The organism is Kribbella sindirgiensis (assembly GCF_004331435.1).
Taxonomy (GTDB): Bacteria; Actinomycetota; Actinomycetes; order Propionibacteriales; family Kribbellaceae; genus Kribbella; species Kribbella sindirgiensis.
This window is the reverse complement of record NZ_SJKA01000010.1, coordinates 115,344-172,843: the sequence shown is the minus strand read 5'-3', so window position 1 is coordinate 172,843 and position 57,500 is coordinate 115,344. Positions and strand designations below refer to the sequence as shown.

The window sequence follows — 57,500 nt, the reverse complement described above, 5'->3', positions numbered from 1 at the left end:
GTCCGCGAGATCCAGGAGGAGACCGCGGTCGAGGCGGTCGTCGAGCGCCTGGTCAGTGTCGAGTCACTTCCGCCCGGCAGCTACCCGAACGGCGACCAGGTCCAGTTCCTCGACCTCTGCTTCCGCTGCCACCCCGTCCGCGGCGAGCCCAGGGTCAACGACGACGAGTCCCTCGACGTCCGCTGGTGGCCGCTGGACGACCTTCCGGACCTCACGGACCGGGAGCTGGCGTGTATCAAGAACGCCCTGTCCCCCGGCCCGGAGCCGGTGTTCGCGACCTCTTAGTCGGCGGCTTCTTAGTGCGCTGCCTCGTGCCAGGTGCGGCCGACGCCGACGGAGACGTCGAGCGGGACGGCCATCTCGACGGCGTGGCCCATGTCGTGGCGGACCAGCTGCTCGAGGGCCTCGCGTTCGCCGGGGGCGATCTCGAAGACGAGTTCGTCGTGGACCTGGAGCAGCATCCGTGACTTCAGGCCGGACTCGCGCAGCGACCGCTCGACCTTCAGCATCGCCATCTTGATGACGTCCGCCGCCGACCCCTGGATCGGCGCGTTCAGCGCCATCCGCTCGGCCATCTCGCGGCGCTGCCGGTTGTCGCTGGTCAGGTCCGGCAGGTACCGCCGGCGGCCCAGGATGGTCTCGGTGTACCCGGTCTTGCCGGCGTCGATCACGATCGACCGCAGGTAGTCCCGGACCCCGCCGAAGCCCTCGAAGTACTCGTCCATCAGGCCCTTGGCCTCGTCGACGCCGATCTTCAGCTGCTGGCTCAGCCCGTACGCCGACAGGCCGTACGCGAGGCCGTAGTTCATCGCCTTGATCTTCGCGCGCTGCTCCTGGGTCACCGCGGACGGCTCGACCGAGAACACCCGCGACGCCGTCACCGAGTGGAAGTCCATCCCGGAGTTGAAGGCGTCGATCAGGCCCTGGTCCTGCGACACGTGCGCCATGATCCGCATCTCGATCTGGCTGTAGTCGGCCGACATCAGCGACTCGTTGCCCTCGCCGACCACGAACGCCTGCCGGATCCGGCGGCCCTCCTCGGTGCGGATCGGGATGTTCTGCAGGTTCGGCTCGGTAGAGCTCAGCCGGCCGGTCGCCGCGATGGTCTGGTTGAACGTCGTGTGGATCCGGCCGTCGCGCGGGCTGATCGTCTTCAGCAGCCCCTCGACCGTCTGCCGCAGCCGGGTCGCGTCGCGGTGCGCCAGCAGGTACGCCAGGAACGGGTGCTCGGTCTTCTCGAACAGCGCCTGCAGCGAGTCCGCGTCCGTGGTGTACCCGGTCTTGGTCCGCTTGGTCTTCGGCATCTGCAGCTCGTCGAAAAGCACCACCTGCAGCTGCTTCGGCGACCCGAGGTTGATCTCCTTGCCGATCACCTCGTACGCCGCCGTGGCCGCTTCCCGTACGCCGGTGGCGAACCGCTCCTCGAGCTCCTCCAGATACGCGCGGTCGACCGCGATACCGTCCCGCTCCATCGCCGCGATCACCTGGATCAACGGCAGCTCGACGTCCGCGAGCAGCGCCGTACCGGCCTGCTTCTCGAGCTCGGCGTCGAGGGTGTCGGCGAGGTCCGCGATCGCGCGGGCCCGCAGCATCGTGTGGTCCGCGGCCGGCCCGCCCTCGACGTCGTCGAAGCTGAGCTGGCCGTTCTCGGCCTCCTCGTTGCGCAACTCACGCTTGAGGTACCGAACGGTGAGGTCGGCGAGGTCGTACGCCCGCTGGTCCGGGCGGACCAGATAGGCGCTGAGCTGGGTGTCCGAGCTCAGACCGGCCAGGGTCCAGCCGCGCTCCAGGAAGCCGAGCAGCGGGCCGTTCACGTCGTGCAGCGCCTTGGGCTGCTTCTCGTCCGCGAGCCAGGCCCGCCAGGCGGACTCGTCGTCCGGGGTCATCGTGGTCGGGTCGAACCAGGCCGCCGCACCGGACGTGTTCGCCAGCGCCAGACCGGTGATCTGACCGGTGCCGCCGCCCCAGCTGCCCTGCACCGCGACCCCGACGCGGTCACCGCCGCTCACGTGCTCCTTGAGCCAGGCCCCGACCTCACCCGGCTTCAGCTGCACGCCATCCAGCTCGAACCCGTGATCGACGGCCGCGTCGACCTCCTCGTGCTCGGCGACCAGCCGCTCGCGCAACACCCGGAACTCCAGGCTGTCGAACAGCGTGTGCACCTTCTCCCGGTCCCACGGCACCCGCACCAGGTCGTCGATCGAGACGTCCAGCGTCAGGTCGCGGACCAGCTCGTTGATCTGCCGGTTCCGGATCACGTCGGCGAGGTGCTCGCGCAGCGACTCACCGGCCTTGCCCTTGATCTCGTTCACCCGGTCGACGACGTCGTTCAGCGAGCCGAACTGGTTCAGCCACTTGGCCGCCGTCTTCGGGCCGACCCCGGGCACCCCCGGCAGGTTGTCGCTCTGCTCCCCCACCAGCGCGGCGAGATCGGGATACAGCCGCGGGCCGACACCGTACTTCTCCTCGATCGCGGCCGGGTCCATCCGGGCGATCTCGGACACACCGCGCTTCGGGTACAGCACCGTGATGTCCTCGCTGACCAGCTGGAACGAGTCCCGGTCACCGCTGCTGATCAGCACCTCGAAGCCCTGCTCGGACGCCTGCGTGGCGAGCGTCGCGATGATGTCGTCGGCCTCCCAGCCGTCGATCTCCGTGGTCGGGATCCGGAGCGCCTCCAGCACCTCCTTGACCAGCGAGATCTGCCCCTTGAACTCGTCCGGCGACTTCGACCGGCCCGCCTTGTACTCCGTGTACTGCTCGGAGCGGAAGGTCTTGCGGGACACGTCGAACGCGACGCAGACATGCGTGGGCTGCTCGTCGCGCAGCATGTTGATCAGCATCGAGGTGAACCCGTACACCGCGTTGGTGTGCTGCCCGGTGGTCGTGGAGAAGTTCTCCACCGGGAGCGCGTAGAACGCCCGGTACGCCAGCGAGTGCCCGTCCAGCAGCAGGACCCGCGGTCGCCCGGTGCCCGGGGTCGCGGTGTCCTTGGGGGAACCTGCAGTCAACGTCGAAGTCTGAGTTTCTGGAGCCACGTACCGACTCTAGTGGGTCCCACGGACAGTTCTGACACACTGCTTCCGTGACAGATGAAATGAACCTGGGCCCGGGGATGGGCATGGAGGGCACGCTCCTGCAGCTGATGGGAATCGTTGTCACCGAGGCGACCCCGGAGCGGGTCGTGGCGACGATGCCGGTCAAGGGCAACACGCAGCCCTACGGTCTGCTGCACGGCGGCGCGTCCTGTGTGCTGGCCGAGAGCCTCGGCTCGATCGGGTCGGCCCTGCACGCGGCGACGTCCGGGAAGGTCGCGGTCGGCGTCGACATCAACGCAACCCACCACCGCGCGGTCCGCGACGGAGTCGTCACCGGCGTCGCGACACCGATCTACCTCGGCCGCACCACCACGTCGTACGAGGTGGTCGTCACCGACGACCGCGACAAGCGGGTGTGCACCGCCCGGATCACTTGCCAGCTGATTCCGGCTCCGCCCGGGAGCTGACCGCGCGCCGGGCCACCGCCGAGCGGCGCGACGACAGCAGGGCGAGCAGGTTCGGTGCGTGCTCGGCGGTGAGCCGGCGACGCACGGTGTGCGTGTTCGCGAACCGCAGGACGCCGGCCTGCCCGAGGCCGAGGCGGGCGAGGAAGCGGTTCGCCTCGCGGGCGATCGCGGGCGCGACCACGGCCAGGTGGACGCAGCTCTCGTGCTCGGCCCAGGTGACTGCTTCCGCGATCAGCGCCTTGCCGAGGCCGTGCCGGCGGGACGTGTCGCTGACGTGCAGGTACTCGACCGTGACCGTCGTGTCGTCGTGCAGCGGACTGATCGCGGTCCGGCGCAGATACGCCATACCGTGCACCTGACCGTCCAGCTCGACCACCAGCAGCCGGCCGAGCGGGTCGTCCAGATGCTTGCTGACGGCAACCTCGGCGGCGGCCGTGGACGGCGGTGCCGGGAGCCGGGACGGCAGACCGGCAGCGGTGCTGAGCTCACGCCACAGCGCCACCAGCGCGTCGGCGTCGCTCGGCCGGGCGTCCCTCACCTCGACGGCTGCCACCACAGCGACCTCCCGGTCCGGTCCACCCCCGAGGTGAACAGACGGGCCGATACGCTCGTCCTCGCGCAACAGTAGGCCCTCGGGGGTCACCTGCAAAGTCGAGTGGGAGACCAGTTTGTTCATCGGAATCGGGACCGTCGTGAACGTCGCGACGGTGCTCGTCGGTTCGGTACTCGGCGTACTCGTCGGACACCGGCTCAGTCACCGCACCAGGGATCTCGTCACCGACGCGCTGGGACTGGTCACGCTCCTGATCGCGATCAGCTCGGCACTCACGGTAGGGGATGCCGCGCTCAGCGACGCGGTCGGCGACAGCGCCCCGATCCTGATCGTGCTCGGCGCGATGCTGATCGGCGGGATCGTCGGTTCGATCCTGCGGATCGAGCAGCGGCTGGAGGACTTCGGCGGCTGGATGCAGCGCCGGTTCGATCGCGGCGAGGGGCGGGGCACCTTCGTCGAGGGGTTCGTGTCCGCCTCGATGGTGTTCTGCGTCGGGCCACTGACCTTCCTCGGATCGCTGTCCGACGGTCTCGGGCGCGGCGCCGATCAGCTGTTCCTGAAGGCGGTGCTGGACGGCTTCGCGTCGATCGCCTTCGCCGCCTCGTTCGGCTGGGGCGTCGCGGCGTCCGCGCTGGTCGTCCTGGTGATCCAGGGATCGATGACGCTCGTCGGAGCGTTACTGGGCGACGTACTGCCCGACGCTCATGTCACCGCGCTCGGCGCGACCGGAGGCGTGATGCTGATCGGTGTGGCACTCAGGCTGCTGAAGCTGAAGCAGGTCGCCGTGGCCGATCTCCTGCCCGCGCTGATCGTCGCGCCGCTGCTGGTTCAGTTGCTCGTTGTCATCCGCAACTGAACCAGCAGCAACCGCGTCAGTCCTCGCCCAGGTAGGCCTTGCGGACCGAGTCGTTCACCAGCAGGTCGCGGCCGCTGCCCGAGAGCACGACCTTCCCGACCTCGAGCACGTACCCGTAGTCGGCCCGCTTCAGCGCGGCCTGGGCGTTCTGCTCGACCAGCAGGATCGTCGTACCCTGCCGCTGCAACTCGCTCACCGTGGTCATGATCCGCTTCATCATGATCGGGGACAGCCCCATCGAGGGCTCGTCCAGCATCAGCAGCTTCGGCCGGCTCATCATCGCCCGGCCCATCGCCAGCATCTGCTGCTCACCGCCGGAGAACGTACCGGCCGGCTGCTTGCGCCGCTCCCCCAGGATCGGGAACAGGTCGTACGCCGCCTGCAGGTCGGTGCGCACGCCCGCGGGATCGCGGCGGGAGAACGCGCCGAGCATCAGGTTCTCCTCGACCGACAGCCGCGGGAAGATCCGCCGGCCCTCGGGCGAGTGCGCCAGACCACGGGTGACGATGTCGTGCGCCGCCACGTGGTCGATCCGCTCGCCCTGGAACCAGATCTCGCCGCCGGTCGGCCGGAGCAGACCCGAGATCGTCTTCAGCGTGGTGGTCTTGCCGGCGCCGTTGGTGCCGATCAGCGACACCACCTGCCCCTGCTCCACGCTGAAGCTGATCTTCTTCACCGCAAGGATCTTGCCGTAGGCAACTTCCAGGTCCTTGACCTCGAGCATCGCGCTCATCAGACCTCACCTCCCGGTACGTCGTCCTGCGGGCCCTCGTCCTCGTCGTCCTCGCCGGTGCCGATGTAGGCCTCGATCACCCGCGGATCGGACTGCACCTCCTCGGGCGTGCCCTCGATCAGGGCCGACCCCTGGACCAGACAGAGCACCCGGTCGCACAGGTTGAAGATGAACCGCATGTCGTGCTCGATCACCACGACCGACAGCCCGGAGTCCCGGATCTTGAAGATCAGGTCACTGGCCTGCCGGGTCTCCTGCGGGTTCATACCGGCGGTCGGCTCGTCCAGCAGGATGAGCTTCGGGTCGGTGGCCAGCGCCCGCGCGATCTCGAGCCGGCGCTGGTCGCCGTACGGCATGTTCCGGGCCAGGTGCTCGGTCGACCGGCCGAGCCCGACGAACTCCAGCAGCTCCTGTGCCCGGGCCCGGGTGGCCGCCTCCTCGCGGCGGAACTTCGGGCCGTGCAGCACCGACGTGAGCGCGCCCGCGCTGGTCCGGCAGTACCGCCCGACCATCACGTTCTCCAGCGCGGTCATGTTCGCGAACAGCCGGATGTTCTGGAACGTCCGCGCCATCCCGGCCCGGACCACGGCCCGCGGCTTGGGCGGCAACGGCGTACCGGAGAACCGGACCTGCCCGCTGGTCGGCTTGTAGAGACCGGTGAGGCAGTTGAAGAACGTCGTCTTGCCGGCCCCGTTCGGGCCGATCAGACCGACGATCTCGCCCTCGCGGACGGTCAGGTTGACGTCGTTGACCGCCAGCAGACCGCCGAACCGCATGGTCACACCGGAGGCTTCCAGCACCGGGTCGCCGATCGGCCGCGCGGCCACGTCCTGCGTTTCGGTTACCGTCATTTCGCCTCCTCCGCCGCGATCAGCCGTTCCTCTTCGACGGCGACGGCCAACGCCTCGTCCTCCTCGTGGAACTCCAGCTTCCGGCGTCTGCTCGCGACCAGCCCCTCGGGCCGGAACCGCATCATCAGCACCAGCAGCAGGCCGAACAGCAGCAGCCGGTACTCGAGGAAGAACCGCAGCTTCTCCGGCAGCACCTTCAGGATCGTCGCACCCAGCAGCACGCCGACGATGGTGCCCATGCCGCCGAGCACGATCGCGGCCAGCAGGAACGCCGACTCCAGGAAGATGTACTGGTCCGGACTGACGGCGCCGTCCTGGTGGGCCTTGACCGTGCCCGCCATACCGGCCAGGAAGGCGCCGATCGCGAACGCGAGCAGCTTCAGCCCGAACACGTTCACGCCCATCGCCTCGGCGGCCTTCTCGTCCTCCCGGATCGCCACCCAGCCGCGCCCGATCCGGCTGTTGTTCAGCCGGGAGAACGCCAGGATGACGCCGCCGATCAGGAGCAGCAGCAGGAAGTAGTAGTTCGAGTTCCGGGTGAGGTCGATCCCCGCGATCGTGTGGTCGGTCCCGAAGTTGAAGCCGAACAGCTCCAGGTCCGGGATGCCGGGGATTCCGTTCGGCCCGTTGGTCAGGTTCGGGCCGTTGTTGCCGTCCAGGTTGAACATCGAGAACCGGAAGATCTCACCGAAGCCGAGCGTCACGATGGCCAGGTAGTCGCCGGACACCCGCAGCGTCGGCGAACCGATGATCAGGCCGAGGGTCGCCGCCACACAGGCGCCGACCAGCACCACGACCAGGAACGGCGGTTTCCAGCCGATGGTCGCGAACGCCGACGTCGACAGCGTCGCCGCGACGTACGCACCCGATCCGAGGAACGCGATGTACCCGAGGTCCAGCAGGCCGGCCAGGCCGACCACGATGTTCAGGCCCATCGCGGTGGCGCTGAAGACCAGCACCGCGCCCGCGATCGACATGTTCGTGTCGTCCCCGTTCTGGGTGAACGGGAACAGGAACGCCGCCGCGAACGCCGCCAGGGTCAGCACCTTGCGGTGCCGCTGCCCGGCGTGGCCCACGAACGACATCACCCCGGACCGGAACAGAGCGGTCGCGGCCGTCCCGGCGAACACCAGGCACAGGATCAGCGGCCAGGCCTCGTCCTGAGCCAGCGTGTACGCCGCGGTGAACAGCAGGGCCGCCATCAGGAACGCGATCGAGAGGATCTCGAACCAGGCCGGCATCCGCGCCTCGCTCATGTCCCGCAGCTGATGCAACGGCAGCATCCACGCGGACGCCGCGATCAGCGCGGCGCCGACGAGCGTGACGTACCCGCCCGGGTTGACGTTGATCAGGCCGTCGGACTCGATCGAGATCGCGATCAGGACCAGCACCATGTACAGCACGAGTCCGAGACCGAGGGCCCGCAACCCGAGAGTCGCGTCCACCCACGAGCCCAGCTTCACCAGCGGGCCCTTCTCGGCGAGCAGCAGCACCAGGGACAGCACGGCGAGGATGATCGCCAGGTTCTGCAGGCCGTTCGGATAGAAGTTGACCGACAGATCGTTCAGGATCTGCCCGTCGTAGCTCCAGGACAGGAACGCGCCGACGATCACCAGCGCGACGCCGGCCAGGCCCAGCGGCCAGGCGATCGGCTTGCCCGGCTTCACCGCCGGAGCCTCCGAGAGGTCGTCGACAGGAGTCTCGAAATCGGTCATGCGCGGTCCACCACCCTTGCGCCCAGCAGGCCCTGCGGCCTGAACACCAGAACCAGGATCAGGATCACGAACGCCCAGACGTCCTTCCAGGTACTACCGCCGAACTGGCCGGGGATGTACTGGGTGGCCATCGCCTCGACGACGCCGAGGACCAGACCACCGGCGACGGCGCCGTAGATGTTGCCGATACCGCCGAGCACCGCGGCGGTGAACGCCTTCAGGCCGGCCAGGAAGCCCATCCGGAAGTCGATGTTCGTGTTCTGCAGACCCTGCGAGACACCGGCGATCGCGGCGAGTACCGCACCCAGGGCGAACGCGACCACGATGATCCGGTCGACGTTGATACCCATCAGCCGCGCGGTGTCCGGGTCCTGCGAGACCGCCTGCATCCCGCGGCCGATCCGGGTCCGGTTGATGAAGAACCAGAGCAGGACGGCGCAGATCAGCAGCGCCCCGACCGTGAACAGCGCGGACCGCTGGATCGTCACGCCGCCGACCTGCAGCGCCTTGCCCGTCACCACGTCGATCTGCGGGAACGGGATCCGCAGCTTGGCACTCGGCCACTCAACGGTGGTGATCAGTTTCTTGAACAGCACCCAGCCGACCTCGGCGACGACGGCGGCGCCGACAGCGGCAGCAGCGATCGCCGGAAGCGGCGCCTCGGCCCGGGCGTTCCGCCGTACCAATAGACCGGCCAGCAGACCGAGCGCCGTACCGACGAGCGCTCCGCCCACGACCACGCCGATGATCAGCAGCGGATTCAGGTCACGGTTGACCAGCCGTACGACGATCCACAGGGCGACGGCGCCACCTGCGCCGCCGAGCAGGGGCGCACGGTCGAACCACCGGGACAGCGGGTGGTTCAGGTCGATCTTGGCCACCCGGCCGCCGGCGACGTAGCCGACGGCGATCGCCAGACCGGCGAACACCACGACCGTCCAGGCGGGCTCCTCGTAGAAGAGGCGGATGAACTCCTGCAGGAACACGGAGATACCGATCGCCGTGATCAGCGGTGCGAGTCGTGGCGCGTTCCGCAGGGGACGGTACGCGACACGCTCCATCAGCACCGCGGTGCCGACCGACGCGATCATCGCGCCGATGATCATGATCGGCAGGATCCACACGGCGGTCTTGCCGTCGAAGAACAACAGGTACGTCGTCAGCGCGCCGAACGCGCCGATCATGAACACCTCGCCGTGGGCGAAGTTGATGAGCTGCACGATGCCGTACACCACCGTGTAGCCGACCGCGATCAGGGCGTACAGCGAGCCCAAGGTCAACCCGTTGACGAGTTGCTGGAAGAACTGGTCCACGTCGACCTCCCATCTGCCTCGGTTGTGACATGCCACGGGGGTGGGAGGATCGCTCCCACCCCCGAGACATGAGGTCGACTCTGCTTACTTGGTTTCGAAGTCCTTGGTCTCCACGGTCGCCCACTTGCCACCGGCAACCTTGTAGACGGTCAGGACCTTCGAGGTGGTGTCGCCGTACTGGTCGAAGGCGACCTTGCCGGTGACGCCGTCGAAGCTGACCTTCGCCATCGCGTCGACCGTCGCCTTCCGCGCGGACTCGACGTCCGACGCGTCCTTCAGCGATTCCTTCAGCGCGGCGATGATCGCGTTCGCGGCGTCGTAGGAGTAGCCGCCGTACGCGGCGTACGGCTCCTTGTACTTCTCGGCCGTGTAGTCGGCGACGAACTTCTTCGCCGTCTCCAGCGTGTCGATCGGGGCGCCGACCGAGGTGGCCAGGTCGTTGTCGGCCGTCTTACCGGCCAGCGTGATGTACTTCGGGTCGAAGATGCCGTCGCCGCCCATCAGCGGGACGTTCAGGCCGGCAGCCTTCATCTGCTGCGAGAGCGGACCGGCGTTCGGGTACTCACCGCCGTAGTAGACCGCCTGCGGGTTGGACGGCTTGACCGCGGAGATCACGGCCTGGTAGTTCGACTCGTCCGGGTTGATCGTCTGCGCCGACACGACCTGACCGCCGAGCTTCTTGAACTCCTCGGTGAAGGTGCCGACCAGGCCCTGGCCGTACGCCTTCTTGTCGTGGATCGTCGCGACCTTGGTGATCTTCGCGGTCTCGTACAGGTACCGCGCCGCGAACGGACCCTGGACTGCGTCCGTGGTGCAGGTGCGGAAGTACGTCGGGTACGGCCGCTGCGGGTCCGTCTGCCACTTGGCGCCCTGGGTCAGGCCGGGGCCGGTGTTGGCCGGGGAGACCTGAACGATGTTCTTCGGCGCGAGCACCGGCTGGACCTGCTGGGCGACGCTGGTGTTCAGCGTGCCGACGACGCCGATCACGTCCTTGTCGCTGGCGAGCGCGGTCGCCGCGTTCTTACCCGGCTCGGTCTTGCCCTCGTCGTCCTTCGGGACCACCTCGAGCTTCCAGCCCGGGATCGCCTTCGCCTCGTTGGCCTGCTTCACAGCGAGTTCGACGGAGTGCTGGATACCCAGACCCAGGGCCGACAAGTCTCCGGACAGCGGCGCGATGACGCCGATCTTCGCGGTCTTGGTCGCTTCTTCGGAGCCCCCGCCAGAGTCGTCGCCACTGCGTGAACCGCAGGCAGTCAGGGCCAACGACGCAACGATCAGCGACGCGCCGACCCGTACTACGGAACGCTGGTGCACTGTTCCTCCCATGTCTGGATAGTCCCAGTGAATCCGGGACTCTCGCGCATTTGCCACGAGCACCCGCAGGTTAGACCCAGCGGTGGTTCCAAGCGAACAGCGCATCGGCTGTGTTGTGAGGTCGTTACCCCGGTAAGCATCGTCCTATGACCTGATTACTGTCCGGTGGGGCATTGTGGTGACGTACGGTCAGCGGGCCGTCGTTCTGGGTGAGATTCGGCGGCTGTCAACCTGGGTGACTGTCACGATTCGTCACGAAGCCGCCATCGCGTTCAGCACACGGTCACGACACGCCGCTACGGGAGGCGGCGGACGCAGATTGTTGCCGACGTGGGCAACGCCGTCTGCCCGATCAGGAATCGCCGGCTTCGTTGACGACCAGCTCGGCCACCTGGCGCATCGACACCCGCTTGTCCATCGCGGTCTTCTGGATCCAGCGGAACGAGTCCGGTTCGGACAGCCCGAACTTGGTCTGCAGGATCGACTTCGCCCGGTCGACCAGCTTGCGGGTCTCCAGCCGCTCGGCCAGATCCGCGACCTCCCGCTCCAGCTCGGCGAGCTCGACGTACCGGGACGCGGCGATCTCGATCGCGGGCAGCAGATCGGCCTTGGAGAACGGCTTCACCAGGTACGCCATCGCGCCGGCGTCCCGCGCCCGCTCGACCAGCTCCCGCTGCGAGAACGCGGTCAGCATCAACACCGGAGCGATCCGCTCCCCCGCGATCTTCTCGGCCGCACTCAGCCCGTCCAGCTTCGGCATCTTCACGTCGAGAATCACCAGATCCGGCCGCTGCTCCACCGCCAGCCGAATCGCCTCCTCGCCGTCCCCCGCCTGCCCGACGACGTCGTACCCCTCTTCCGCGAGCATCTCAGCCAGATCCATCCGGATCAAAGCCTCGTCCTCAGCAATCACCACACGCTTAGCAGTCACACCGCACACCCTAGCGACCCCACCTCACGACTTCGGCCCCACGAACACATCCAACGCGGCAACCGCCAAGCTATGCCCAAGAGATCCAGTGCATCCGTGAGTATGTTCCGGATGTCGTCGGACTTGTTCGAGAACAGATAGCGCACGTAGAGGTACCGCTAGTCGCGGCGGGGTCTGCTCGCCCAGTTCACGATCCTGCACCCGTCCGAGTGGAAGAGCCCGCGCAGGAGCTGTTCGGGGTACTTGGCAACAATCTCCCGCTGCCAGTCGGCCAACTCGATCTTCCGCAAGTGCTTCCGCCCCGGACCGTGCTGCGGGGACAAGCACGGCCAGTGCTTCCAGCGAGCCTCGGTCAGAACCACACCGACGCGGAGCCGGGGACAAGGGCTCGCAGTCGGCTTGACCCGCTTAATGGTCTCGAAGATCTCGCGGTTGAGCTCCGGGTACCTTTCGTCGTTCGCGATCTGCAGCGTGAACACGCCTCGTCGTGCCGTCGCGATGGAACCGTCGCCCAAGTACCACCCGAGAAGCAATGCGTACGCCGCCTCGTCCAACTCAGCCCCATCACACCGCGGACAAGGCGTCGGCTGAAACCCGGTCCCCCGCGGCAACCCCCGCCGCTGATACAGCCGCCGCCACCGCCGAATCGTCTTGATCGCGACCCCGTGGATCTCGGCATTCGCCTTGTCACTGACCCCGTCGTCCGACATCCGCAACGCGGAGTCCACCGTCTCCTGCGACCTGATGTGCCCCATGCCTCATGGTCATCGTCGCCACCGACAATTTGTGCCGGGTGTGGGATTCGAACCCACACGCCCTTGCGAGCAACGGATTTTGAGTCCGTCGTGTCTGCCATTCCACCAACCCGGCGAGTTGCTGGAGCAACTCTAGCCGCAAGCCGGTCGATTCCGCCTATCGGCCCCGCCGTGACGGGCACCATCGGAATCGGCGATCCGGGTGAGGCTCCTGGAGGGGCCACGGGACTGGATATCCGCTCGTGTTGGGGGTTCTCCGCTCGCATACCAGCAGAGAACCCCCAACACGAGGGGAGAACCCTTCTTGAGGCGGGCGGGCAATCAGTGACCCGCCTCGACCGGGTCTTACGGGTTGGGGCTTCGGTAGGCGGGGGCGTTGCCTTCTATGGCGTCGCCCATGCGGTGGACTCGGAGGGCGTTGGTGGAGCCGGGGATGCTGGGTGGGGAGCCGGCGACGATGACTACCAGGTCGCCCTTGTTGAGGATGCCCAGTTCGAGGAGGCGCTGGTCGACCTGGCGGACCATTTCGTCGGTGTGGTCGACGGTCGGGACGATGTGGGTGGTGATGCCCCACACCACGCTCAGCCAGGAGCTGACCGACGGCACCGGCGTGAACGCGAGCAGCGGCACCTCGGTGCGGTAGCGGGCCAGCCGCAGTGCGGTGTCACCGGACTGGGTGAACGCGATCAGGTACTTCGCCTCGAGCCGCTCCGCGACGTCCGCGGCCGCGCGGGCGATGACGCCGCCCTTGGTCTTCGGCTCCCACTCGATCTCCTGGACCCGGCTGAGACCGTGCTCCTCGGTCGACTCCACGATCCGGGCCATCGTCTTGACGGTCTCGATCGGGAACCGGCCGACGCTGGTCTCGCCGGACAGCATGACCGCGTCGGCGCCGTCGAGTACGGCGTTCGCGACGTCGGAGGCCTCGGCCCGGGTGGGTCGCGGCGCGGAGATCATCGACTCCAGCATCTGGGTGGCGACGATCACCGGCTTCGCGTTCAGCCGGGCCTGGTCGATGATCAGCTTCTGGACCAGCGGGACCTCCTCGAGCGGGAGTTCCACGCCGAGGTCGCCGCGGGCCACCATGAACCCGTCGAACGCCTCGATGATCTCGTCCAGGTTGGCGACCGCCTGCGGCTTCTCGATCTTGGCGACGACCGGGATCCGCAGACCCTCCTCGTCCATGATCTTGTGCACGAGCTGGATGTCGGCGGCGTCCCGGACGAACGACAGCGCGATCATGTCGGCCGGCAGGTGCAGCGCCCAGCGCAGGTCCTCGGCGTCCTTCTCGGACAGCGCGGGCACGCTGACCGAGACGCCGGGCAGGTTGATGCCCTTGTGGTTGGAGACCGGGCCGCCGACGGTGACCCGGCAGACCACGTCGGTCTCGGTGACCTCCTCGGCGACGAGCGCGATCCGGCCGTCGTCGATCAGCAGCTGGTCGCCCGGGTTCACGTCGCCCGGCAGACCGTCGTACGTCGTACCGCAGATGGTCTGGTCACCGGGCACCTCCCGGGTGGTGATCGTGAAGCGCTCGCCGTAGGTCAGCGTTGCCTTGCCCTCGGCGAACTCGGCCAGCCGGATCTTCGGGCCCTGCAGGTCGACCAGGATGCCGACGTTGGCCCCGGTCTCCGCCGCAGCGGTGCGGATCCGCTGATAGATGCGCTCATGCTCGGCGTGGGCGCCGTGGCTCAGATTGAGCCTTGCGACGTCCATACCTGCTTGGACGAGTTCTGTGATGCGCTCCGGGGCGGCCGTAGCCGGGCCGAGCGTACAAACGATCTTTGCGCGACGCACGTCACAAAACCCTACTCCTGCAAACCACTGGGCCCGCTGGTCCGCCCCCGTTACTGGACAGTTAACAGTTGAAGACAAGCGGCCGCATCGCCTGAATCGTCAAGAACCGAAGGGGGTGTAGGGCCCGACGGTCACGTCCCCGCTGGGCTGGGCGGTGACGGTCTGCAGACCGACCGGCAGCCCTTTCTGGTACGTGATGAGGGTGACCTCACCCGGTTTGCGCAACGTGTAGCCCAGCGCGAAGGCGTACGCCGCTCCCCCGGTCGTCCCGTTCGTGTACGTCGTGACCGCGCGGCCGTCGACCACCCGGTGTTCGGGCCCGACCTGGCGGTGCAAATGACCGGACAGGAGCAGCGTCGCGCACCCGCGGGCGGCCGTGTCGGCGTACGACGAGGGGTCGTGCACCACCATGGTCGAGATCCGCTTGTCCTCCGGCTGGTCGCAGGCGATGTCCGCGAGCCGCTCCGACTGGTGCTCGATCGTCTCGTCCCCGGGGCTGTCGGCGCTGCCGAGCCCGGTGCGGGTCGGGTCGCTGTCGCCGAGGAACCGGATGCCCTCGACCTCAACCGGCTTGCTGTCGAGGACGGTGAACCCGGATTTGCGCATGAACTCCTCGACGTGGCCGCCGGCGTCGTGGTTGCCGGCCACCGCGACCACCTTGAAGCCCTTGAAGTGCTGCCGCAGCGAGTTGATGCTGAACGCTTCCCAGCTCTGCCCGGACGAGGTGTCGTCACCGGCGTCGATGAGCAACTTGGCGCCGCCGCGCTTCGCGACCTCGGCCGCGAACCCGTCGATGCCGATGTTGTCGTGCCGGTCCGAGACCAGCAGCGCGACCGTCTCGTTCTCGTTCGGCTGGTGCAGCTGCGGGGCGACGTCCGCGACCCGGTCCTTGAGCTTGCCGTACAGCTCGGTGGACTTGCGGTACGTCTCCACCAGCGTCCGGATCACCCCGACGCCACCGGTGGTGGAGAACCCGGACGCGACCTCGACCGACTTCAGCCGGTCGTCGAACGACATCTCCGGCAGCAGCTTGAACAACGGCTGCCACTGCGTGGGCGGCACGTCGGCCTGCCGCATCCGTCCCGGTCCGAAGATCGACGCGATCGTGATCAGCATCGCGACCAGCACGACGATCATCCGGTGCTCGGTCCGCCGTTCGTGCCGGTGCACGAGGTGCCACAGCTCGCTGCGGCGCCGTACGCCGAGGGCTGTCCACAGGGTCGCGACCACCACGACCACGAGCAGGCCCGACCCGGCCCCGGCGACCGCGTTGTCGACCGCCATCTCCTGGATGACCTGCTGGATCCGCCCGATCTCACCGTCGGGCTGAGAAGCGATCAGGGTGTCGCGGGTGAGCAACTCGGTGAGGTTGTCGGCGTCGGTCTCCTGGACGTCGACGTTGACGCCGACCCCGCCCGGCGTGTTGGTCGGGATCCGCAGCCGCGGCAGGACGGCGCCGAGGTCGAGGGTGGCGTGTCCGTCGAACGTCGGCGACACGGTCGCCGCGTGCGCGCCGATCGTGACCCGCTCGGAGTCGTTCACGAACCCGAACAGTCCCACCACGACCGAGGTCAGCACGAAGAGCAGGCTCAATCCGGCCCACGGCGCAGCCGCCCGCAGCCGCTCTTTCGTCACCAGCCGTACCACCACACTCACCAACCTACCGAGAAGCCCCACCTTGAGCACCGACCAACCATTTTCCGTCGCGGATTTTGGTTGCCTGGGGCCCAAGGTGGGCTGCGGTCAGACTGCGAGGGGGCGGGCAGTCGGCGGGATCGGTGTGGGGAGCGTCGACGATCCGGTGAGGTGGGCGTCGACGCCGCCGGCGCAGGAGCGGCCTTCGGCGATCGCCCAGACGATCAGCGACTGGCCGCGGCCGGCGTCACCGCAGGCGAAGACCCCGTCGACCGACGTCTGGTACCGGTTGTCCCGCTTCACGTTGCCGCGCTCGTCGAGCTCGACGCCGAGCTGCTCGAGGAAACCCTCGCGCTCCGGGCCGACGAAGCCCATCGCCAGGAGTACGAGCTGCGCCGGGATGTGCCGCTCGGTGCCCTCGATCGGCGCGAAGCGGCCCTCCTTGAACTCGACCTCCACCAGGTTCAGCCCGGACACGTTGCCGGCAGCATCGGCCTCGAAGTTCACCGTGGAGACGGCGTACACCCGCTCGCCGCCCTCCTCGTGCGCGGAGGCGACCCGGTAGATCATCGGGTACGTCGGCCACGGCTGGTTGCCCGGACGGTCGTCGCCGGGCCGCGGCATGATCTCCAGCTGGGTGACCGTCCGCGCGCCCTGCCGGTGCGCGGTCCCCAGGCAGTCGGCGCCGGTGTCGCCGCCTCCGATGATCACCACGTCCTTGCCAGTAGCAACGATCTGGCCGTCGACGGTCTGCCCGAGCGCGACCCGGTTGGCCTGCGGCAGGTACTCCATCGCCTGGTGGATGCCGCCGTACTCACGGCCCGGCACCGGCAGGTCGCGGGCGGCCGTGGAGCCGGTCGCGATGACCACGGCGTCGTACCGCTGCTTGAGCTGGGTGCCGGTGACGTCCACGCCGACGTTGACGCCGGAGCGGAAGACCGTGCCCTCCTCCTTCATCTGCTGGATGCGGCGGTCGACCTGGACCTTCTCCATCTTGAACTCGGGAATGCCGTACCGCAGCAGGCCTCCCGGGGCGTCGGCGCGCTCGTACACCGCGACCGTGTGACCCGCGCGGGTCAGCTGCTGCGCGGCGGCCAGGCCGGCCGGGCCCGAGCCGACGACCGCGATCGTCTTACCGGTCAGCCACTCCGGCGGCTGCGGGTTGACGTCACCGGTCTCCCAGGCCTTGTCGATGATCGCGACCTCGACGTTCTTGATCGTCACCGGGTCCTGGTTGATGCCGAGCACGCAGGAGGTCTCGCACGGCGCCGGGCAGAGCCGCCCGGTGAACTCCGGGAAGTTGTTGGTCGCGTGCAGCCGCTCGATCGCGCTCGACCAGTCGTCGCGCCAGACCAGGTCGTTCCATTCCGGGATCAGGTTGCCCAGCGGGCAGCCGTTGTGGCAGAACGGGATGCCGCAGTCCATACAGCGGCCGGCCTGCTTGGTGATGATCGGCAGCAGCGCCTTGCCGGGACCGCCGGGGTAGACCTCTTTCCAGTCCTGCTTGCGTTCCTCCACCGGCCGCCGGTCGGCGACCTCGCGCGGGGTGGTCAGGAATCCCTTGGGATCAGCCATCAGATGGCCTCCATCATCGCTCGCGTGGTGGCGTCCTCGTCCAGCCCGTCGCGCTCGGCGGCCGCCTTGGCCGCCAGCACCCGGGCGTAGTCGCGGGGCATCACCGTGGTGAACCTGGCAGCCGCGGCCGGCCAGTCGGCGAGCAGCTTGGCCGCCCGTTCCGAACCGGTCTCCTCGAAGTGCCTGCGGACCAGGTCGTGCAGCAGTTCGGACTCGTCGGTGGTGACCGGGTGCAGATCCACCAGCTCCGGGTTCACCAACGCCGGGTCCAGGTCGATCACGTGGGCCACGCCGCCCGACATGCCGGCCGCGAAGTTCCGGCCGACGGCGCCGAGTACGACGACGCGCCCGCCGGTCATGTACTCGCACGCGTGGTCGCCGACCGCTTCGACGATCGCGGTCGCGCCGGAGTTCCGGACGCAGAACCGCTGCCCGGCGCCGCCGCTGATGAACAGTTCGCCGGACGTGGCGCCGTACGCGATCACGTTGCCGGCGATGATCTGGTCGGCGGCGTCGAACCGCGCGTGCCGGTCGGGCCGGATCACGACCCGGCCGCCGGACAGGCCCTTGCCGACGTAGTCGTTCGCGTCACCCTCGAGTCGCAGCGTGACACCACGCGGCACGAACGCGGCGAACGAGTTGCCGGCCGACCCGGTGAAGGTCAGGTCGATGGTGCCGTCGGCCAGCCCGGCCGCGCGGTACCGCTTGGTGATCTCGTGGCCCAGCATCGTGCCGACGGTCCGGTTGACGTTCCGGATCGCGAGCTGCGCCCGGACCGGTTCGCCGTTCTCCAGCGCCGGCTGGCAGATCCGGATCAGCTCGTTGTCGAGCGCCTTGTCCAGACCGTGGTTCTGCTCGATGGTCTGGTGCAGCGACGTGCCCTCCGGCAGCGCCGGCACGTGCAGGATCGGCGACAGGTCGAGCCCGTCGGCCTTCCAGTGGTCGACGGCCCGCTGGATGTCGAGGACCTCGGCGTGACCGATCGCCTCGTCCAGGGTCCGGAACCCGAGCTCCGCCAGGTACTCGCGGACCTCCTCGGCGATGAACTCGAAGAAGTTGACGACGAACTCGGGCTTGCCGGAGAACCGCTCCCGCAGCACCGGGTTCTGCGTCGCGACGCCCACCGGGCAGGTGTCCAGGTGGCAGACCCGCATCATGATGCAGCCCGACACCACCAGCGGCGCGGTCGCGAAACCGTACTCCTCCGCGCCGAGCAGCGCGGCGATGATCACGTCCCGGCCGGTCTTCAGCTGGCCGTCGGTCTGGACGACGATGCGGTCGCGCAAACCGTTCAGCAGCAGGGTCTGCTGCGTCTCGGCGAGACCCAGCTCCCACGGACCGCCCGCGTGCTTCAGCGAGGTCAGCGGCGCCGCGCCGGTGCCGCCGTCGTGGCCGGAGATCAGTACGACGTCCGCGTGCGCCTTGCTGACGCCCGCGGCGATCGTACCGACGCCGACCTCCGAGACCAGCTTCACGTGAATCCGCGCCGACGGGTTCGCGTTCTTCAGGTCGTGGATCAGCTGCGCCAGGTCCTCGATCGAGTAGATGTCGTGGTGCGGCGGCGGTGAGATCAGGCCGACGCCCGGCGTCGAGTGCCGGGTGCTCGCCACCCACGGGTACACCTTCGGGCCGGGCAGCTGCCCGCCCTCACCGGGCTTCGCGCCCTGCGCCATCTTGATCTGGATGTCGTCGGAGTTCGTCAGGTACTCCGCGGTGACGCCGAAGCGGCCGGACGCCACCTGCTTGATCGAGCTCCGCCGGGCCGGGTCGTACAGCCGCTCGGCGTCCTCGCCGCCCTCGCCGGTGTTCGACTTGCCGCCGAGCTGGTTCATCGCGATCGCCAGCGTGGTGTGCGCCTCGGCGCTGATCGAGCCGTAGCTCATCGCGCCGGTGGAGAACCGCTTGACGATCGCGCTCACCGGCTCGACCTCGTCGATCGGGATCGGCCCGCGGTCGGACTTGAAGCCGAACAGACCGCGCAAGGTCATCAGCCGCTCGGACTGCTCGTCGACCTTCGACGTGTACTGCTTGAAGATGTCGTACCGCCCGGTCCGGGTGCTGTGCTGCAGCCGGAAGACCGTGTCCGGGTCGAACAGGTGCGGCTCGCCCTCGCGGCGCCACTGGTACTCGCCGCCGATCTCCAGCTTGCGGTGCGCGGGCAGGATCCCGTCGGCCGGATACGCGCGCAGGTGGCGACGCCGTACCTCCTCCGCGATCGCGTCCAGGCCGACGCCGCCGATCCGGGACGACGTACCGGTGAAGTAGATGTCGACCAGGAACGGGGACAGCCCGTTCGCCTCGAAGATCTGGGCGCCGGTGTACGACGCGACCGTCGAGACACCCATCTTCGACATGACCTTGAGGACGCCCTTGCCGAGCGACTTCACCACGTTGCGGATCGCCTGCTCGGGCTCGATGCCGGGCAGGTAGGTACCACGCCGGCACAGGTCCTCGACGGACTCCAGCGCCAGGTACGGGTTGATCGCGGCCGCGCCGTACCCCATCAGGAGCGCGACGTGGTGGACCTCGCGGACGTCACCGGCCTCGACCACCAGACCGACCTGGGTGCGGGTCTTCTCCCGGACCAGGTGGTGGTGGATCGCGGAGGTGAGCAGCAGCGACGGGATCGGGGCGCTGTCGGCGTTCGAGTGCCGGTCGGACAGCACCAGGATGCGGGCGCCGTCGTTGATCGCGGCGCTCGCCTCGGCGCACAGCTCGTCGAGCCGGGTCCGGAGCGCCTCGCCGCCGCCCTCGACGTCGTACACGCCGCGCAGGACCGTGGTGGCCAGGCCGGGCATGTCGCCGTCGAGGTTGATGTGCCGGAGCTTGGCCAGCTCGTCGTTGGTGATCACCGGGAACGGGATCACCACCTGGCGGCAGGAGGCCGGGCTCGGGTTGAGCAGGTTCGACTCCGGGCCGAGGCTGGACGACAGCGAGGTCACCAGCTCCTCGCGGATCGCGTCCAGCGGCGGGTTCGTGACCTGCGCGAACAGCTGCGCGAAGTAGTCGAACAGCAATCGCGGACGATCGCTCAGGACCGCGATCGGCGTGTCGGTGCCCATCGAGCCGATCGGCTCGGCGCCGGACTTCGCCATCGGGGTGAGGATGACGCGCAGCTCCTCCTCGGTGTACCCGAAGACCTGCTGCCGCCGGGTCACCGACGCGTGGCTGTGGACGACGTGCTCGCGCTCGTGCAGGTCCTCGAACCGGATCAGGCCGGCGTGCAGCCACTCGTCGTACGGGTGCTCGGCGGCGAGCGCGTTCTTCACCTCGGCGTCGGTGATGATCCGGTGCGCGTCGACGTCGACCAGGAAGATCCGGCCAGGCTCGAGCCGCCCCTTCTCGGTCACGGTCGCCGGGCCGATGTCCAGGACGCCGGCCTCGGAGGCGAGTACGACGAGACCGTCGTCGGTCACCCAGTACCGCGACGGGCGCAGGCCGTTGCGGTCCAGGACCGCGCCGACCTTGGTGCCGTCGGAGAAGACCACCGACGCCGGGCCGTCCCACGGCTCCATCAGCGTCGAGTGGAACTCGTAGAACGCCCGCCGCTGCGGGTCCATGGTGGCGGCGTTCTCCCACGCCTCCGGAATCATCATCAGCATCGCGTGCGGCAGCGAGCGGCCGCCGAGATGCAGGAGCTCGAGGACCTCGTCGAAGGACGCGGAGTCGGACGCACCCGGCGTACAGATCGGGTAGAGCTGCTCCAGGTCGCCCGGGATCAGGTCGCTGGACAGCAGCGCCTCGCGGGCCCGCATCCAGTTCCGGTTGCCCTGGACGGTGTTGATCTCACCGTTGTGGGCGATGTACCTGTACGGGTGGGCCAGCGGCCAGGACGGGAACGTGTTCGTGGAGAACCGGCTGTGCACGATGCCGATCGCCGAGGCGAGGTCGGGGTCGGTCAGCTCGGGGAAGAACTTGTCCAGCTGGTCGGTGGTCAGCATCCCCTTGTAGGTGATGGTCCGGCCGGACAGCGACGGGAAGTAGGTCTCGGTCTCCTTCTCGGCGCGCTTGCGCAGCCGGAACGCCATCCGCTCCAGCGCCAGGCCGAGCACGCGGCCCGCCTGCGCGGTCACGAACAGCTGCTTGAAGGTCGGCATCACCGAACGCGCGGTCGCGCCGAGCAGGTCGGGCGTGGTCGGGATGTCCCGCCAGCCGACCACCGTCAGCTGCTCCTCGGCCGCGAGCTCCTCGATCCGGTCGATCGCCTTCGCGGCGTCGTCGGCGTCGGCCGGCAGGAACGCGATACCGGTCGCGTAGCTGTGCGGCGCGGGCAGCTCGAACTCGCACACCTTGCGGTAGAAGGCGTCCGGTACCTGGATCAGGATGCCGGCGCCGTCGCCGGAGTCGGGCTCGGCACCGGACGCGCCACGGTGCTCGAGGTTCCGCAGGGCGGTCAAGGCCTTCGCCACGATGTCGTGGCTGGGTTCACCGGTCAGAGTCGCGACGAAGGCAACACCGCACGCGTCGTGCTCGTGCCGTCCGTCGTAGAGACCCTCGCTCGGGAATGGCGGGCTACCAAACATTCAGGAGCTCCCGTCGTCCTACGGTCAAAAACAACTGGCCGCGGGACAACACTGGCCCAAGCCGGGAGTCCCGAGACTACCTCATGACGCCCGCCAAATGGACTTCCTGTCCACCGCGCAACGCCTTGATGACCCTCCGTAAGCAAGCGCTCACTACTCGACTCCCCATCTTCCCAGCCCACCGCGCCCCCAACCACCCACACCCACCGAAATCCACTTGCTGAGACTGATAGATCGTCCCTATGCCATGGCACCCCGCTTCCGACTGGAAACCACTCACCCCCGGCACCGGACAGGCAACCGGAGGCGTCTGGCGGACGCCTGACGACCAGGTGGTGAAGCGGCTGGTCCGCGGGGTCACCGATCCTCGTCATCACGCCTTCTGGGAGCGGCAAGCGCTGGTTGCGGAATCGGGTGTGGTCGCCGGTACGCCGGGCTTGCGTGCGCCGGCCTGCTGGGGCGTCGAGCGGGATGCGGACGGCATCACGCTGCGGATGGCGTATACGCCTGCCGTCACGTGGTCTGCGGAGGGGCTGGCTGGGGCTCTGGGGCGGTTCGCGGGGGGTTTCGTGGCGGAGCCTGGCTGGGGCGCCCGGGACGTTCTGCGGGACCGTCTGAGGACTGTGGAGCGGCGTGGTGGGTGGGAGGCGTTGGGCCGCGCTGGGCTCGCGTCACCGGCGATCGAGGAGCTGTGGGCTCGGCGGGAGTCGGCGTTGGATGTGCTCGACGGGCTGCCTCGGGTGCCGACGCATGGGGATGCTCATCCGGTGAACCTGCTCGGGCGTCAGGGCGACGATGTGATCGCGATCGACTGGGAGCAGTTCGGCCTGGGGCCGGCCGGCTTCGACCTCGGATACCTGCTGCTTGCGGTGGATGTGCCGCTCGATGATCTCGTGGCAGCACATGGGCACGGGGACGCTGTGCGGAGCGGTGCGGTGCTGGTAGCGGCGTACACCGGAGTGTCGCGGGGTGCGTGGGCGCTCACGCAGCCGGATCCCGGGGATCTTGTCGCGCGGTTGGTGGGGTTGGCCGGCGTCGTGGAGGAGGCGGTTGGTTACCTCGCGTGAACCTTGGGGGTGGTAGATGATCGCGGATGCGATGGGAGCCTGGGGACGACTGGACGCTGCTGGCCGCGCCTAAGGAGTTGGCGCATGGGGGCGTGTGGCGGACGCCGGAGCGGATGGTGGTCAAGCGCCTGGTGCCTGGCGACGAGCGACCGGCGCGGTACGGGTACTGGCGTCGGCAGGACGAGGTGGCGAGTAGCGGCGTACTCGAGTGGACCAAGGGGCTGCGGGCGCCGAAGTACCTGAAGACCGAGGCAGATGCGGACGGGATCCTGGTGTGGACCGAAGCGGTCGAGCCAGGGCCGGTCGGGGTGGACGAGGCTGCCACGGCACTCGGGCGGTTCGGGCTGAACCGGCTGCGGCCGGAGCCGTGGTTCGCGCGGCGCATTCTGCGGGACCGGCTGGACGACGACGCGGTCCACGGCGGCTGGTCGGGTTGCGCCACCGCCGACGTACTGCCGGCCGACGTACGGCGCATATGCGAAAGCCTCTCGGCCCAGCGGATGGCGCTGATGGAGGAACTCGACAGGCTTCCGCAGGTGGTCGTACACGGCGACATCCACCTGCCGAACCTGGTCCGGCGCGACGGCGACGACGTGATCGCGGTGGACTTCGACCAGTTCGGCCTCGGGCCGCTGGGCTTCGATCTCGGCTACCTGCTGCAGTCCACAAGCGCACCGGTCGACGAACTCGTAGCCGCTTACCAAGCGGGCAGCTCGGCCACGTGGCAAGCCGAGTCAGTTCGACGAGGCGCCGTACTGACCGCTGCCGTCACCCTCGTCGCCCGGGCGGCGTGGGCGCTGAATCAACCCGACCCCGGAGAGCACCTGGAGCGGTTGATCGCTCACACGGCGATCGTGGAAGAAGCGGTCAGCCACGCGTCGTAGAAGGCTTCGTAGCTCGGGAAGCGCGTGGTCGTCGCCTCGAGCAGTACGGCGTGCAGCGCGGGCGGCGGCTCGGGGAGCAGGACGAGCGCGGCGCGGGCCATGACGTACGCCGTCGTACGGGTGTCGATGGGCGCGCCGAGGGCGAGCTGCTCGGGTGCCATGAAGCGGGTCGAGCCGAACATGCGGCCCATGGTGTTCCGGTGCGGTCCGCGCCGGTACGTGTCCAGGTCCATCACCGTCAGCCGGCGCGCGTCGAAGTCGTACATCATCGCGCCGTCGTAGAAGTCGCCCTCGACCCACCCGGCTGCGTCGAGGGCGGCGTGCAGCTCGTAGAGAGCATCGAGGACGGCAAGGATCTCCGCGGTGGGCAGCGCCTTGAAGCGCTCGCGCGCCGCGGGTTCGTGGAGCAGGTCGCCGTCGCGCCACTCGTACACGAGGACCGGGCCGGCCGGCGACTCGATCACCGCATGCAGCGCGGGCATCGCCGGGTGCGTGCCCGATCGCGCCAGTTCGGCCGCGGTACGGAGGAGGGTGACGCGGGCGTCGAAGTCGAGGAACAGGTTGGGTGCGGCGGGATCGCCCGCTGTCTTCACGAAATACCTCGCGGTGGCGGTCTGGACGCCGTACGAGATGTTTCCGGAGTCTTGTGTGTCGAAGAGAGCGAAGATGGTGCCTAGGTGGTCGAGGTAGGTGGCCGGAGGGACATCGATCTCACCGGGGAACATTCCGCCGATCGTAGTGGGAGGAACTGATGGCGCTGAGTGATTTTCCGAGGTACCCGTTGCTGTTCGGTCCGAGTCCGGTGCACCCGCTCGACCGGCTGAGCGCGTACCTGGGCGGTGCGAAGATCTGGGCGAAGCGGGAGGACTGCAACGCCGGGCTCGCGTACGGCGGGAACAAGACCCGGAAGCTGGAGTACCTGATCCCGGACGCGCTCGCGCAGGGCGCTGACACGCTGGTGTCGATCGGCGGGTACCAGTCGAACCACACCCGCCAGGTCGCCGCGGTCGCCGCGAAGGTCGGGCTGAAGGCGGTGCTGGTCCAGGAGAACTGGGTGAACTGGCCGGACGCCCTCAACGACCGGGTCGGGAACATCCTGCTCAGCCGGATCATGGGCGCCGAGGTGCGACTCGACCCGGCCGGGTTCGGGATCGGGTTCAAGGACAGCTGGAGGCAGGCGCTCGCGGACGTCGAGGCGCGCGGCGGTACGCCGTACGCGATCCCGGCCGGCGCGTCGGACCATCGGCTCGGCGGGCTCGGGTTCGCGCAGTGTGCTTCCGAGGTGGAGCAGCAGGAGCGCGAACTCGGGGTCTTCTTCGACACGATCGTGGTCTGCTCGGTGACCGGGTCCACGCACGCCGGGATGATCGCCGGGTTCGCCGGCCAGGACCGTCCGCGGCGGGTGATCGGGATCGACGCCAGCGCCAAGCTCCAGGAGACCCGCGACCAGGTCGAGCGGATCGCCCGCGCCACCGCGGAACTGATCGGCCTCCGCCGCGACCTCCGCGCCGACGAGATCACCGTCCTGGAGGGCTGGGCCGGCGACGAGTACGGCATACCCGTCCAGTCGACCCTCGACGCGATCCGGCTGACCGGTCAGCTCGAGGGGATGATCATCGACCCGGTGTACGAAGGGAAGTCGATGGCCGGCCTGATCGATCTGATCCGCACCGGCGACATCCCCGCGGACTCAACCGTTCTGTACGCCCACCTCGGCGGCCAGCCCGCCCTGAACGCCTACAGCAGCCTGTTCACCCACACTCAACCGATTCCGGGGCCGACGAGCGTGCCCACGAAGTAGGTGAGGGCTGCAGCTGCGGCGCCGAGAAGGAGCTGGCGGAGACCGGAGTACCACCAGGAGCGGCTGGTGACGCGGGAGACCACGGCGCCGCAGACGAAGAGGGCCGTCAGGGCGAAAATCAGGGACGGTACGACGCTGCCGGCGCCGACCAGGTACGGCGCCAGCGGGACGAACGCACCGATGGCGAAGCAGATGAACGACGAGGCGGCCGCGGTCACCGGGTTCGGGAGGTCGGTGGGGTCGATGCCGAGTTCCTCGCGGACGTGCTCCTCGAGGGCCTGCTCCGGGTCGGCGTGGAACTGCTTCGCGACCTTGCTGGCCAGGTCCGGGTCGAGGCCCTTCGCCCGGTAGGTCTCGGCGAGCTCGATCTCCTCGTCGATCGGGTGCTTCTTGATCTCGCGGCGCTCGACCTCGATCTCGGCGCGGGCGAGCTCGCGCTGGGAGGCGACCGAGGTGTACTCCCCCGCCGCCATCGAGAACGCACCGGAGGCGAGGCCCGCGAGTCCGGCCAGGACGATGAACTTCGAGCCGGAGCTGGTGCCGCCGTCCATGCCGGCGATCAGCGCGAAGTTCGACACCAGGCCGTCCATCGCCCCGAACACCGCCGGCCGCAGCCAGCCGCCGTTCACATCACGGTGCGTGTGGTCCCCGTGATGCTCGGCAGAAACCTCAGGCGTCTCAGTCACTTGACCCGTCGTTGGCCTTCGCGGTGGTCGCCTCGGCATCCGCCGCGGTCGTGTCCGTCTTCGCTTCGCTCGGCTCGGTGGGGCCGTCGGTGGGTTTGCCGGCGGCGGCGCCGGTGCTGATGTCTTCCTGGCCGGGGCGTTTGCGGGCGCTGACGACGAACGCCGCGACGGCCAGGACGAACAGGATGATCGCGGTCCAGACGTTCAGGCGCAGGCCGAGGATGTGGTTCACGGTGTCGATGCGCATGTGTTCGATCCACGCGCGGCCGGCGGTGTACGCCGCGACGTACAGGAAGAACGCCCGTCCGTGACCGAGCTTGAAGCGGCGGTCGGCGAGCAGGATCAGCGCCACGACGCCGAGGTTCCAGACCGCTTCGTAGAGGAACGTCGGGTGGAACGTCGCGAAGTCGGCGTACCCGGCCGGCCGGTGGTCCGGGGCGATCTCCAGGCCCCACGGCTTGGTCGTCGGGCCGCCGAACAGTTCCTGGTTGAAGTAGTTCCCGAACCGCCCGAAGATCTGCGCCAGCGCGATTCCGGGCGCCATCGCGTCCGCGACCGCCAGGAACGGCACCTTGGCCCGCCGGCACGCGATCCACGCGCCGAGCGCGCCGAAGCCGACCGCGCCCCAGATACCGAGCCCGCCGTGCCAGATCTTCAGTGCGTCGATCGGGTGCTTGCCCTCGCCGAAGTACAGCTCGGCGTCGGTGATCACGTGGTAGATCCGCGCACCGACCAGCCCGAACGGGATCGCCCAGAACATGATGTCGGCGAGCACCGGCGCCGAGCCGCCGCGCGCCACCCAGCGCCGGCGGCCGAGCCAGTAGCCGACGAAGATGCCGGCCAGGATGCACAACGCGTACGCGCGGATCGGCAGGCCGAGGACGTGCCAGACACCCTGGCTCGGGCTGGGAATGAACGCCGGAACCATCACGGCGGGAATCAGACTAGACATGGCAAACAGAGACGCTACTCGACCCGGCAGGGCGCGGCCACAAACGCAGGGTCACGATGCGATCGCATCGACGGCCTTCTGCAGGCCCTCGGCGGTGAGCTCGTTGGCCTCCAGCTGCTTGCCGTTGACGAAGACGGTCGGCGTACCGGTCACACCCCGGTCGTCGGCGGCCGTGCCCACGGACTCCAGCCAGCTCGCGTACGTGTTGTCCTGCACGGCCTGCTGGAACTTCGCGTCGCCGACCCCGAGCTGCTTGCCGAGCTCCAGCAGCTGGTCGGTGGTCCAGGACTTCGAGAAGTCGCCGTACAACTCGTCGACGAAGCTCAGCGCCTTGCCGTTCGCGGCCGCCGCGGCGAACGCGTTCGCGAGCCGCGGCGAGGCGTCCGGGTTCACGAACTGCAACGGCCAGTACGTGAGCGTCGCCGTACCGTCCTGGACGAGCTTGTCGACCGTGGCGCCGCTGGCCTCCTCGAACTCCGCGCAGTGCGGGCAGCGGAAGTCCAGGTACAGGTCGATGTTCACCTTCGCGCCGGACTTGCCGACCGTGATGCCCTTGCCGGCCGAGCCGGGACCGGTGACGACCGTCGGCTCCGGGCGCCCGTTCGAGCTCACCTCGACCTTGGAGTGGCCGCGGTAGTACTGCACGCCGACACCCGCGCCGAGAGCCAGCACGAGGACGATCACCACGATGATCCCGGGGGTGATCCTGCGCTTGGGCTGCTGCAGCAGCGGATTCCCAGGGGACTTCACCGGGGGTTTGGTCTTGCTCACGACGCGGTGGCTCCTTGCGGTCCGGTATCTGGTTCTGTGCTCGGTTCCGATACGACGGCGAACTTGCTGACGGGCTTCAGCCACAGCCAGACGGCCAGCACCAGCAGCCCGAGATCGCGCAGGATCTCCTGCAGGTACTTCGTCTGTCCCGGGGCGACCTGACCACCGCCGCCGAAGCAGCCGCAGTCGATCGACAGCCCGCGGGCCCAGGCCGACGACACCGCGGCGATGAAGACGATCATGAAAACACCCGCGGCCGCCGCGGACGCGCGGACACCGAAGCCGATGATCAACAGCAACCCGATCGCGATCTCCAGGAACGGCAGCCCCCAGCCGACCGGTTCGACCAGGGCCGACGGGAGCAGCTCGTACGCGCGGACCGCCTGCGCGGCGGTCTCCGGATCGGTCACCTTCAGCGCGCCGGCGACCAGCATCACCCCGCCGAGCACCAGCCGCGCCACCAGGGAGACCCAGGGAATCCACGACTTCACCGGTTGTCCTCCACCAGCTTCCCGAAGTCGTGCGCCAGGTCGCCGATCGCGGCGTTCGACAACCAGAGCACGTTCGCCTTGTCGTTCTTCCCGAAGCCGATCACCTGCGCTCCGTGACCGACCTCGTACCCACCGGAAGGCAGCTTCTGCATCCCTTCCACCGGTACGCCGACGGCTTTCGCGATGTCCTTGATCGACGTCAGCGACCCGGTCAGCCCGACGAACGCCGGGTCGAACCGGTCCAGGTACTTACGGATCACCGGCCCGGTGTCCCGCGCCGGGTCGGTGGTGATGAACAGCATCTGGATCTGGTCCTGCACCTGGTCGTCGAGCTTGGTCAGCGCGGACGCCACGTCGGCCATCACGGTCGGGCACACGTCGGGACAGTTGGTGTACCCGAAGAACACCAGCGTGACCGGCTTCTTCGTGGACGTGACCAGGTTGAACGGGTTCCCGGACGTGTCGGTCAAGGTGGCCGCGGGCATCGAGTACGGCGCGTCGAGAGTGGCGCCGCGCAACCCGTTCGGGTCCTGGCTGCTGCGGATGATCGCACCGCCCGGGTTGTCCGGCTTCTCTTCCTTGCCACTGCAGCCCGCGAGGGCGAGCAGAGCCACCGCCGCCAAGAAAAGGACGGCGGTGTTCCTGGTTCGACTCACGGGCGTACTAACGAGCAACGGTCGCGCGGGGTTCCCGGCGGACACCTTCGGCCAGACCTTCGGTGAGCTTCCGCACACCGGCCGGGCCGCCGTCCTGGAGTGCCTTGACGAGTGCCGCGCCGACGATCGCGGCGTCCGCGAACGCCGCCACACCGGCCGCCTGGTCGCCGTTGGAGATGCCGAGGCCGACGCCGACCGGCAGGCCGGTCGCCGCCTTCACCCGGGCGACCAGCGGCGCCGCCAGCTCCGACGGCTTGTCCCGCGCCCCGGTGACACCCATCACAGCCGTCGCGTACACGAAACCGCGGCAGTTCGCCGTGGTCATCGCGATCCGCTCGTCGGTCGACGACGGCGAGACCAGGAACACCTTGTCGAGCTCGTGCTTGTCGGCGGCCGCGATCCACTCCGCGCCCTCGTCCGGGATCAGGTCGGGCGTGATCAGCCCCGCTCCCCCGACGCCGGCGAAATCGGCCGCGAACCGGTCCACGCCGTACCGCTCGATCGGGTTCCAGTAGGTCATCACGAGCACCGGCACGTCGGAGTACGCCGTGAGCTTCTCGACCGTGCTGAGCACGTCCCGGGTCCGCAGCCCGCCGGCCCGCGCGATCTCGGTGGCGCGCTGGATCGTGACACCGTCCATCACCGGATCGCTGTACGGCAGACCGAGCTCGATCACGTCGGCGCCGCCGTCGATCATCGCCTTGACGCCGTCCACGGCACCGTCGTACGTCGGGAAACCGGCCGGCAGGTACCCGACCAGGGCGCCGCGGCCCGCGTCGTTCGCCTTCCGGATCGCGACCCCGGCGTTGCCCAGGGCAACTACGTCATTCATCGGAACCCCCCAGGCCGAACCACGTCGCGGCCGTGTCCATGTCCTTGTCACCGCGACCGGACAGGTTCACCAGAATGGTTGCCTCCGGCCCCAGTTCCTTCGCGATGTCGAGCGCGCCGGCGACCGCGTGCGCCGACTCGATCGCCGGGATGATCCCCTCGGTCCGCGACAGCAGCTTGAACGCCTCCATCGCCTCGGCGTCGGTGATCGGCCGGTACGTCGCCCGCCCGGTCTCCGCCAGCCACGCGTGCTCCGGACCGACGCCCGGGTAGTCCAGCCCCGCGGAGATCGAGTGCGACTCGATCGTCTGCCCGTCCTCGTCCTGCAGCAGGAACGATCGCGCACCGTGCAGTACGCCGACCTGCCCGGCGCTGATCGTCGCCGCGTGCCGTCCGGTCTCGAACCCGTCGCCGCCCGGCTCGACGCCGTACAGCTTCACGTCGTCGTCACCGATGAACGCGGTGAACAGGCCGATCGCGTTCGACCCGCCGCCGACCGAGGCGACCGCGGCGTCCGGCAGCTTGCCCAGCAGGGCGAGCGACTGCTCCCGCGCCTCGTCGCCGATCCCGCGCACGAAGTCGCGGACCATCGCCGGGAACGGGTGCGAACCGGCCGCCGTACCGAGGATGTAGTGGGTCTTGTCGACGCTGGCGACCCAGTCGCGCAGTGCCTCGTTGATCGCGTCCTTCAGCGTCCGGCTCCCGGTCTTCACCGAGATCACCTCGGCGCCGAGCAGCTTCATCCGGGCCACGTTCAGCGCCTGGCGCTCGGTGTCGACCTCGCCCATGTAGACCACGCACTCCAGGCCGAGGTAGGCGCAGGCGGTCGCGGTCGCGACGCCGTGCTGCCCGGCACCGGTCTCCGCGATCACCCGCGGCTTGCCCATCCGCTTGGTCAGCAGCGCCTGGCCGATCGCGTTCCGGATCTTGTGCGCGCCGGTGTGGTTCAGGTCCTCGCGCTTCAGCAGGATCCGCGCACCGGCGACGTCCGACAGCCGGGTCGCGTCGTACAGCAGGCTGGGGGCGCCGATGTATTCGCGCAGCATCCGCTCGAACTCGTCGGTGAACTCCCGGTCGGCCATGGCGTCGCGCCAGGCCTGGGTGAGTTCGTCGAGCGGCGCGATCAGCGCCTCCGGCATGAACCTGCCGCCGAAACGGCCGAAGTGCCCGAACTGGTCGGGCAGCACAGTACTCATCCGACTAAAACCTTCCGATCCCGGCCCAGACGGCTCGGGGAGTTACTGCCCCTACCCGTTTGGACCGGGAGGAGAGGTCAGTGCCGCTGCTGGATGGCGGGGTGCGATCCGGCGGCGACGAGGTCGGCGACCGAGGCGCGAGGATCGCGGCCGGTCACCAGGGTTTCACCGACGAGGACGACATCGGCCCCGGCGCGCGCGAACTCGATTACATCATGCGGACCGCGGACCCCGGACTCGGCCACCCGGACGAGCTCGGTCGGGATCGTCGGCGCGACCCGGGCGAAGGTGTCCCGGTCGACCTCGAGGGTCTTCAGGTTCCGGTTGTTCACGCCGATGAGCTGGGCGCCGGCGTCCACCGCACGCCGCGTCTCCTCCTCGTCGTGCACCTCGACCAGCGGGCAGAGGCCGATCGACTGGGCCCGCTCGATCAGCGAGACCAGCGCCTCCTGCTCCAGCGCCGCCGCGATCAGCAGCACCATGTCGGCACCGGCCGCCCGCGCCTCCCAGAGCTGGTACGACGAGACGATGAAGTCCTTGCGCAGCACGGGTACGTCGACCCGGCCGCGGACCGCCCGCAGGTCGTCGAGGCTGCCGTTGAACCGGCGCTCCTCGGTCAGCACCGAGATCGCCGCGGCGCCGCCCAGCTCGTACTCACCGGCCAGCGCGGCCGGGTCGGTGATCTCGGCCAGCTCGCCCTTGGACGGGCTGGAGCGCTTCACCTCGGCGATCACCGCGATCCCGTCGCCGCGGAACACCGGCATCGGGTCCTTGGCGTCGGGCTTGCGCTGGGCCTCCTGCTTCAGGTCGTCCAGGCTGACCCGGGCCTGGCGCTCCGCAAGGTCCTCGCGGACCCCAGCGAGAATGTCGTCAAGCACAGTCATGTCCGTCCGCCCTTCAGTGGTCGCCGTCGGTCGGGACCCCGAAGCCCAGCAGCTGCAGCACCTTGCCGGCCAGCGCCCCCAGCACCGCGATTCCGACGGAGATCCAGAACAGCACCCAGTTCGGCCCGAGCACCATGGCGATGGCGCCGACCGTGAACGCGACCAGCACGATCGCCACCGCCGTCCACGCAGCCGGGCTGTTGCCGTGCAGATCGTGCGGAGCTTCCTCCTCGATCCGACTGGCCCCTTGATCCGCCACCGTATTGTCCATAGTTGGCGCCACTCCTCCTCGTCGTCCCGTCCTATTGTGGCGGTAGCCCGCCGCGATCAGAGAGTCGGGTCCTCCCCGGCGTCGATCGCCTTCCACTGATCGGCCCCGTCAGCCCGCCCTGAGGCGGCCGGATCACGCTCGTAACGCTGGGTCGCGCTACGCCAGCGATGCGCTGTCAGCACGGTCAGCAGACCGGCCGCGACCAGCGCGAGTCCGCCGCCCAGGGCGAACCACGGCGCCGGGCCGCCGGTCTCCACGACCTGGTCGGCCAGTACGGCGCTGAGCACCGGCCGGATCCGGCTGAGCTCGGGGCCGTCGGGCCGCACCAGCAGCGCGACCGCGACCGCGATCGCGCCCAGCACGACGACCAGTGCGCCGAGCAGGCGGCGCAGCGCCGTACCTGCGAGTTTGGTGACGATGACCGCGACGAGCGACGCGAGTGCCAGCGCGACTGGGGCCTTGGTGATCGAGTAGCCGTTGAAGACCTCGTCGACGCGGCCGTTACCGGGGTTGACCGAAACCCAGGTCAGGTACGCCGAGAGGCCGAGCAGCACCAGCGCCACCAGGGCGAGGAGGTCGACCACGCGTTGGGGTCTCATCCGGCCCTCATACGTCACTGAACGTTCCCGCGACCGCGATCGCGTTGAGTACGGCGGCCGCCTTCGTCCGGCACTCGGCGTCCTCCGCGGCCGGATCCGAGTCCGCGACGATCCCGGCCCCGGCCTGGACGTACGCCGTACCGCCGCGCAGCACCGCGGTGCGGATCGCGATCGCGGTGTCGGCGTCGCCGGCGAAGTCGAGGTAGCCGACGACACCGCCGTACACGCCGCGCCGGGTGACCTCGAGCTTGTCGATGATCTCCATCGCGCGAGGTTTCGGTGCCCCCGACAACGTCCCCGCGGGGAACGCGGCGGTGAGCGCGTCGAACGCGGTCATCCCGGCCTTCAGCTGCCCGGTGACCGTCGACTCCAGGTGCATCACGTGGCTGTAGCGGCGGACGTCCATGAAGTCGACGACCTCGACCGTGCCGGGCGCGCAGACCTTGCCGACGTCGTTGCGGCCGAGGTCCACGAGCATCAGGTGCTCGGCGCGTTCCTTCGCGTCCGCGCGCAGCTCCTCCTCCAGCGCGTGGTCCTCCTCCGGCGTCGCGCCGCGGCGGCGGGTGCCGGCGATCGGGTGCAGGATCACCTTGTTGTCGGTGACCTTGACCAGGGCCTCCGGGCTGGAGCCGACGATGTCGAAGCCGTCCAGGCGGACCAGGTACATGTACGGGCTGGGGTTCGAGCGGCGCAGCACCCGGTAGATGTCGAGCGCGGACGCGCTGCTCTGCAGCTCGAACCGCTGCGACACGACGATCTGGAACGCCTCGCCCGCGCGGATCTCCTCCTTCGCGTCCTCGACCGCTTGCCGGTACTCGGCGCTGGAACGCTGCCGGTGCGGGTCCGGCTGGGCCTGCCGGTCCGCACGGACGACGTACGACGGGGTGGGCCGGGCGAGGTCGCGCTCCATGGCGTCCAGGCGGCGTACCGCGTCGGCGTACGCCTCGTCGACGCGTTCGTCGGAGTCGTCCCAGTTGACCGCGTTCGCGATCAGCCAGATCTCGCCGGTCTCGTGATCGAGGGCGGCCAGGTCGGTGGCGAACAGGAACGTCAGCTCGGGCAGGCCGAGGTCGTCCGTGGTCGTGTCCGGCAAGCGCTCGAGGCGGCGGACGGCGTCGTACCCGAGGAAGCCGACCATGCCGCCGGTCAGCGGCGGCAGGTCCGGCAGCCGCGGCGTGTGCAGGATCTCGAGCGTCTCGCGGAGCGCTTTCAGCGGGTCGCCGGTCTGCGGCAGGCCGACCGGCGGGTTGCCGGTCCAGACGGCCTCGCCGTTGCGTTCGGTCAAGGTGGCGGCACTTCGCACGCCGATGAACGAGTAGCGCGACCAGACGCCGCCGTTCTCGGCCGACTCCAGCAGGAACGTGCCTTCCCGTTCGGCCGCGAGCTTGCCGTAGACACCGATCGGGGTCTCCGCGTCGGCGAGCAGCCGCCGCGTCACCGGGATGACCCGGCGGTCCTTCGCGTACTCGCGGAACGTCTCGAGCGCCGGCGCCGTCACGCTGCCTTCACCTCGATCTCGCCGTGCTCGAAGCAGCTGCGCGTCCCGGTGTGACACGCCGGGCCTTCCTGGTCGACGAGGACGAGCAGGGTGTCGGCGTCACAGTCGACGAGCAGCTGCTTCACGTGCTGACGGTGGCCGCTGGTCTCGCCCTTCACCCAGTACTCCTGCCGGCTGCGCGACCAGAACGTGCTCCGGCCGCTCTCCGCGGTACGGCGCACCGCCTCGGCGTTCATCCAGCCCACCATCAGGACCTCGCGCGTGTCGTACTGCTGCACCACCGCCGGGATCAGACCGGCCGCGTCGAAGGTCAACTCGTCGATAGTCACCCGCCCATTGTCCCCGATCCGGGGTTGCCGTCCGACCACGGTCCCGAACTTGCGAAGATGACCCAATGAGTCGGATCGAGGCGTTGCTGGCGGAGCATCCGGTGATCGACGGGCACAACGACCTGCCGATCGCGTTCTACGAGCTGTGCGGGTACGACCTGGACGCCCACGACCTGGCCGGGCCGGTGCCGGAGCTCCACACGGACCTGCCGCGGCTGCGCGCGGGTCACGTGGGCGCGCAGTTCTGGTCCTTGTGGGTGCCGCAGGACGAGCACGCGGTACGGCGTACGTTCGAGCAGCTCGATTTCGTCCGGCGCCTCGTCGCGCGCTTCCCCGCGGATCTGCAGCTCACCGACTCCGCCGACGAGGTCGAGGCGGCGATCAAGGCGGGCCGGGTCGCGTCGCTGATGGGGATGGAGGGCGGTCACTCGATCGGTGAGTCGCTCGGTGTGCTGCGGGTGATGCGGGCGCTCGGCGTGCGGTACATGACGCTGACCCACAACAACAACGTGTCCTGGGCGGACTCGGCCACCGACGAACCGGTGCTCGGCGGGCTGAACGAGTTCGGCGAGGACGTCGTCCGGGAGATGAACCGGATCGGCATGCTGGTCGACCTCTCGCACGTCTCCGCGGACACGATGCGGCACGCGCTGCGGGTGACGAGCGCGCCAGTGATCTTCAGCCACTCGTCGGCGCGCGCGGTCTGCGACGTACCGCGGAACGCGCCCGACGACGTCCTCGAGACGCTGACCGGCAACGACGGCGTGTGCATGGTGACGTTCGTGCCGTACTTCACGTCGCAGGCGTACGTCGACTGGCTGGACGGGATGCGCGCACTGGCCGTCGAGCACGGCCTGGAGGATCCCCAGCACCGCGAACAGGTCGAGGCGATGTACGGCGTACCGCGGCCGGAGATCAGGCTCGCGGACGTGGTCGAGCATGTCGAGCACGTCCGCGAGGTGGCGGGCGTCGACCACATCGGTCTGGGCGGCGACTACGACGGCTGCCCTGAGTTCCCGGTCGAGCTGCCGGACGTGGCGTCGTACCCGGTGCTGTTCAGCGCGCTGGCCGACCGCGGCTGGAACGACGAGGAGCTCGGCAAACTTGCCGGCGGCAACATCCTGCGCGTGCTCCGGGCCGCGGACGACGTCGCTCTTTAAGCCTCTCGGTACTGGGCGCGGATCTCGTCCAGCGGCTCGAGCCCGGCGGCCTGGTACGTCGCGACGGCGCCGACGTTCGTCGCCGGAGTGACCGTGTAGATGCTGGACGAGCCCATCTCCCGGAGCGTGCGCGCACAGCCGAGGACCATCGCGGTGCCGTACCCGCGGCCGCGGTGCAGGCGGTGGACGCCCATCGGCTCGATGTAGCCGGGGCGTCCCTCGCCGGCCGACCAGACGGTGGCAGCGGCCACGGACTCGCCGATCTCGTTGCGGAGCACCAGGCAGCGCGCGTCGGCGTACGGCAGCCCGTCGGCCATCGCGAACCAGCGGTCGTCGGTGAACGTCGACCCGTCGAACGACGCCCGCTGGACGCCGGTCCGCTCGTGGGCCTCCTCGGCGCCGATCACGTCGATCCGGACGCCCGGATCCGGCACCGGATCGGTCAGGTCGCGCCACACCGGGACCCACGGCGCGTCCGCCTTCCACCCGTCCTTGAACAGCAACTCCTGGACGAGCGCTCCGGTCGGCGTCTCGACGTACACCTTGCCCTCGATCAGCACACCCTTCTCGGGCGCGGACACGTCCTCGGTGATCCGCTGCGCCAGCTCCTCGTCCCGCAAGAGGTCCGGCGCGATCGCCGTCCGCAGCCAGTCCGGCTCGTCGAGCATCCCGATCGCGACGATCTCCCCGCCCCGCCGCCAGACCCGCGTCGCCGCCGCCGTCCGCTCCACCCCAAACCGCCAGAACCACCCCAGATCCCCCGGATGCAACTGCAACGCCACCCCCTCCCGCTGCCACCCCCGCAGCACCCCCACAACCGCGCCCAACTCCCCGATCCCCGCCGTACCCATCTCAATACCCATCCCCCGATCCCACACCATCGCCCCACCCCACCGCACCCCAGGCCCACTTTGAGTCCCCATCAACCACTCCACCGCCACTTTGAGCCTCCACCAACCAAAATCCGCGGCGAGATTTGGTTGGCCGAGGCCCAAAGAGGTTTTCCACAAGTTGGTGGAGGTGGGATGCGGCGGAGGTCGGAGAGGCGTCAGAGTGGGGCGATGGATCGGCTCGGCGACGGCGTGCGGGAGCGACTGGTTGCGCTTGCGCGGACTCCCCAACGGCGTGCGGCCCTGCGTCAACTCGGGATCGGCGACGCCGACCTCCGGCGGCTCGTACGGCGTGGCGCTCTGCGACACCACCACGGTCATTACGTCGACGGCCGGCTCGACGAGCAACTCGCGACGATCGCCTGCGCACACGCGGCGTACCCGAGCTCGGTCGTGAGTCATTTCAGCGCCGCCCGGCTAGCGGGCCTCCCGGTGTGGACCGACAGTGGCCGCCCGAGCGGCGCCCCGATCGATGCCGCGTGGCTGACCCGTCCGCCGGAGGCCCCGCGTAATCAGCGACGCCCGGACATCGTCGTACGGCGAGCCGGCCTGACGGCTGCTGATCTCGCAGGTCACGGGTGGTTGCCGGTCACCCGCGTCGCCAGGACCGTGGTCGACCTGGCCCGGGAACTGCCGCTCCGTGAGTCGATCGTCACCGTCGACGGCGCATTGCGAGCCGGCACTACGCCGGCGGAGCTGCACGCAGTTGCCGAACGCCAGCAGCACTGGCCGGGCGTCCGGCGAGCGCAGGAGGCTATCGCCTTCGGTGACCCGTCAGCGGAGTCCGTGATGGAGTCGATCGCCAGGGCGGTGTTCGCGGCTGCCGGCCTGCCCACCCCGCTGCTGCAGGTGCAGTTCTTCGACGGTTTCGGCTGGATGCCCGAGCGCGTGGACTTCTGGTGGCCATGGTTTCGAACCGTCGGGGAGGCGGACGGGCTCGCGAAGTACGAAGCGAACAGTCCGGCGGAGCGGCGGTTGCTGCTCCGCAGGAGCCATCGCCGTGACCAGCGCCTCAGCGACCGTGGCGTCGAGCTGGTTCATTTCGGGTGGGAGGACGTGGTCGATCCACGCTCGGACCTGATCGCGCGCCTGCGGGCGGCGTTCGCCCGCGGCGAGTCCCGCACCACGGAGCCACCCCGCTGGCGCGCCGTACCGCCGCCGCGCGCCGACGCCGCGTGACCTTGAGCACGGACCAACCATTTTCAGAGCCCGTCGGTGGTTGGTGGGTGCTCAAGGTGCGGGTCAGTGGTTGGTGGGTGCTCAAGGTGGGGCGGGGTGGGTTTGGGGATTTGGTGGTCGGGCACGGGGCGGGGGCTAGTGACAATCGACGGATGGAGTGGCTGTGCTGACCCTGACTGAGAACGCGACGCTGGTGATCAAGAGCATCACCGGGGTCGAGGGTGCGCCGGACGGGGCCGGGGTGCGGATCTCGCAGGAGAACCCGGCGGATCCGGCGCTCGCGGTGACCACGACCGAGGCTCCGCAACCGGGTGACCAGGTCGTCGAGGAGGCGGGTGCCCGGGTCTTCCTCGAGCAGAAGGCCGCGAACGCCCTCGACGACAAGATCCTGGACGCTGCGGTCGACGACAAGGGCGGTGTCGAGTTCCTGCTGGTACCGCAGCCGGGCCCGGGCAACGGCGCGGTCCCGACCCCCTGATTCAACCAAGCTGCACGTCGGCCGGGAACCATGAGCCCCGGCCGGCGTGCATTCTTGGGTCTAGAGGGCGCTGCGCTGGGCGATCCAGCTGTCGTGCAGGCGGGTGTAGACGCCGCCCGCGCCGACGAGATCGGCGTGCGGACCGCGTTCCACGATCTCGCCTTCGTCGAAGACCAGGACCTCGTCGGCGGCCTCGGCGGTCGACAGGCGGTGGGCGATGGTGACCGACGTACGGCCGGACATCAGCCGCTCCAGCGCCGCGTTCACGCGCACCTCCGTACCGGGATCGACCGCTGACGTCGCCTCGTCGAGGACGAGCAGGTCCGGGTCGGCGATGTTCGCGCGGACCAGCGCCACCAGCTGCCGCTCCCCCGCCGACAACGACTCACCGCGCTGCCCGACCGGCGACTGCAACCCGTCCGGCAGCGACTCCAGCCACTCCGTCAGCCCGAGCGACTCGAACGCCGTGACCAGCTGCGCGTCCGTCACCTCGGGCCGCCCGAACCGCACGTTCTCCGCCAGCGACGCGTCGAACAGGTACCCGTCCTGGGGCACCATCACGACCCGCTCCCGCAGCGACTCGAACGAGATCTCCCGAGCGTCCACGCCGTCCAGCCGCACCGCCCCGGACGTCGGATCCATCAGCCGGGTCAGCAACTTCGCGAACGTCGTCTTGCCGGACCCGGTCTCCCCGACCACCGCGACCCGGCGGTGCGGTTCGATCCGGACGCGGACGTCGCGCAGCACCAGTTCGCCTTCCGGATAAGCGAAATCGACGTCGTCGAACTCGACCGTGATCGGTCCGCGCGCCTGCTTCACGCCGTCGTCGCCCGGGTCCGCGACATCGGCCGGTGTGGCGATCACGCCGAGCACCCGCCGCCAGCCGGCGAACGCGCTCTGCGCGTCGGTCAGCACCTGGGTGGCGATCTGCACCGGGTCCGAGAACAGCGCCACCAGGAACATGAACGCGAGCAGCTCCCCCAGCGTCGCCTTCCCGTCGATGCCGAGCAGTACGCCGACGGTCAGCACGCCGGCGTTCGCGAGACCGGCCGCCAGACCACCGATCGAGAAGGTTACGCCGGTCAGCGCCTGCGCCCTCGTCGCGGTCTTCCGGTAGTCCTCGATCGACGCGTCGATCCGGTCCTGCGTGCGCTGCTGGATCGCGTACGAGCGCACCACCTGCGCGCCCACCACCGGCTCCGCGATCGCGGACAGCATCTCGCCGACCTTGGCCCGCACCACGCCGTACGCCTTCGACATCGCGCGCTGCAGGTACTTCAGGCTGGCGAACAGCGGGATGAAGCACAGCAGCACGACCAGTGCGAGCTGCCACGAGTAGAAGAACATCACGACTGTCGCGAGCACCATCTGCCCGATGCTGACCAGGAAGATGAACCCGCCGAACTGCAGGAACTGCGACACCGTGTCCACGTCCGACGTGACCCGGCTGACCAGCGCGCCGCGGCGCTCGGTGCTCTGGGTCAGCACCGGCAGGTCGTGCACGTGCCGGAACGCCTTGATCCGCATCGTCGCGAGCCCGTGCTCCGAGTTGACCGCGAGCCGCACGGTCGTCAGGTACGACGCTCCTGCGGTGAGGATCACGCCCAGCGCGCACACCAGGCACATCCAGGCGACGTACGACATGTCGGGGCCGCCCGCGCCGGACAGGCCCTTGTCGATCGTCTGCTGCACCGCGATCGGTACGACGATCCGCCCGGCCGTCATCGTCAGCGCGAGCAACCCGGTCAGCCACCACCCGCGCGCGAGCTCGGGCGAGACCTTCAGCCCGTCCTTGAGGGTCTGAAGCCCACCCGCGTCGTCACCGTGGTCCAGCCGGGACGCCTCCGCCGCGCTCATCCGCGTCCTCGCTTCGCTCCGGGCGCGGATGAGCGCGGCGTGGCGCTGTGCTTGACGATGAACTCGCTCCGCTCGCTCATCAGGCCGACACCTCTTCTTCGTCGAGTTCTGCTTCTTCCTGGCGGCGTTCGGCGTCCTTCTCGTACGCGTCCACCAGGTCCCGGTAGGCGGGAGTGGACGCCTGCAGTTCGGTATGGGTGCCGTGCGCCTGGATCCGGCCCTCGTCCAGGAACAGCACCTCGTCGGCGAGCGAGATCGTCGCCTTCCGGTAGGCGATCACCAGCACCGTCGTCGCCGCGCCGGCGTCCTCCTGGACCGCGGTGCGCAGGCCCGCGAGGATCCGTGCCTCGACCTGCGGGTCCACCGCGCTCGTCGCGTCGTCCAGGATCAGCAACCGCGGCCGCCGTACCAGGGCCCGCGCGAGCGCGATCCGCTGCCGCTGCCCGCCGGACAGCGTCGTACCGCGCTCGCCGACCTTGGTGTCCAGCCCGTCCGGCATCGCCTTCACGAAGCCGTCGCCCTGCGCGATCCGCAGCGCGTCCCACACGTCGTCGTCGCTGTAATCCCCGCCGAGTGTGATGTTGCCGCGGATCGTGTCGTCGAACAGGAACGCGGTCTGCGCCACCAGCGCGACCGATCCGGCCAGCTCGTCGCGCGCCAGGTCCCGCAGGTCGATCCCGTCCACCTTCACCGCCCCGGTCTCCGGGTCGACAAGTCGCGTCAGCAGCGTGGTGAGCGTCGACTTCCCGGCGCCCGTCGGCCCGACGACCGCGACGGTCCGGCCGGGCTCGATCGTGAAGTCGACACCGGCCAGTACGTCGCGCTCCGGCAGGTACCCGAACCGGACGCCGGCGACCTGCAGCCGGGCCGCTTTCGTCGACGTCAGCCGCGCCTCGCCGTACTCCGTCCCGCCCTCGGCGGTCAGCACCCGCTGCACGCGGTCCCACCCGACGACCGATCGGGGCAGCTCGCCGAGGACCCAGCCGAGAGCCCGGATCGGGAAGCCGATCAACGTGAACAGGAACGCCACCTGGACCACGTCCCCCGCGTCCGCGCCGCCGGACCGTACCCGCCCGACGCCGACCAGCAGCACCGCGAGCACGCCGAGCCTGGGCAGGCCGTCGATCACCGGGTCGAACATGCCGCGGGCCTTGTTCACCGCGATGTTCGCGTCCCGGAGCGCGTACGTCGGCGCGCGGAACCGCTCCGTCTCGGCGGCCTCGCGGCCCAGCGTCTTCACCACCAGAGCGCCGTCGAACGACTCGTGCGCGACCTCGGAGACCTCCGCGCGGAGTTGCTGCGCGCGGGTCGCGAGCGGCTGCAGGTAGCGCTGGAAGATCACGTTCGCGACGAAGACCAGCGGGAACACCAGGCACCCCACCAGCGCGAGCCAGACGTCGGCCGCGAACATCGCGATCGTCGCGAACACCAGCATCGCGATCACGCCGATCGCCATCGGCAGCGGCGCGATCACGAACCAGGTCGACTCCACGTCGGCGTTGGCGTTCGACAGCAACATGCCGGTCGAGTGCTGGTGGTGCCACTCCAGCGGGAGCTTCAGGTACTGCCGGGTGACCCGGCGGCGGTACGTCGCCTGCAGCCGGAACTGCATGACGCCGGCCCCGAGCCGCCGCCCGACGACGCCGATCGCGTTCAGGATCGCGATCCCCATGAACAGCGAGATCAGCGCCGCGATCGTGCCGCCGGTGGTGTCACCACGCTCGAACGACGGGCGGATCAGATGGTCGGTGGACCAGCCGAGCGCCCAGCCGCCGGCGACGGTCATCGCGCCGTACAGCATGGCGGCGAGCACGGACAGCGCGAAGATGCCCGGCTCCTCCCAGATCGCGACCCGCAACACCCCGAAACCTCTCCGGGTGACGCCGCCCTTGTCTGGGACCCGGGGGCCTGGGGGTCGTCCCCCAGATGACACTTTCGGGACAGGCAAGACACGCTCCAGGGCAGTCAGGTGCATACGTGGGACACAGGCATGACAACGATTGACATTCTGCCACTCCCCTCCGACAACTACGATCGAGTTGTGACCGACTACAGCCGGGTAGAACGACTCGCTCTGTGTGACCTGTTCGAGGAGGTCGGCCCCGCCGCTCCGACGCTGTGCGACGGCTGGGACGCCTACGACCTCGCGGTCCATCTGTACGTCCGGGAGGCGGACCCGATGGCGGGGCCCGGGATCATGATCCCGGCGCTCGCGGACACCACCGAGAGACGGATGCAGCGGGTCAAGGAGCGCTACGGCTTCGCCGAGGTCGTCGACAAGGTCCGCAACGGTCCGCCGCCGGTCTCGATCTACGCCCTGCCGAAGCTCGGGCACCAGCTCAACACGACCGAGTACTTCGTGCACCACGAGGACGTCCGCCGGGCGCAGGCGTCGTACGACGTGCGCGAACTGCCCGCCGAGCAGCAGGACGGTCTGTGGAAGGCGGTCCGGCTCGCGGCGAAGGGGATGACCCGGAAGTCGCCGACCGGTCTGGTGCTCCGGCGGCCGGACGGTACGACGTCCGTCGCGAAGCGGCCGAACGAGCACGGCTCCGTCACCGTGACGGGCGAGCCCGGCGAGCTGGTGCTGTTCTGCTTCGGGCGGCAGCAGGTGGCCGACGTACAACTGGACGGCGACGCGGAGACAGTCGAGCGGCTCCGCAACGCGTCATTTGGCGTTTGACCGCTTGCGGCGCGCGCGCTGGATCAGCCTGCTCACCACTGTCGTGAGGATGACGAGCACGATCGCGGCGACGACGCCCTGCCAGGGCTCGTCGAACAGCACGTAGCCGAGCAGGCCGATTGCCATGTAGACCGCCGCCCACAGCGACGACGCGAACAGGTCGACGAGGGCGAATCGTTCCCACTTGTAGCCCGCGAGCCCGGCCGCGAGCAGGACGGGGACCCGGCCGCCGGGGATCAGCCGGGACGTGAGCAGCACACTGATCTCGTGCTCGGCCAGTCGCTCCCGGAGCGCGTCCAGCGACGCGTTGTCGCGCAACCAGCCGATCCGCTTCGCCAGCCGTTCGCCGCCGAAGCGGCAGCCGGCGTACACGATCAGGTCACCGATGTACGCCCCGGCCGCGCCCGCGATCAGTACGCCGACCAGACCGATCGGATTGCTGTGCGACGCCAGTACGGCACCCGCCGACACGGCGGCGCCCGTCGGCAGCACAGGCAGCACCGCCCCGATCAAGACCGCCCCCGCCAACGCGAACAAGTACCAGAGATCGAACTTGGCGTCACCCGTCATGACGGCACTTCGATCGACTCGCCCGGCACCAGAACCTCCACCTTCACCGCGGGATCCACCTCGGTCATCGCGGCTTTGAACCTGTCCCCCGGTGGCAGGAACAACTCCGGCTTGACCCAGTCGAGGCCGATCGGCCAGAACGTCCCGAAATGTACCGGCACCGCCGTCGACGCACCGACCCGCCGCACCGCCTCGGCCGCGCGGACCGGATCCAGATGCCCCGGCCCGAGCGACGGCCCCCACCCGCCCACGGGCACCAGCGCGAGATCGATCGCACCGGCCTCGGCCGCGAGGTCGTCGTACAGATCGGTGTCACCCGCGAACCAGACACTCCGGGATCCGTCGACCCGGTACCCGAGCGGTTGAGCGGCGTACGACGACCAGGGCAGCCGGCGCTGGTCGTGGTGGGCCGTGACGGCGGTGATCTCGAGCGACCCGATCCGGACCTGATGCCCGGGAGCGACCTCGATGCAGCGGTCGGAGTACGTCGGTCCGCTGTCGTTGTGAATGAGCCTGGCCGCGCCGCGCGGCACGATCAGCGCGGCGTCCGGCGAGACGAACGGCAGCGACGTGAGGTGCAGGTGGTCGGCGTGCAGATGCGAGATCAGGACCGCGTCACACTGCCCCGCCTCCGGTGCCGGCGTCGGACCGCGACGACGGCGCAGGTGGGCGATCCGCGACGTCAGCACCGGGTCGGTCAGGAGCCGCGTGCCGTTCGCCTCGATCGTGGTGGTGGCGTGCCCCCACCATGTCACCCGCATGTCACCCGCATATCACTCGCATGTGACTCGCACGCTTCAGGCCTCCACCTTCGACTCGACCGGCAGGTCCTTGCGCTGACCCAGCTTCTCCAGCCAGTCGATCAGCACTTGATGGACCGCGTCGGAGCCTACGGGAGGCTCGTTCAGCACCCAGCGACTCGGGTGCACCATGACCGCCTCGGTCTGCCAGCCGCCGATGCCACCGTGGCATCCGACCAGCTCCTCGAACGCCGCCACCTCATGGGTGTAGTCGTCCAGTCGACTCACCACCACCAGGTCGCCGTTGTGCGGCATCTCCGCCTGGCGAAGCAACGAGGGCGCCGCGAGTTCGCCGTACGGCGTCAACGGGTCCTCACCCTCGACCCGGCCGGACCGAAGCACGTGGACCCCGGCGCGTCCGATCGCGACCGGTCCCTCGGCGAGCGAGTCGACGACGACGAACCCGATCCCGGGATGGGTCGCGAGGCCCGGGACCAGCTTCGGGTGCAACAGCTCGATCTCCTCGAGCGGCACCCGGCCGGGCGTCGTCGCGAGGTAGATCAGCGCCAGGTTGCCGGACGCGGTGACGACCATCTGCTCGTCCGCCGCGACCGGCGGCTCGCAGTCCTTCGGCCCGAGCTCCACCTCACCGCCGCGGGCCTTACCGTGCAGGGCCTTCCGGGTGACGGTCCCGGCCACGCTGCGGCGCATGCTCAGCTCGGTGAGGAACGCGTTCACGGGGCCCCAGCCCTCGGACCTGCCGACCGCCGCGACCGGCTCCTTGGTGGTGTCGACCAGGTCGTCGACCACCTCGGCGAGGGTGCGGCCGTAGCGCTGCAGGAACGTCGCGCCCTGGCTCTGGCCGTGGTCGGACAGTACGACGATCTCGTACGAGTGCGGGAGGATCTCGATGATCCGCTGCAACGCGCCGAGCACCCGATCCAGACCTTCGAGCGTCTGCAGCGACTCGGCGCGGGTCGGGCCGGCGTGGTGCGCGACCTCGTCGTAGTCGACGAAGTCGCAGTAGATGACCGGCGTACCCCGCACCAGTTCGTCGGTGATCAGCGAGACGTTCAGGTCGCGGAGCAGGACGTTGCTGATCGCCCGCAGGAAGATGTACGACCCGCCGCGCTTGACCCGCGGAACCAGGTGCCGGGCCCGCTGTCGCCGGGCCTGGTGCAGCTCCTTCACCATCTCGGCAACACACAGCACCAGACCGCGGGTGGCGCCCTGCGGACTGGAGAAGAACCGGACGTATCCGCGGCTCCGGCTGTTCGGCAGGGCGGCCCGGCTGAACACCAGCTCGCACTTGTCCGCGTCGCCGGACCAGTTGTTGCTGATGCTGACGCCGCCGTCCGCCAACAGGCCGCGGCCGGTGGACATCCGGGCCTCGATCTCCGCGGCATCCCGGCTGCGGTTGGTGACCATCACCCGGCCGGTCTCCTTCTCGTACCACCGGAACGCCGGGATGTGACGGGAGCCGCCGTGCAGGATGCCGGCCTGACTGGCCGGGGTGGTGGCCGGTACGCCGGTGTGCCAGGCGAGCATCGAGTGCTTGCCGTCCCGGATCCAGCCGCCGAGGTTCGGCAGGTTGCCGGCCAGAACCATCCAGTTCAGCAGCGGGGCGGACAGGCCGTCGATCTGGATGATCAGCATCCCGGTCTTCGGCGCCGGCTGGATCCGCCGGGCCCGGCGGTGCACCACCCGCATCACCTCCGCGACGTACGCGTCGTCACTGCCCGCGTACGCGATCCAGCCGACGAAGGCGCTCACCGACGACATCACGATCGAGACCAGCAGCGGCGCCTCGACGCCGCCGTGCAGGTTCACGCCAGGGTCCACGGTGATCGCGAGGTAGACGACGCCGAACTGTGAGAGCAGGCCGCCGACCAGGACGCCGAGCGACCCGATCAGGACCGCGACACCGGCCAGGATCCAGCGCATCAGCACCGAGAAGACCGCCAGCAGGACGACCAGCCGGAGGATCGGGAGCCGGCCGTCGCTGCTGATCTGCGGCAAGGTCCAGAACGTGATCACCAGCGAGACCAGCGACAGCAGCCCGCCGACGAGCATCGCCTGCAGGCCGCGTCCGGTGCGGCGCAGGTCGAGCCACACCGGACGTCCACGCCGGTTCTTCGACACCTGTTCTGGTGGTTTCGCCATCGCCTGGTTCGTGCTCCCCGTAGTACTCGTGTGCAGTACGAGAGTACGGGGTCCCAGCGACGGCCTTACTGCACCTCCAGGTAGTCGACCTCCGTGTACAGGGTGCCCTTCGTCAGCCGGATCGTGTTCCAGCCGGCGTTGAGCGTGACGGACACCGAACTCTGCTGCCAGTTGTCCCAGCCCGTGACCGGATAGCTGACCGAGCCGGCGTTGTTGCCGTTGACAACGAGTCCGTGGCTCGCGGTCGACGCCGAACCGTTGGCGTACCCGACGTGCAGGGTGTAGCCGCCCGCGACCGGGGCGAACACCGTGTTCTCCACCCACGAGTCGGCGTAGTCGATGTACGCGACCACCTTCCCGTCGGACGCGCCGGCCGCGTTGGACCGTACGACGCAGTGGTTCAGCGTGCCGCGCTCCGCCTCGTACCGGACCCGGCTCCCGCGGACCACCGGGTAGTCGTTGGCGTACCCGATGTCAGCGACGTACAGATGCCGTCCGCCGTTCACCCAGCCGTGGACGAACACCTTGCCGCCGACCACGTCCGCGCCGCCCGGCCCACAGACGTGACTGTCGAACGTCGCGGTCGTCATCAACGGCCGGTACGCCGTGGTCCACGGCCCGCTCAGACTCGTCGAGGTCGCGTACGACGTCAGGTAGTTGCAGTCGTTGTACCCGCCGCCGGAGAAGAACAGCACGTACTGGCTGCCGCGCTGGACGAGATCCGGCGCCTCGATCACCCCGCTCGACGTGAGCATCGCGGTGTTGCCGCCGACCAGCGTCTGGCCGTTGTTCGCCGTTCTGGTCAGCCAGAGTGTCGACGGCTGGCTGATGGCGTTGCCGTCGTTCTTCCAGACCAGGTACCGGGTGCCGTCGTTGGCCACGAACGTGTTCGCGTCGATCGCGCCGCCCAGGTCGAGCGGGCAGATCAGCGGCGCCGTACCGACCGGCTGGAACGGGCCGAGCGGATTCGTGGCGGTGGCCACGCCGATGCACTGGCGGCCGGAGGCCTTGTGCCAGGCGGTGTAGGTGAGGGTGTAGGTGCCGTCGGCGTTCGGGTAGACGTCCGGCGCCCAGGTGCGGCCGGGCTGGGCCCAGGCACTGGACGGGCCGCCGGGCATCGCGTCGCCGCGGACCGTCCACGGCCCGTTCGCGCTCGGGGCAGTCGCAACCGGGAGGGTGCCGCGGCTGCCGTTGGTCGCGTACGCGTACCAGGTGCCGTTCTGCTCGAAGACGTCCGGGTCGGGGAAGTTCTCACCGATGATCTCGCTCGGGAAGACCGCCGCTGTGGTCGCGGCGTGGACCGCGGGCGACAGGACGGCGGAGAGGCTGAAGACGGCCAGAACGGCCGCCAGAAGTCGTCTCATGGGGACTCCTCAGGTGGGGGCGGATACCTGTGGGAGGAACTTTTCCATCGATTCACCTGAAACGCGAGACCTCAATCACTGGACCCCGGGGAATGCGGGGTGTTGACTCCCGCTAGTTGGTTTCCGCCATGGGTGAGGGAGTGTCTCGTGAGTCGTTTACCGAGAGGGATGATCGCCGCGGTCGCGGCCGTCGCAGCAGCGGTGGGTGGGGTCGTCACACAGTCCGTCGCGGCGCCCACCGCCGTACAGGCAACCGCGCTTCAGCAGCGGCTCGACGGGCTGCTGAACGACAGCCGGTACGACGGTTCGCAGGTGGCGCTCGTGGTTCGCGACGCGACCACCGGCGAGACGCTGTACGACCGGAACGGCGCCCAGCGGATGCTGCCCGCGTCGAACACCAAGCTGTTCAGCTCGACCGCCGCGATGCACGTCCTCGGCCCGTCGTACCGCTTCCACACCGACGTACTCGCCGCCGCTCCCGTCCGCGGCGGGCAGTTGCTCGGCAACCTCTATCTCAAGGGGTACGGCGACCCGACCGCGCTCGAGTCGGACTACGCCGCGCTCGCCGAGCAGCTCAAGGCAGCCGGCGTCCGGCGGGTGCACGGTGACCTGATCGCGGACGACACGTACTTCGACCACGTCCGCCTCGGCGACAGCTGGGCCTGGGACGACGAGCCGTTCTACTACAACGCGCAGATCTCCGCGCTCACGCTGGCCCCGGACACGGACTACGACTCCGGTACGGCGATCGTCGAGAGCCGACCCGGCGCGGCCGCCGGCGCACCGGTCAAGCTCGATCTGGTCCCGGCGAACGGTGTGATCAAGCTGGTCAGCACGGCGACGACCGGAGCGGCGGGCTCGTCGAACACGCTGAACATCGAGCGTGACCACGGCACGAACATCGTCCGGGTGACCGGCTCGGTACCGCTGGGCGCTTCGACGGGTCAGGAGTGGGTGACCGTCTGGGAGCCCGAGTTGTACGCCGCCGACGTGTTCCGGCGCGCGTTGACGGCGCAGGGCATCGCGGTCAGCGGCCGGATCAAGAACGCGGCGACCCCGGCGAGCGCGACCCGCCTGGCGCGGGACGAGTCGATGACGGTCGGCGAGCTGATGACGCCGTTCCTCAAGCTCTCGAACAACATGCACGCCGAGACGCTGGTGAAGGCGATGGGCGCGGTCGTCGACGCGGACGGCAGCTGGCCGGCCGGGCTGGGCGTGGTCACCGGCTACGCGAAGAGCATCGGCGTCGACACCAGCCGGATCCGGCTCTCCGACGGCTCCGGCCTGTCGCGCAAGGTGAACGTGACCGCCGACTCGATCACCGACCTACTGATCGGCGCGCAGAAAGAGTCCTGGTGGAAGCAGTGGTACGACGCTCTGCCGATCGCAGGCAATCCGGATCGATTCGTCGGCGGCACGCTGCGCAGCCGGATGCAGAACACCCCGGCCGCGAACAACCTGCACGGCAAGACCGGCTCGCTCACGGGCGTCACCTCGCTGTCCGGGTACGTGACGAACAAGGACGGCCGGAAGCTGGTGTTCTCGATGATCAGCAACAACTACCTGGTCAGCCCGCGCTCGATCGAGGATGCCGTCGGCGTCACGCTCGCCTCCTGGTCCGACACGGCGTCGCCTGCTGCCGTGTCCACCTTGAAGACCGCCCAGGCCACGTGTGAGCTGGAGTGGGACAAGGTCTGTTGATGCCCCTTTAATGCCGTGGACAGTACGGCGGTCGTTCACCACCATGTGGGAATGACCGCCGTACTGCCAGACGCCTACACCGTCCGTCCACCGAGGCTGGAGGACGCGCAGGCGGTCCTCGAACTGGTGTCCGACTACAACACCTCGGTGGTCGGTTTCGCCGACTACACCCTGGACGACGCCCAGGACGAGCTCTCCGAGCCCGGTTTCGAGCCCGAGACCGACGGCTGGCTGGTGTTCGACGACGGTCGGCTGATCGGCTACGGCTCGGTCTTCGGTAAGGGCGATCACCGCCAGCTGGACCTCGATGTCGTCACCATGGACCCGGTCGTGGAGCGTTTCCTGCTCGACCGGATCGAACGCCGCGCGGCCGAACTCGCCACGGAGCACGGGCACGTCGCGGTGCAGGTCGACATCGTCAACTACCAGGCCGACAAGGCCCGCGAGGAACGGCTGGCCGGCTACGGGTTCGAGCGCGGCACGGTCTTCCACCGGATGCGGATCGACCACGACGGGACGGTGGCGGCGCCTGAGGTTCCGGCCGGAGTCACGGTACGGCGCGGCGCTCCGGACGAGGCGAGCCGGCGGGCGGCGCACGACGTACTGAATGCCAGCTTCGCGGGGCAGTTCGGGTTCTCGCCGCGCTCGTTCGAGGAGTGGCAGGACTCGCACGAGAGCTTCTCCGCGTTCGACTGGTCGCAGCTGACGTTGCTGGAGGTCGACGGCGAGGCGGTCGCGATGCGGACGTCCACGAACCAGTTCGTCGAGGACGAGAACTGCGGCTACATCGGTCACCTCGGCGTTCTCGAGAAGGCTCGCGGGAAGGGGCTCGCGAAGTTCCTGCTGCGCGACCAGTTCGCGCTCGACGCGGCGGCCGGGCGGAGCGGCACGATCCTGCACGTCGACACCAACAATCCGACGCCGGCGCTCGGCGTGTACCTGTCGGTCGGCATGCAGGCGACTTTGGTGATGGAAGTCTGGCGGCGGCAAGTGACCACCGCGTGAGCCTGCCGGCGGGTTACACCACTCGACCGACGACGCTTTCGGACGCGGCGCTGATCGCGGAGAGGTCCGGGCGCTACACGTCGGCGCTGCTCGGTTCCCCGAAGCACAGCCCGGAGGACGTCGCCAACTACCTCCGTGACCCCGGCACCGACCTCGCGACGGACGCCTGGATCGTGTTCGATCCGAACGGCGACTTCGCCGGCTCGGCCACCGCCGTCCCGATCACCGGCGGCACGCACGTGAACGTCGACGTCCTGAGCGGCGAGCCCGCCGTCCTCGACTGGCTGCTCGCCCAGGCGGAGGGGCGAGCACGCGAGGTCTCGCCGGCCGTCGGCGAGGACGGGGTCGTGCTGCGGGTCGGCGTGATCCGGCAGGACGAGCGCTTGGCTGCGGTCGCCGCCGCGCGCGGGTTCGCGATCGGTACGTCGACGCACCGGATGCGGATCACGTTCGACGGTCCGATGCCTCCGCCTGCCGTGCCGGAGGGCATCGTCGTACGGCGCGGTGCTCCGGACGAGGCGAGCCGGCGGGCGGCGCACGGCGTACTGATGGAGGCTTTCGCGGACCAGCCCGAGACTCTGCCGCGGCCCTTCGAGGAGTGGGCTGCGTCGCGGGAGAGCCGGTCGACGTTCGACTGGTCGCAGGTGACGGTGGTCGAGGCCGACGGCCGGGCGGTCGGGATGACCGAGTGCAACCACAACTTCGTGAGCACCGACAACTGCGGGTACGTCGGGCGGCTCGGCGTCGTACCGTCCGCGCGCGGCCGCGGGCTGGCCAAGTTCCTGCTCCGGAACGCCTTCGCGACCGACGCCGCCGCCGGCCGCACGGGCACGATCCTGCACGTCGACGCCGGCAACCCGACTCCGGCCGTCGCCCTCTACACAGGAGCCGGCATGCAGCCCGACCTGACCAGCGACATCTGGACCAAAACCGTCCGCCGCTGATCAGTCGGCAGCTCGACAGTACGTATACGCCCACTGCCGGCGCCCGCCCGCCTCAGCCGGCGCGCGTTTCCCGCCGATCACCGGACACCTCCTGTCGACCTGCCGAATCTTGCCTTCCGGAGATCTGAGAGATTACTCTCGAAACATGTCTCTCAGAAATCCGTACGGCGATTTCGAGATCACGGACCCCCAGGCGATGCGCGCATTGGCGCATCCGGTTCGCCTCGCCGCCCTCAGCTACCTGCAGCGCCACGGTCCCGCGACCGCCACGCAGTTGTCCGAGCATGTCGGCGCGTCCCCTTCGGTGACCAGTTGGCATCTGCGGCACCTGGCGGGCTTCGGGCTGGTGAACGACGGTCCGCCGCCGAGCGGGTCCGACCGCCGGCAGCGCTGGTGGTACGCGGTCGCGAAGGGGTTCCGGTACGAGATGCCGGAGACCCCGGAAGGCGCCGAGGCCGGCCGGCTGCTGCGCGCCGAGGTCATGAACCAGGCTCTCGAGACCGCCCAGAGCTGGCTCGCCGACATCGAACCGAACCTCGAACCCGAGTGGAGTCGCCGGGCCGGGTCCGCGAACACCCTGCTGGTGATCACCACGGCCGAAGCCGAGGCGATCGAGTCGGCGATCGAGCAGCTGCTCGCCCCGTACATCCAGCGCTACGGCACCGACGACGTACCGGACGATGCCCGCCCGGTTCGGCACATCCGGCTTTCCTTGCCTGAAGCAACGGAGTGATCATGAAGACGCTCGCCGCCACGAGCCTTTGGCGGGATCGACGGTTCCGGACGTTCTGGTCCGCGCAGGGTGTGTCCGAGTTCGGGGACCGGATCACCGAGCTCGCGTTGCCGCTGATCGCGGTCACGATGCTGGACGCCTCCCCCAGCCAGGTCGGCTTCCTGACCGCGGCGGTCTGGCTCCCGAACCTCGCGTCACTGTTCATCGGCACCTGGGTCGACGGTCGCCGCGACAAGCGCCCGCTGATGATCGCCGCCGATCTGGCCCGCTGCTTGGTGTTGCTCTCGCTGCCGGTCGCCTACTGGTTCGATCTGCTGGCCCTCGGCCACCTGTATGCGATCGCGATCCTGGCCGGCACGGCTCATGTCGTCTTCACCACCGCGTATGTGTCGTTCTTCGTCCGGCTGGTCGACCGCGATCAGTACCTCGAGGCGAACAGCAAGCTGTCGGCGACCCGCTCGATCTCGTTCATGGGCGGACCGGCTGTCGGCGGTCTGCTGGTGCAGTGGTTGACCGCACCGGTCGCGATCGTCGTCGACGCGCTCACGTTCGTGTTCTCGGCCGTCCAGATCAGCCGGCTGAAGGTCGAGCCCGGGGCGTCGGAGGAGTCGGGCGAGCCGCTGCTGCGACGGGCGGCGGCGGGGATGCGGTACGTGTTCAAGCACCCGTACCTCAGCCGCAGCCTGGGCTGCGCGACGACGGTGAACTTCTTCAACCTGATGAGCATGGCGCTGCTCGTGCTGTTCGCGAGCCGGAGCCTCGATCTGTCGGCGGGCGTCATCGGTGTCGCCTTCGGCGTCGGGGCGTCCGGCGGCCTACTGGGCGCCGTCACTGCGTCCCCGTTGAGCAAGCGGTTCGGCGCCGGTCCGGTGATCGCGGCCGGGGCGGTCATCTTCCCGGGCTCGATCGCGATCGCCGCGCTCGCGGACGGGCCGACCTGGGTGAAGGCGTTGGCGCTCGCGGTGGCTGAGTTTGTCGGGGCGTTCGCGGTGATGTGTTTCGACGTACCGCTGAACTCGTTGCAGGCGGCCGTCACTCACGACCACATGCGCAGCCGGGTCGCGGGCGCGTTCAGCAGTATCAACTACGGGATCAGGCCGCTCGGCGCGGTCGTCGGAGGGTTCCTCGGCACCTGGATCGGTGTCCGCGAGACTCTCCTCGTCTCCGCCGCCGGCGGCCTGCTCGCCGTACTGTGGCTGGTCGGCTCGCCGATCATCCGCACCCGCGAACTGACCGGCCTGGAGCCGCCCGAGCTTTAGAGGTCGTCCGCGACGTCGACCTTGGCGACGGTGGTGCGGAGCGGGACCTCCTTGATGAACACGACCGCGATCAGGCTGACCACGGCGCAGGCGGCGGCGATCAGGAAGATCCGGCCGGTCGCGTCGCCGTACGCGTGCCGGACGAGTTCGGCCAGCTGCGGCGGCAGGTGGTTGACGTCGAGCAGGCTCGTACCGCCGCCCTCCTGCAGTTTGCGGGCTGCTTCGGGTCCGTTCGGGCCGGCGAGAACGCCGGCGACGATCAGGTCCTTGACCCGGGCGGCGAGCACCGCGCCGAGGGCCGAGACGCCGACCGCACCGCCGAGGCTGCGGAAGAACGCGACGGTCGCGGAGGAGGCGCCGATCTGGGTGACGTCGACGGTGTTCTGGACGGCGAGCACCAGGTTCTGCATCGTCATACCGGTGCCGAGACCGAGGGCCAGCATGCCGAGCCCGACGAACCAGTACGGCGACGTGTGGTCGATCGTGCCGAGGACGAGGAGTCCACCGAGCAACAGTACGCCGCCCGATACGAGGTACCGCTTCCATTTGCCGTAGCGGGTGATCAGCTGGCCGGAGCCCGCCGAGCCGACGAACGAGCCGAGCATCATCGGGATCGTCAGCAGGCCGGCCTCGGTGGGGCTGTAGCCGCGGGCGATCTGGAAGTACTGGCCGAGGAACAGCGCGCTGCCGAACATCGCGACGCCGACCGCGAGGCTGGCGACGATGGCCAGCGCGGTGGTCCGTTCCCGGACGACCTTGAGCGGGACGAGCGGCTCGGCGACGCGGTTCTCCACCAGGACGGCGAGGAAACCGAACAGCAGGGTGCCGCCGACGAACAGCGCGGACTGCCAGGACATCCAGGCGAAGTCCGAGCCGGCGAAGGTGACCCACAGCAGCGGCAGGCTCGCCGTGATGCTGATCAGCACCGCGCCGAGGTAGTCGATCCGGACCTCACGCTTCAGTACCGGCAGGTGCAGGTACTTCTGCAGGATCACCAGGCTGACCACGGCCAGCGGGACGCAGACGTAGAAGCACCAGCGCCAGCCGAGCCACGAGGTGTCGACGATGACGCCGCCGATCAGCGGGCCGCTGACGGTCGCGACGGCCATCACGGCGCCCATGTAGCCGGAGTACCGGCCGCGGGACCGGGGTGGGATCGCGGCGCCGATGATGGCCTGGGCGAGCGCCATCAGACCGCCCATCGCGAGGCCCTGCAGCACCCGGGCGCCGATCAGGAACGGTACGTTGTGGGACAGGCCGGCCAGCGCCGACCCGATCACGAAGATCGAGATCGCGAGCTGGACGAGCAGTTTCTTGCTCATCAGGTCCGAGAGCTTGCCCCAGATCGGGGTGGACACCGTGGTGGCCAGCAGGCTCGCGGTGAGGACCCAGGTGTACTGCGTCTGGGAGCCCTCGAGGTCCGCGATGATCGTCGGCAGCGCATTGCTGACGATCGTCGAGCTCAGCATCGCCGTGAACAGCGCGGCGAGCAGCCCGATCAGGATCTCGAGGATCTCGCGGTGGGTGAGTTCCGGCGCGCTGGGCAGTTGGCGCCGGGTCTCGGTGACAGTCATCAGTCTCCCGTCTTGGGGTGTTGCCTCACGACCTTGTTGGCCTCGGTGATGGCGACTGCGACGCGCTGCATGGTGGCAGCGGCCGCGGTCAGCGCGTCGTCGTCGAGGTCCGCCAAGGCGGTTCTCAGTTGCCGGGTGTAGGACGAATAGAGCGCCTCGAGCTGGGCCTTGCCCTGGGACGAGAGGCTGACCAGCCCCACGCGGGCATCGGCCGGGTCCGGTCGACGGCTCACCAGTCCGTCGGCCTCCAGCGCGGTCAGCTGCCGGCTCACCACCGACGCGTCGACGCCGAGCTTCCCGGCGATCTCGCCGCCGCGCTGCTCGCCGTCCTTCATCAGCACCTTGAGCACACTCGCGTCGGAACGGCGCAGCCCGCCGTCACCGGCGAGGTGCCGATGCTCGATACACCGCACGGCCCGCACCAGCGAACTGACTCCTTCGAGCAGCTCCTGCGCGGCCGCATCCCGCTCTACCCCCGGGACGAGGGGTTGCTGAGCTAGTTGCATAACCCAACTATATACAGGGATAGTTGGTTTCCACAACCATATGCGCAAGCTGTGGATAAGTGGTGACGGGTGGTGAGAGCTCAGCCGAGGTCGGCGTTGAGGCGGCCGAGCAGGCGGCCGAGGTCAGCGAGGTCGGTGGGGTTCCAGCGGTCGAGGATGGCGCGGAACTCGGTCTGGCGTTGGGTGCGCATCGCCTCGTAGCGTTCGGCGCCGGTGGTGGTGAGGCGGAGCAGGCGGGCGCGGCCGTCGTCGGGGTCGCCGACGCGTTCGATCAGGCCGAGGTTCTCGAGCTGGGTGATACCGCGGCTGACGGTGGACTTGTCGAGGCCGAGCACCTGCGCGACGTCCGACGCCCGTACGCCGGCGCTGTTGCCGGTGCCCATCTCGATCTGGGAGATCAGCGCGTATCCGGCCGCGTCCATCTCCGGGTGCACGCGCCGGGCGAGCCGCAGCGAGGCCGACCGTGACCGGCGGAACAGCGCCGACAGCTCCTGCTCGATCGCCGCAACCATCCGCTCCGAGTGCTCGGTCGGCGTGGATTGCGGGTTCGGGTGCTCGACGTCGGCGGGTGTGCTCATCGGACCACGATTCCGGCGTCGCGGAGGGCCTTCTTCACGTCGGCGACGCGGAAGTCGCCGAAGTGGAAGACGCTGGCGGCGAGTACGGCGTCCGCGCCGGCCTCGACCGCGGGCGGGAAGTGTTCCGGCGCGCCCGCTCCCCCGCTGGCGATCAGCGGTACGTCGACCACCGCGCGGACCGCCTGGATCAGCTCGAGGTCGAACCCCTGCTTGGTCCCGTCGGCGTCCATCGAGTTCAGCAGGATCTCCCCCGCACCGAGTTCACAACCGCGCTGCGCCCACTCGATCGCGTCCAGCCCAGCCGACTTCCGGCCGCCGTGGGTCGTGACCTCGAACCCACTCGGCTGGTCGGCGGCCCGGCGTACGTCGAGGGACAGCACCAGGACCTGGTTGCCGAAGCGGTGCGCGATCTCGCGGATCACGTCGGGGCGCGCGATCGCGCCGGTGTTGATCCCGACCTTGTCCGCACCGGCCCGGAGCAGCCGGTCCACGTCACCGACCTCGCGGACCCCGCCGCCGACGGTCAAAGGGATGAACACCTGCTCGGCGGTACGGCGAACCACGTCGTACGTCGTCTCGCGGGATCCCGAGGAGGCGGTGATGTCGAGGAAGGTCAGCTCGTCGGCGCCCTCCGCGTCGTACACCTGCGCCATCTCGACCGGATCACCCGCGTCGCGGAGGTCGGCGAAGTTGACGCCCTTCACCACCCGGCCGGCGTCGACGTCCAGACAGGGAATCACCCGCACGGCAAGACTCACGGGGCCAAGCGTACCGGGGCGGATGACGGGCGAGGACGCACGACGCAGGGAGTGGGAAGGCAGTTGTGCGGCCGGCTGCTCTCTACGCGTCGTTTGTGAGCCGGTCGCTTGGGAGTTGAACGAGCTTGCCGTCGCGCCGGACGGCTACCAGGACCGGAGTTGGGCGCGGGCGGAGGAGGTGGATCAGGGCGGCGCCGACGAGCGCGATCAGCAGCAGGGTGAGTCCCATGAAGTTCCTCCTAGAGAATGCACTTCCCTGCAGGCAGTGTACGCGGCGGCCAAGCGCGGGACCGGTCGTCATGCAGGCTGAGGGCCCACACCACTCACCTGCGAGCGACGCCCCAGGGGTGATAGGCGGGACAGCACCTTGCCTGCCCCGCCGTACA

At 69.2% G+C, this 57,500-nt stretch carries 53 protein-coding genes and 1 tRNA gene (1 of these 54 only partly in view); 15 read left to right on the top strand and 39 right to left on the bottom strand.

From position 1 onward, the window contains the following. Window positions 1-285: the 3' portion of an NUDIX hydrolase gene (locus tag E0H50_RS27070; RefSeq protein WP_131293332.1), read on the top strand. The gene continues 189 nt to the left of window position 1, outside the view; 285 of the gene's 474 nt are visible here — the last part of the coding sequence; its start codon lies off the left edge, out of view; its stop codon occupies window positions 283-285. Window positions 286-296: 11 nt separating this feature from the next. On the opposite strand, the gene polA is transcribed toward E0H50_RS27070, so the two are convergent. Then, window positions 297-3,011: a DNA polymerase I gene (gene polA, locus E0H50_RS27065; protein WP_131293331.1), complete on the bottom strand. Its 2,715-nt coding sequence runs from the start codon at window positions 3,009-3,011 to the stop codon at window positions 297-299. A 74-nt stretch (window positions 3,012-3,085) separates the two neighbouring features. On the opposite strand from polA, the gene E0H50_RS27060 reads away from it, so the two are divergent. After that, on the top strand, window positions 3,086-3,505 hold the full coding sequence (locus tag E0H50_RS27060; RefSeq protein WP_420323259.1) for a hotdog fold thioesterase: 420 nt from the start codon (window positions 3,086-3,088) through the stop codon (window positions 3,503-3,505). Here the strand turns inward: E0H50_RS27060 and E0H50_RS27055 are convergent. Further along, window positions 3,468-4,058 carry a GNAT family N-acetyltransferase gene (locus E0H50_RS27055; protein ID WP_238151239.1) on the bottom strand — a complete coding sequence of 197 codons (591 nt, stop codon included), beginning with the start codon at window positions 4,056-4,058 and terminating at the stop codon, window positions 3,468-3,470. The two genes, E0H50_RS27060 and E0H50_RS27055, sit on opposite strands and share 38 nt — an antisense overlap. Window positions 4,059-4,173: 115 nt before the next feature. Between E0H50_RS27055 and E0H50_RS27050 the strand changes: the two genes are divergently transcribed. Then, complete coding sequence (locus E0H50_RS27050; protein ID WP_131293330.1) at window positions 4,174-4,914, top strand: DUF554 domain-containing protein; 741 nt, start codon at window positions 4,174-4,176, stop codon at window positions 4,912-4,914. 16 nt (window positions 4,915-4,930) lie between these two features. Here E0H50_RS27050 and E0H50_RS27045 read toward each other — a convergent pair whose 3' ends face one another. The 12 genes from E0H50_RS27045 to gltB all read right to left on the bottom strand — a co-directional run bounded on the left by E0H50_RS27045 (window position 4,931) and on the right by gltB (window position 22,056). Next, the gene (locus E0H50_RS27045; protein WP_131293329.1) at window positions 4,931-5,647 is read right to left on the bottom strand and encodes an ABC transporter ATP-binding protein; all 717 of its coding nucleotides are present in this window, start codon (window positions 5,645-5,647) and stop codon (window positions 4,931-4,933) included. After that, entirely contained in the window at window positions 5,647-6,498 is an 852-nt protein-coding gene (locus tag E0H50_RS27040) for an ABC transporter ATP-binding protein (protein ID WP_131293328.1), read from the bottom strand. The genes E0H50_RS27045 and E0H50_RS27040 overlap by 1 nt, the downstream gene beginning before the upstream one ends. Beyond that, complete coding sequence (locus E0H50_RS27035) at window positions 6,495-8,213, bottom strand: branched-chain amino acid ABC transporter permease (RefSeq protein WP_131293327.1); 1,719 nt, start codon at window positions 8,211-8,213, stop codon at window positions 6,495-6,497. The genes E0H50_RS27040 and E0H50_RS27035 overlap by 4 nt, the downstream gene beginning before the upstream one ends. Beyond that, complete coding sequence (locus E0H50_RS27030) at window positions 8,210-9,526, bottom strand: branched-chain amino acid ABC transporter permease (protein WP_238151238.1); 1,317 nt, start codon at window positions 9,524-9,526, stop codon at window positions 8,210-8,212. The genes E0H50_RS27035 and E0H50_RS27030 overlap by 4 nt, the downstream gene beginning before the upstream one ends. 84 nt (window positions 9,527-9,610) lie before the next feature. Beyond that, entirely contained in the window at window positions 9,611-10,852 is a 1,242-nt protein-coding gene (locus E0H50_RS27025; protein WP_238151237.1) for a branched-chain amino acid ABC transporter substrate-binding protein, read from the bottom strand. Window positions 10,853-11,192: 340 nt separating this feature from the next. Continuing rightward, window positions 11,193-11,780 (bottom strand): ANTAR domain-containing response regulator, encoded by a 588-nt coding sequence (locus E0H50_RS27020; protein ID WP_131293326.1) that lies wholly within the window; start codon window positions 11,778-11,780, stop codon window positions 11,193-11,195. Window positions 11,781-11,929: 149 nt separating this feature from the next. Continuing rightward, complete coding sequence (locus E0H50_RS27015; protein ID WP_238151236.1) at window positions 11,930-12,526, bottom strand: helix-turn-helix domain-containing protein; 597 nt, start codon at window positions 12,524-12,526, stop codon at window positions 11,930-11,932. Window positions 12,527-12,558: 32 nt separating this feature from the next. Continuing rightward, window positions 12,559-12,641 (bottom strand) — tRNA-Leu (locus E0H50_RS27010). A 230-nt stretch (window positions 12,642-12,871) separates the two neighbouring features. After that, window positions 12,872-14,323, bottom strand: a complete 1,452-nt coding sequence (gene pyk, locus E0H50_RS27005) for a pyruvate kinase (RefSeq protein WP_131293325.1) — start codon at window positions 14,321-14,323, stop codon at window positions 12,872-12,874. Window positions 14,324-14,422: 99 nt separating this feature from the next. After that, entirely contained in the window at window positions 14,423-15,979 is a 1,557-nt protein-coding gene (locus tag E0H50_RS27000; RefSeq protein WP_238151235.1) for a metallophosphoesterase family protein, read from the bottom strand. Between the two features lie 87 nt (window positions 15,980-16,066). Beyond that, window positions 16,067-17,533 (bottom strand): glutamate synthase subunit beta, encoded by a 1,467-nt coding sequence (locus tag E0H50_RS26995; RefSeq protein ID WP_131293324.1) that lies wholly within the window; start codon window positions 17,531-17,533, stop codon window positions 16,067-16,069. Beyond that, entirely contained in the window at window positions 17,533-22,056 is a 4,524-nt protein-coding gene (gene gltB, locus E0H50_RS26990; protein ID WP_131293323.1) for a glutamate synthase large subunit, read from the bottom strand. The genes E0H50_RS26995 and gltB overlap by 1 nt, the downstream gene beginning before the upstream one ends. Before the next feature lie 242 nt (window positions 22,057-22,298). On the opposite strand from gltB, the gene E0H50_RS26985 reads away from it, so the two are divergent. Together E0H50_RS26985 and E0H50_RS26980 are read left to right on the top strand one after the other, a co-directional pair. Beyond that, on the top strand, window positions 22,299-23,123 hold the full coding sequence (locus E0H50_RS26985) for an aminoglycoside phosphotransferase family protein (protein ID WP_131293322.1): 825 nt from the start codon (window positions 22,299-22,301) through the stop codon (window positions 23,121-23,123). 26 nt (window positions 23,124-23,149) lie between these two features. Continuing rightward, on the top strand, window positions 23,150-24,007 hold the full coding sequence (locus tag E0H50_RS26980; protein ID WP_131293321.1) for a phosphotransferase: 858 nt from the start codon (window positions 23,150-23,152) through the stop codon (window positions 24,005-24,007). On the opposite strand, the gene E0H50_RS26975 is transcribed toward E0H50_RS26980, so the two are convergent. Beyond that, window positions 23,965-24,732: a protein kinase family protein gene (locus tag E0H50_RS26975; protein ID WP_131293320.1), complete on the bottom strand. Its 768-nt coding sequence runs from the start codon at window positions 24,730-24,732 to the stop codon at window positions 23,965-23,967. The two genes, E0H50_RS26980 and E0H50_RS26975, sit on opposite strands and share 43 nt — an antisense overlap. A gap of 26 nt (window positions 24,733-24,758) precedes the next feature. Between E0H50_RS26975 and E0H50_RS26970 the strand changes: the two genes are divergently transcribed. Then, the gene (locus tag E0H50_RS26970; protein ID WP_131293319.1) at window positions 24,759-25,808 is read left to right on the top strand and encodes a 1-aminocyclopropane-1-carboxylate deaminase; all 1,050 of its coding nucleotides are present in this window, start codon (window positions 24,759-24,761) and stop codon (window positions 25,806-25,808) included. Here the strand turns inward: E0H50_RS26970 and E0H50_RS26965 are convergent. From E0H50_RS26965 to hisI, 12 genes are all read right to left on the bottom strand, one after another. Continuing rightward, on the bottom strand, window positions 25,769-26,494 hold the full coding sequence (locus E0H50_RS26965; RefSeq protein ID WP_238151234.1) for a VIT1/CCC1 transporter family protein: 726 nt from the start codon (window positions 26,492-26,494) through the stop codon (window positions 25,769-25,771). The genes E0H50_RS26970 and E0H50_RS26965 overlap by 40 nt on opposite strands. Then, entirely contained in the window at window positions 26,487-27,446 is a 960-nt protein-coding gene (gene lgt, locus E0H50_RS26960; protein ID WP_131293318.1) for a prolipoprotein diacylglyceryl transferase, read from the bottom strand. The genes E0H50_RS26965 and lgt overlap by 8 nt, the downstream gene beginning before the upstream one ends. Window positions 27,447-27,497: 51 nt before the next feature. Continuing rightward, window positions 27,498-28,217: a thioredoxin domain-containing protein gene (locus E0H50_RS26955; protein WP_238151233.1), complete on the bottom strand. Its 720-nt coding sequence runs from the start codon at window positions 28,215-28,217 to the stop codon at window positions 27,498-27,500. After that, window positions 28,214-28,708 (bottom strand): DoxX family protein, encoded by a 495-nt coding sequence (locus E0H50_RS26950; protein ID WP_131293317.1) that lies wholly within the window; start codon window positions 28,706-28,708, stop codon window positions 28,214-28,216. Before E0H50_RS26950 ends, E0H50_RS26955 begins: the two co-directional genes overlap by 4 nt. Continuing rightward, the gene (locus E0H50_RS26945) at window positions 28,705-29,322 is read right to left on the bottom strand and encodes an SCO family protein (RefSeq protein WP_238151232.1); all 618 of its coding nucleotides are present in this window, start codon (window positions 29,320-29,322) and stop codon (window positions 28,705-28,707) included. Before E0H50_RS26945 ends, E0H50_RS26950 begins: the two co-directional genes overlap by 4 nt. 49 nt (window positions 29,323-29,371) lie before the next feature. Then, window positions 29,372-30,196: a tryptophan synthase subunit alpha gene (trpA, locus tag E0H50_RS26940; RefSeq protein ID WP_131293315.1), complete on the bottom strand. Its 825-nt coding sequence runs from the start codon at window positions 30,194-30,196 to the stop codon at window positions 29,372-29,374. Continuing rightward, entirely contained in the window at window positions 30,189-31,391 is a 1,203-nt protein-coding gene (gene trpB, locus E0H50_RS26935; RefSeq protein ID WP_131293314.1) for a tryptophan synthase subunit beta, read from the bottom strand. The genes trpA and trpB overlap by 8 nt, the downstream gene beginning before the upstream one ends. Before the next feature lie 77 nt (window positions 31,392-31,468). Beyond that, window positions 31,469-32,275, bottom strand: coding sequence for an indole-3-glycerol phosphate synthase TrpC (trpC, locus tag E0H50_RS26930; RefSeq protein ID WP_131293313.1), 807 nt, complete (start codon window positions 32,273-32,275; stop codon window positions 31,469-31,471). 13 nt (window positions 32,276-32,288) lie between these two features. After that, window positions 32,289-32,546 (bottom strand): HGxxPAAW family protein, encoded by a 258-nt coding sequence (locus E0H50_RS26925; protein ID WP_202868344.1) that lies wholly within the window; start codon window positions 32,544-32,546, stop codon window positions 32,289-32,291. Window positions 32,547-32,602: 56 nt separating this feature from the next. After that, on the bottom strand, window positions 32,603-33,145 hold the full coding sequence (locus tag E0H50_RS26920) for a Trp biosynthesis-associated membrane protein (RefSeq protein WP_131293312.1): 543 nt from the start codon (window positions 33,143-33,145) through the stop codon (window positions 32,603-32,605). 7 nt (window positions 33,146-33,152) lie between these two features. Next, window positions 33,153-34,643: an anthranilate synthase component I gene (locus tag E0H50_RS26915; RefSeq protein WP_131293311.1), complete on the bottom strand. Its 1,491-nt coding sequence runs from the start codon at window positions 34,641-34,643 to the stop codon at window positions 33,153-33,155. Beyond that, entirely contained in the window at window positions 34,640-34,972 is a 333-nt protein-coding gene (hisI, locus tag E0H50_RS26910) for a phosphoribosyl-AMP cyclohydrolase (protein WP_131293310.1), read from the bottom strand. Before hisI ends, E0H50_RS26915 begins: the two co-directional genes overlap by 4 nt. Before the next feature lie 65 nt (window positions 34,973-35,037). Between hisI and E0H50_RS26905 the strand changes: the two genes are divergently transcribed. Continuing rightward, window positions 35,038-36,132, top strand: coding sequence for a dipeptidase (locus E0H50_RS26905; RefSeq protein ID WP_131293309.1), 1,095 nt, complete (start codon window positions 35,038-35,040; stop codon window positions 36,130-36,132). Here E0H50_RS26905 and E0H50_RS26900 read toward each other — a convergent pair. Next, window positions 36,129-36,995, bottom strand: a complete 867-nt coding sequence (locus tag E0H50_RS26900) for a GNAT family N-acetyltransferase (RefSeq protein WP_131293308.1) — start codon at window positions 36,993-36,995, stop codon at window positions 36,129-36,131. The genes E0H50_RS26905 and E0H50_RS26900 overlap by 4 nt on opposite strands. A 198-nt stretch (window positions 36,996-37,193) precedes the next feature. On the opposite strand from E0H50_RS26900, the gene E0H50_RS26895 reads away from it, so the two are divergent. Then, on the top strand, window positions 37,194-38,201 hold the full coding sequence (locus tag E0H50_RS26895; protein WP_131293307.1) for a hypothetical protein: 1,008 nt from the start codon (window positions 37,194-37,196) through the stop codon (window positions 38,199-38,201). 163 nt (window positions 38,202-38,364) lie between these two features. Further along, the gene (locus E0H50_RS26890; protein WP_131293306.1) at window positions 38,365-38,679 is read left to right on the top strand and encodes a Fe-S cluster assembly protein HesB; all 315 of its coding nucleotides are present in this window, start codon (window positions 38,365-38,367) and stop codon (window positions 38,677-38,679) included. A 60-nt stretch (window positions 38,680-38,739) separates the two neighbouring features. On the opposite strand, the gene E0H50_RS26885 is transcribed toward E0H50_RS26890, so the two are convergent. Next, entirely contained in the window at window positions 38,740-40,536 is a 1,797-nt protein-coding gene (locus E0H50_RS26885; protein ID WP_131293305.1) for an ABC transporter ATP-binding protein, read from the bottom strand. Window positions 40,537-40,615: 79 nt separating this feature from the next. After that, window positions 40,616-42,397, bottom strand: a complete 1,782-nt coding sequence (locus E0H50_RS26880) for an ABC transporter ATP-binding protein (protein WP_238151231.1) — start codon at window positions 42,395-42,397, stop codon at window positions 40,616-40,618. Window positions 42,398-42,577: 180 nt separating this feature from the next. Here E0H50_RS26880 and E0H50_RS26875 point away from each other — a divergent pair, with 180 nt between their 5' ends. Next, window positions 42,578-43,219, top strand: a complete 642-nt coding sequence (locus E0H50_RS26875; RefSeq protein ID WP_131293303.1) for a TIGR03085 family metal-binding protein — start codon at window positions 42,578-42,580, stop codon at window positions 43,217-43,219. Here the strand turns inward: E0H50_RS26875 and E0H50_RS26870 are convergent. The 4 genes from E0H50_RS26870 to E0H50_RS26855 form a co-directional block, all read right to left on the bottom strand. Beyond that, window positions 43,205-43,789 (bottom strand): DedA family protein, encoded by a 585-nt coding sequence (locus E0H50_RS26870; RefSeq protein WP_131293302.1) that lies wholly within the window; start codon window positions 43,787-43,789, stop codon window positions 43,205-43,207. The genes E0H50_RS26875 and E0H50_RS26870 overlap by 15 nt on opposite strands. Further along, a complete protein-coding gene (locus E0H50_RS26865; protein WP_131293301.1) occupies window positions 43,786-44,550 on the bottom strand; it encodes an MBL fold metallo-hydrolase in 765 nt (254 codons plus the stop codon). Before E0H50_RS26865 ends, E0H50_RS26870 begins: the two co-directional genes overlap by 4 nt. 36 nt (window positions 44,551-44,586) lie before the next feature. After that, window positions 44,587-46,692: an alkaline phosphatase family protein gene (locus E0H50_RS26860; RefSeq protein WP_131293300.1), complete on the bottom strand. Its 2,106-nt coding sequence runs from the start codon at window positions 46,690-46,692 to the stop codon at window positions 44,587-44,589. Between the two features lie 65 nt (window positions 46,693-46,757). Then, on the bottom strand, window positions 46,758-48,056 hold the full coding sequence (locus E0H50_RS26855; protein ID WP_131293299.1) for a family 43 glycosylhydrolase: 1,299 nt from the start codon (window positions 48,054-48,056) through the stop codon (window positions 46,758-46,760). Window positions 48,057-48,203: 147 nt separating this feature from the next. Here E0H50_RS26855 and dacB point away from each other — a divergent pair, with 147 nt between their 5' ends. The 5 genes from dacB (at window position 48,204) to E0H50_RS26830 (ending at window position 53,698) form a co-directional block, all read left to right on the top strand. Then, window positions 48,204-49,757, top strand: a complete 1,554-nt coding sequence (gene dacB / locus E0H50_RS26850; RefSeq protein ID WP_238151230.1) for a D-alanyl-D-alanine carboxypeptidase/D-alanyl-D-alanine endopeptidase — start codon at window positions 48,204-48,206, stop codon at window positions 49,755-49,757. 51 nt (window positions 49,758-49,808) lie between these two features. Next, the gene (locus E0H50_RS26845) at window positions 49,809-50,762 is read left to right on the top strand and encodes a GNAT family N-acetyltransferase (RefSeq protein WP_131293298.1); all 954 of its coding nucleotides are present in this window, start codon (window positions 49,809-49,811) and stop codon (window positions 50,760-50,762) included. Continuing rightward, complete coding sequence (locus tag E0H50_RS26840) at window positions 50,759-51,706, top strand: GNAT family N-acetyltransferase (protein WP_131293297.1); 948 nt, start codon at window positions 50,759-50,761, stop codon at window positions 51,704-51,706. The genes E0H50_RS26845 and E0H50_RS26840 overlap by 4 nt, the downstream gene beginning before the upstream one ends. 145 nt (window positions 51,707-51,851) lie before the next feature. Then, the gene (locus E0H50_RS26835; RefSeq protein WP_131293296.1) at window positions 51,852-52,439 is read left to right on the top strand and encodes an ArsR/SmtB family transcription factor; all 588 of its coding nucleotides are present in this window, start codon (window positions 51,852-51,854) and stop codon (window positions 52,437-52,439) included. A gap of 2 nt (window positions 52,440-52,441) precedes the next feature. Further along, on the top strand, window positions 52,442-53,698 hold the full coding sequence (locus tag E0H50_RS26830) for an MFS transporter (RefSeq protein WP_131293295.1): 1,257 nt from the start codon (window positions 52,442-52,444) through the stop codon (window positions 53,696-53,698). Here the strand turns inward: E0H50_RS26830 and E0H50_RS26825 are convergent. The 5 genes from E0H50_RS26825 to E0H50_RS43135 form a co-directional block, all read right to left on the bottom strand. Beyond that, a complete protein-coding gene (locus E0H50_RS26825; protein WP_131293294.1) occupies window positions 53,695-55,272 on the bottom strand; it encodes an MFS transporter in 1,578 nt (525 codons plus the stop codon). The two genes, E0H50_RS26830 and E0H50_RS26825, sit on opposite strands and share 4 nt — an antisense overlap. Beyond that, window positions 55,272-55,778 carry a MarR family winged helix-turn-helix transcriptional regulator gene (locus E0H50_RS26820; protein WP_131293293.1) on the bottom strand — a complete coding sequence of 169 codons (507 nt, stop codon included), beginning with the start codon at window positions 55,776-55,778 and terminating at the stop codon, window positions 55,272-55,274. The genes E0H50_RS26825 and E0H50_RS26820 overlap by 1 nt, the downstream gene beginning before the upstream one ends. Window positions 55,779-55,858: 80 nt before the next feature. Further along, on the bottom strand, window positions 55,859-56,356 hold the full coding sequence (locus E0H50_RS26815; protein WP_131293292.1) for a MarR family winged helix-turn-helix transcriptional regulator: 498 nt from the start codon (window positions 56,354-56,356) through the stop codon (window positions 55,859-55,861). Next, complete coding sequence (gene hisF, locus E0H50_RS26810; RefSeq protein WP_131293291.1) at window positions 56,353-57,114, bottom strand: imidazole glycerol phosphate synthase subunit HisF; 762 nt, start codon at window positions 57,112-57,114, stop codon at window positions 56,353-56,355. The genes E0H50_RS26815 and hisF overlap by 4 nt, the downstream gene beginning before the upstream one ends. An 82-nt stretch (window positions 57,115-57,196) precedes the next feature. Continuing rightward, window positions 57,197-57,343 (bottom strand): hypothetical protein, encoded by a 147-nt coding sequence (locus E0H50_RS43135; RefSeq protein ID WP_165547314.1) that lies wholly within the window; start codon window positions 57,341-57,343, stop codon window positions 57,197-57,199. Between the last annotated feature and the right edge of the window lie 157 nt (window positions 57,344-57,500).

Bases quoted from the DNA above. Each gene is read 5' to 3' on its own strand.
- E0H50_RS27045 (WP_131293329.1), bottom strand. From the start codon at position 5,647: ATGAGCGCGATGCTCGAGGTCAAGGACCTGGAAGTTGCCTACGGCAAG.
- E0H50_RS27040 (WP_131293328.1), bottom strand. From the start codon at position 6,498: ATGACGGTAACCGAAACGCAGGACGTGGCCGCGCGGCCGATCGGCGAC.
- E0H50_RS27035 (WP_131293327.1), bottom strand. From the start codon at position 8,213: ATGACCGATTTCGAGACTCCTGTCGACGACCTCTCGGAGGCTCCGGCG.
- E0H50_RS27025 (WP_238151237.1), bottom strand. From the start codon at position 10,852: ATGGGAGGAACAGTGCACCAGCGTTCCGTAGTACGGGTCGGCGCGTCG.
- E0H50_RS27015 (WP_238151236.1), bottom strand. From the start codon at position 12,526: ATGGGGCACATCAGGTCGCAGGAGACGGTGGACTCCGCGTTGCGGATG.
- E0H50_RS26995 (WP_131293324.1), bottom strand. From the start codon at position 17,533: ATGGCTGATCCCAAGGGATTCCTGACCACCCCGCGCGAGGTCGCCGAC.
- gltB (WP_131293323.1), bottom strand. From the start codon at position 22,056: ATGTTTGGTAGCCCGCCATTCCCGAGCGAGGGTCTCTACGACGGACGG.
- E0H50_RS26985 (WP_131293322.1), top strand. From the start codon at position 22,299: ATGCCATGGCACCCCGCTTCCGACTGGAAACCACTCACCCCCGGCACC.
- E0H50_RS26980 (WP_131293321.1), top strand. From the start codon at position 23,150: ATGCGATGGGAGCCTGGGGACGACTGGACGCTGCTGGCCGCGCCTAAG.
- E0H50_RS26975 (WP_131293320.1), bottom strand. From the start codon at position 24,732: ATGTTCCCCGGTGAGATCGATGTCCCTCCGGCCACCTACCTCGACCAC.
- E0H50_RS26970 (WP_131293319.1), top strand. From the start codon at position 24,759: ATGGCGCTGAGTGATTTTCCGAGGTACCCGTTGCTGTTCGGTCCGAGT.
- lgt (WP_131293318.1), bottom strand. From the start codon at position 27,446: ATGTCTAGTCTGATTCCCGCCGTGATGGTTCCGGCGTTCATTCCCAGC.
- trpA (WP_131293315.1), bottom strand. From the start codon at position 30,196: ATGAATGACGTAGTTGCCCTGGGCAACGCCGGGGTCGCGATCCGGAAG.
- trpB (WP_131293314.1), bottom strand. From the start codon at position 31,391: ATGAGTACTGTGCTGCCCGACCAGTTCGGGCACTTCGGCCGTTTCGGC.
- trpC (WP_131293313.1), bottom strand. From the start codon at position 32,275: ATGACTGTGCTTGACGACATTCTCGCTGGGGTCCGCGAGGACCTTGCG.
- E0H50_RS26925 (WP_202868344.1), bottom strand. From the start codon at position 32,546: ATGGACAATACGGTGGCGGATCAAGGGGCCAGTCGGATCGAGGAGGAA.
- E0H50_RS26920 (WP_131293312.1), bottom strand. From the start codon at position 33,145: ATGAGACCCCAACGCGTGGTCGACCTCCTCGCCCTGGTGGCGCTGGTG.
- E0H50_RS26905 (WP_131293309.1), top strand. From the start codon at position 35,038: ATGAGTCGGATCGAGGCGTTGCTGGCGGAGCATCCGGTGATCGACGGG.
- E0H50_RS26900 (WP_131293308.1), bottom strand. From the start codon at position 36,995: ATGGGTATTGAGATGGGTACGGCGGGGATCGGGGAGTTGGGCGCGGTT.
- E0H50_RS26895 (WP_131293307.1), top strand. From the start codon at position 37,194: ATGGATCGGCTCGGCGACGGCGTGCGGGAGCGACTGGTTGCGCTTGCG.
- E0H50_RS26885 (WP_131293305.1), bottom strand. From the start codon at position 40,536: ATGAGCGCGGCGGAGGCGTCCCGGCTGGACCACGGTGACGACGCGGGT.
- E0H50_RS26870 (WP_131293302.1), bottom strand. From the start codon at position 43,789: ATGACGGGTGACGCCAAGTTCGATCTCTGGTACTTGTTCGCGTTGGCG.
- E0H50_RS26865 (WP_131293301.1), bottom strand. From the start codon at position 44,550: ATGCGGGTGACATGGTGGGGGCACGCCACCACCACGATCGAGGCGAAC.
- E0H50_RS26860 (WP_131293300.1), bottom strand. From the start codon at position 46,692: ATGGCGAAACCACCAGAACAGGTGTCGAAGAACCGGCGTGGACGTCCG.
- E0H50_RS26855 (WP_131293299.1), bottom strand. From the start codon at position 48,056: ATGAGACGACTTCTGGCGGCCGTTCTGGCCGTCTTCAGCCTCTCCGCC.
- E0H50_RS26845 (WP_131293298.1), top strand. From the start codon at position 49,809: ATGACCGCCGTACTGCCAGACGCCTACACCGTCCGTCCACCGAGGCTG.
- E0H50_RS26835 (WP_131293296.1), top strand. From the start codon at position 51,852: ATGTCTCTCAGAAATCCGTACGGCGATTTCGAGATCACGGACCCCCAG.
- E0H50_RS26830 (WP_131293295.1), top strand. From the start codon at position 52,442: ATGAAGACGCTCGCCGCCACGAGCCTTTGGCGGGATCGACGGTTCCGG.
- E0H50_RS26825 (WP_131293294.1), bottom strand. From the start codon at position 55,272: ATGACTGTCACCGAGACCCGGCGCCAACTGCCCAGCGCGCCGGAACTC.
- E0H50_RS26820 (WP_131293293.1), bottom strand. From the start codon at position 55,778: ATGCAACTAGCTCAGCAACCCCTCGTCCCGGGGGTAGAGCGGGATGCG.
- E0H50_RS26815 (WP_131293292.1), bottom strand. From the start codon at position 56,356: ATGAGCACACCCGCCGACGTCGAGCACCCGAACCCGCAATCCACGCCG.
- E0H50_RS43135 (WP_165547314.1), bottom strand. From the start codon at position 57,343: ATGGGACTCACCCTGCTGCTGATCGCGCTCGTCGGCGCCGCCCTGATC.